The following is a 57,671-nucleotide window of genomic DNA, read 5'->3' as shown; positions in this document are numbered from 1 at the left end:
ATAGTATTTGCCGCAAGGCCTTGGGGCAATGTTGTCCTTACGAAGCGTGTCAGGTCCGGAAGGAAGCAGCACTAAGTTTGGTTCGGCATGTGCTCCTTGTTATGATGAGATTTAGACTCGGTCCTTTGCGGGATCGAGATTTTTTATTATAAAGAGAAAGGAAGCACTTCGATGAGCTATCAGGCATTGTATCGTGTTTGGAGACCGCAGACCTTTGAAGACCTTGTCGGTCAGGACATGATTACCAAAACATTGAAAAATGCGTTGGCAACGAAACAGACGACGCATGCGTATTTGTTTGCGGGGCCAAGAGGAACCGGCAAGACTTCTTGTGCCAAGCTGTTCGCAAAGGCTTTGAACTGTCCGAATCAGGTCAACGGCGACCCGTGCAACGAATGCGAAATCTGCAAGGCGATTACTGCCGGACGTTTGAACGATGTGATTGAAATCGATGCTGCTTCCAATAATGGCGTTGAAGAAATCAGAGACATCAGAGACAAGGTCAAGTATGCGCCGACGCAAGCCGATTATAAAGTCTATATTATTGACGAAGTTCATATGCTGTCGACGAGCGCATTCAATGCTTTGCTCAAGACTTTGGAAGAGCCGCCGGCAAACGTGGTCTTTATTTTGGCAACGACCGATCCGCACAAAATTCCGGCGACGATTATCTCAAGAACGCAACGGTTTGATTTTAAGCGAATCACGTCTGGTGCGATTCTTGAGCGCATGGAATACATTTTAAAGCAAAAGCAGTTTGAATATGATGAAAAAGCGCTGAACGTGATTGCGCGCGCGGCAGAAGGCGGGATGCGCGATGCGCTCAGTATTTTGGATCAGGTGCTGTCGTTTGGCGACAACGAGGTGACGTTGGACAATGCCCTGCTTGTGACAGGGAGCGTGACGCGCGAAAATCTGATCAAGTATCTGAGTCAGGTTCAAAACCATGAAACGGTTGCTGGACTGCAAACGATTCATGCGATTCTTGACGAAGGAAAAGATGCCAAGCGCCTGCTTGAAGATCTGATCAATTGCTGTCGTGATCTGCTGCTATATAAGCAGGCACCGGAGATGCTTGAACAAACAGGTTCGGTCATGATTGACGACGAGTTTAAAGACATGGCTGAAAAAAGCAATCCGGAAACGCTTTACCGATATATCGATACGCTAAACGAGCAGCAGGAAAACATGCGCTACTCGATGCATCAGTCCGTCTATCTTGAAGTCTTGACGGTCAAGCTCGCAAAGATTGACGGAAAAGAACGTAAAACAAGCGTTCAATCATTGCAGACGTCACCTGAAACTTTGAATGAGCTGAATGATCTGCAAAGACAGATCAAGGAGTTAAAAGACCAGGTCAAAAATCTCTTAGGCAAATCCGATCGTGGATTTTCCGGTGAAAAAACGTCAAGGCCCGCTAAAAAAGCCGTTCAGCATTATGAAATCAAGATTGACGTCGCAAGCATCTATCGGATTCTCGGCAGTGCAACCAAGATCGACAAGAATCGTTTCTCTGACTGCATGAACGACATTTTGAGCACTCTTAACGTTTCTTCCAAAGCAATGTTTAAGATGTGCGAAATCGAAGCGGCAGGACCTGAAGGAATTATTTTGAGTTTTAACAATGAATTCATCTGCGGTCGCATTATCAACGAAGAAAGAGTGCGCGACGAATTCGAAAACAGCGTCGGTCGCATCTATGGTGACGCTAAAAAAATCGTGTACGTTCCAAAGAATCGCTGGCTGAATATCAGACAGGAATATATCAAACAGATGCGATCGGGGACGATTCCAAAGGATGCGGCAGAAATTCCGTCAGACCAAACAAAAGAGCATGAAGATGACATCGTTCAAGAGGCGGAAGATATTTTTGGCAAAGATTTGATTGAAATCAAAGAAGATTGAAAGGATGATTTATTATGATGCGTGGAATGAACATGCAGGGAATGATGAAGCAGATGCAAAAGCTTCAAAAGAATATGCAAAAGGATCAGGAAGAACTGCAAAAAACGGTTTTTGAAGGTCATGCGCCAGATGATGCCGTTGTCGTAAAATTTACGGGCGACCATAAGATGCAGGATATTGAAATCAAAGAAGAAGCAGTTGATCCTGATGACGTCGACATGCTGCAGGATCTTGTGATTGCTGCAGTCAACGATGCGATCAAAAAGATCGAGCAGGAAACGCAGCGCACGATGGGCAAGTATTCTCGCAACATTCCTGGACTTTAAAGATAAGGGGACTTGGATCAGATGCAATATCCTGAACCGATTGCCAAATTGATCGACAGCTATATGCGTCTTCCCGGAATCGGTGAGAAGACGGCGGTCCGCTTGGCATTCTTTACGATCGACATGGATAAAGAAGACGTTTCGGAATTTTCGAAGGCTTTGGTTTCAGCTAAAAGCGATCTGCACTATTGCAGTTTGTGCGGAAACATTACCGAAAGCGATCCGTGCGTAATCTGCGCTGACAAGACGCGCGACCAGCAGCAGGTAATCGTCGTCGAGCAGGTAAAAGACGTGATGGCTTTCGAAAAATTGCGTGATTACCACGGGCTTTACCATGTTTTACACGGAGTTCTTTCTCCAAGCGAAGGAATCGGACCTGAAGACATCAACGTCAAGGGGCTGATTCGAAGACTTCAGGCCAATCCTGAAATCAAAGAGGTTATTTTGGCGACGAATGCCACCCCTGAAGGAGAGGCAACGGCGATGTACATCTCTCGTTTGATCAAGCCGGCCGGAATCAAAACAACTCGACTTGCACACGGTTTGGCAGTCGGAAGCGATATCGAATACGCAGATGAAATGACGCTGTTCAAAGCAGTCGAAGGGCGTCAGGAAATCTGAGACAGAGGTGATTTTCATGTTTGGAAGAAAGCGACATATTCTTCGTAGCACATATGATGAATTTTTACTGGATGCAATCGATGATGCAAAAATGATCTGGGATCATGCGCGTCAGACCGAAGAAGCCGTTTATGATGCCGATGATGAATTGACGGCCGAAACGAAGCTTGCGCGCGCAAAATATGAATTTTTATATCGTGAAGCCAAGCTGAGAAAAGTTCACGGACGCATGCAATCTTCAGTATTCGGCAAATGAGGCAGTCAGGAGAAATCCTGGCTTTTTTATTTCGGGGAAATACAGTAAAATAGTAGTTAAAGAGAAATGAGGTCAAAAAATTGAGTGGAATGTTTATCACGTTCGAAGGAACTGACGGTTCCGGAAAGACGAGCGTAATCAAGGCGATTGTCAAGGAACTTGAAAAGAATGGGAAAACAGAATATGTTCTGACCAGAGAACCCGGCGGAAACAGAATTTCCGAAGCAATCAGAAACGTCATTTTGGATGAGCGTTTTGTTGAGATGGATGAGCGAACCGAAGCTTTGCTTTATGCAGCGGCCAGAAGACAGCATATCGTTGAAACGATCAATCCGGCGCTTTCAGCCGGCAAGCTGGTTTTATGCGACCGATTCGTTGACAGCTCAATTGTTTATCAAGGAGCCGGGCGTTCCATCGGCACTGATAGGATAGCCGAGATGAATCGTTTTGCAACGGACGGACTGACGCCGGATTTGACGATTTTCTTAGACATTGAGCCAGAGCTTGGACTTGAAAGAATCAGACGAAACAGACAAGACGAGGTAAACCGCTTGGATCACGAAAAGATGTCGTTTTATCGGACGGTTCATGATGCATACTTGGAATTGGCAACCAAAGATTCAAAGCGAATTGTCGAAGTAGATGCTTCTCAACCGCTTGAAGCCGTGATTTTTGAAGTGCGTGAAATTTTGAAAAAGCGCGCACCGGAGTTTTTTGCCTGACGTAAGAGTTCGGAAAAGACAGGGGGATTATTTATGAAACTAGTCGTTACAATCGTTCAAGATAAGGACAGCAACCGTTTAAGCAATGCTTTCATCGAGTCAGACATCAGAGCAACCAAGCTTTCGTCGACAGGCGGATTCTTGCGTTCGGGAAATACGACTTTTTTGATCGGGATTGAAGATGATCGTGTGGAAGAAGTTCTCGGAATCATCAAAGAAGTTTCCAAAAAACGCTCAGAATACGTGACGCCGTCGGTAAACGTCGACAGTCCAATCGAAGCAACGAGCACGTATCCGATTGAAGTCGAAGTCGGCGGGGCCAACGTGTTCGTTTTGCCGGTTGAGCAGTTTTTGCATTTTTAATCATGAAACAAAAGATTACGGAATTGCAGCCCCGTCTGACTGAGCATTTTATGAAGCTGACAGAAGCAGGAAAACTGTCGCATGCATATTTGTTTGCCGGTCCTGCTGGCACTGGCAAGTCTGAACTTGCGCTTTTTGTTGCGCAGACCGTTTTTTGCACTGACAAGCAGGCCGGGATGCCTTGCGGAAGGTGCAGCGAATGCAGACGAATTGCCGATCACAGCTTTCCGGACGTCGTTGAGGTGGCTCCTGACGGTGCATCGATCAAGGTTGATCAGATCCGTTTCTTAAAAGCAGAGTTCAGCAAAAGCGGGGTCGAAGGAACAAAGAAAATATTTATCATCTCTGATGCTGAAAAGATGACTGCGAGTGCCGCAAACAGTCTGTTGAAATTTTTGGAAGAGCCAAGCGGCGACGTGTGTGCATTTTTGCTGACGGAAAATGCCAATTTGATTTTGCCGACCATTATTTCGCGTTGTCAGGAATTTGAGCTTCAGGCACTCGGGTTTGACGAGTTGTCTGAAAAACTGCAACAGGCGGGGATTTCAAAAGATAAGGCCAGCTTATTGCTGGGGTTGACAGATAGCCTGGAGATTGCAATCGAGTTGTCAAAAGACGATGGGTTTGCGGCAATGACGGCTGACGTCTGGGAGTGGTTCAAACTTATCATGACAAATGATTTACGAGCTTTCGTCAACGTAACGACGCATTTGAAGCAGTATTTCAGTGACAGATCAAGGCAGGACATGCTGCTTGATTTGATTGTCTTGCTGGTTCGCGACGTCATGCTGCTCAAGTTTGAGGAACACGGGAGAACGTCGTTTGCAATGCATCATGATGAATTGCGCGCATTTTCGGAAAAAATCAGCACACAAAGGGCCTGCCATGCGACGGAACTTGTTTTGGACTCAAGAAAACTGCAAGCAATCAACGTTTCTTTCCAAAACATTCTTGAAGCGTTGACGCTGAAACTTGTAAGTTGTTATCATGAGTAGATGAAGGTGATATTTTGAAGAAACGTGAACTTTTTGACAGTTTTGAACAAATGGAGAAATCGTCGCAGCAGATGCAAAGAACGATTGCGAGCGTCAAGGAAGAGATGGAGCGAATCGTTGAGCAAAATGCAGAGCTTGCGATTGAAAACAGTCATTTGCGTGCGAGACTTCAAGAACTTGAAGAAAGAAACAACAGGCAAAAGGGCAAGACGACGAAAAACGGTTTGTCCAAATCGCGACAAAATCTTGAAAAACTTTATGAAGAAGGTTTTCACGTCTGCAACGTGGACAACATGTACGGATCGCGACGCATCAATGATGAACCATGCGTTTTTTGCCAAGACGTGATTTATGGAGAGAGACACTGATGAGCATAGAGAAAATGAGCAGTTTTTCCGGCGTTCATGAAACGGGGACGCTCTACCTCGTTCCAACGCCTATCGGTAATTTGGGCGATATGACGGAACGAGCAGTCAAAACCCTGAAGGAAGTCGATTTGATTTGTGCCGAGGACACGCGCAATACTCAAAAATTATTGAATCATTTTGAAATCAATACGCCACAGATAAGTTTTCATGAGCACAACACGAAAGAAAGAATTCCGCAGCTGGTTGAAAAACTTTTGGCTGGCAAAAATTTGGCACAGGTAAGCGATGCAGGAATGCCTTCAATCAGTGATCCAGGACACGAACTTGTGGTTGCCTGCATCGAAAACAAAATCCCCGTTGCTCCGCTTCCGGGGCCGAATGCGGCTTTGACGGCATTGATTGCTTCCGGGCTTTTGCCGCAGCCGTTTTTGTTTTATGGTTTTTTGCCAAGGAAAAACAAAGAACAAAAAGAGGAGCTTGAAAAGCTCAATAATCAGACGGTAACGCTGATTTTCTATGAAGCTCCGCATCGATTGAAAAAAACGGTTCAGGCAATGTCTGACGTCTTTGGACCCGACAGACGCGTCGTTTTGTGTCGCGAATTGACCAAGCGATATGAGGAATTTTTGCGCGGAACGCTTCTTGATGCTTTGAAATTTGCGGAAGAAGATGAGGTTCGCGGCGAATTCGTCCTGATCGTTGAAGGCAATTCTCATGTTGAGATGCTTGAAACGGTCGATTTAAGCGAAAACACGATTGAAGAGGAGGTCAATGCCTTGATCGAATCAGGAAAAAAGCCGAATGATGCCATTAAAGAAGTGGCCAAGAGGCGCAAAATGAAAAAGCAAGAAGTTTACAATATTTTTCATCACCTTGATGATTAGGAGGGATTGTTTTGGAAAGCAAAGGATTCAGCGAAAAACACCGCGTCACCTACTATGAAACCGATATGAACGGGACCGTCGGGTTAGGACGTTTGGTTGATTTGATGATGCTTTCATGTAATGATCAAAGCGATGCCGTTGGCCTTTCAAGCGAAAAAGTCAATCAGATGGGCTTAGGTTGGATCGTTACGCAAAACATGATCGATATCAAAAGACTTCCTCGAAGAAACGAAACGATTTATATTACGACTCATGCTAAAAGCTATAACCGCTATTTTTGCTACCGCGATTTTTGGATCCATGACATCAGGAAGCAGGAACTGGCACATATGCATACGGTGTTTGCGTTGATGGATCAAAATGAGCGCAAAATCGTCAGGATTCCGGAAAATCTGATTGAACCATATCATTCAGAATATGCGACCAAGATTGAAAGATTGCCGCTTCCAAAAGAACTTGAACGAATTGATCGCCAAAAAGAATATGAAGTTCGTTTTTGGGATATTGATATCAATCAGCACGTTAACAACGTTCATTATTTTGAATGGATGCTTGATGCGCTTGATCTTGATTTTTTGATCAAATATCAGCCCGTAAGCATGAATATCGAGTATAAAAAGGAGATTCGCTACGGTCAAAAAGCCGTCAGTCAAGCACAAATAACCATGACGGGCGTCGAGACCGTCAAGACTTTCCATGAAATCAAGGTTAATGATGAGCTTTCCTGTCGAGCAGTTTGCGATTGGAAACTGCGCAAAGAAGAATGGATAATATAGAGATAGAGCGTGCAAACATAAGGATGAAAAAACTCTGTTTCAAATTGAAAAACCGGATGATTTGCAATTGATTGCAAATCATCCGGTTTTTTTGCGTATGCATGACAGTCGCCTTCCATGATGAAGATAAGCAAAAAAGTCTGTTCTCATTTTCATGTAGTCAACCACCATCGACTTTAGCCGATGGTGGTTGACCTGATGCCTTTTTACAGAACGGTGACCAAACATATTGTACCTATAGATATAACAAAATGGTTAGAAATATTGTGGGATAATTGATTTCAGCTAATGTCAAAAACACTAGTGATAACATGAAATGTCAGAAAAAAGCACATCGCATGATAGGTGTAATTAGCAATTTCATTAAAACCATGTTAGAATAAGTTAATAAAATTTAAAGGGGTCGGTGGATGTTATGTTAGATGGAAAGTATCGCAAGGAACTAACCGTTGACGGAAAGAAATACTCATACTGCGATTTTGCAGACTTTCTTGAAGATAAAGGTCAACGAATTGAGGAAATGCCTTATACGATCAGAATCTTGCTGGAACTCGCCTTAAGAAAAAGTGCTGAAAAGCCGTACCTTAAGAGGTATTTAGAAGACTTTATCGATTGGGACGAAAAACATGATCATGACGTCGTTTTTAAACCTGAACGCGTTGTTTTGCAAGATTTGACTGGCGTTCCTGCAATGGTTGATCTGGCTTCGATGCGTGATGAAATGAAACGTCGCGGCGGAGACGTCGAAACGATCAATCCTGACGTTTCGGTTCACATGGTCGTTGATCATTCCGTCCAAGTCGACAGTGCCGGCAATGATGAGGCGTTTGACTTCAACGTCAAGCGCGAATTTGAAAGAAACAACGAACGCTATACATTTCTTAAATGGGCACAGAACAGTTTTGATAATTTCAAAATTATTCCGCCCGATACGGGAATCATTCATCAGGTCAATCTGGAATATCTTTCTCCGGTTATTAATCAAAGAAACGGAGTACTGTTCCCTGATACGCTGGTCGGAACGGATTCGCATACGACGATGATCAACGGACTCGGCGTTTTAGGCTGGGGCGTTGGCGGAATCGAAGCTGAAGCAGGGATGCTTGGTCAGGAATCATATTTCCCGCTGCCAAAAGTTGTCGGCGTCAAGCTGACGGGAAAAAAGCGTCCGGGGGTAACGGCCACCGATTTGGCGCTGACGCTGACAAATCTGCTTCGCAAGCACAATGTTGTCGGCAAGTTCGTCGAATATTACGGTGACGGTTTGAAAAATCTGCCGCTGGCTGACCGTGCGACGATTGCAAACATGGCACCTGAATACGGGGCAACTTGTGGGTATTTCCCGATTGACGACCAGACAATCGAGTATTTGAAACTGACGGATCGCCCTCAAGAAACAATTGATCTCGTTGAAGCATATGCGGAAAAGAATCATTTGCGCTATCAGGAACGAGAAGATTCGCAAAGGCATTACTCAGAATATGTCGAACTTGATCTCTCGATGGTCAAGAGCAGCGTTGCCGGTCCAAGCCGCCCGCAGGATCTGGTAACGCTTGACAAGCTGCCGGATAATTTCAGGTATTATGACGATGCTCTGCCCCAAAATCTCGATTTTGACATGGGAAACGAGCATTTCAGCCTTCGTCCGGGGGCTTTGGGTCTTGCCGCAATCACGAGCTGCACGAACACGTCCAATCCTGAAGTTTTGATTTGTGCCGGCTTGCTTGCCAAAAGAGCAATCGAACGCGGATTAAAGGTTCCGGCATACGTCAAGACTTCGCTTTCTCCCGGCTCTCGCGTCGTGACCGAATATCTGAAGGCTTCCGGTTTGCAGCCTTATTTGGACAAGCTGGGTTTCAATTTGACAGGGTATGGCTGCATGACCTGCATCGGCAATTCCGGTCGTTTGAAAGAAGAAGTTGCGGTTGCCGTGGAAAAGACAGGGTATCCGCTTGCTGCAGTTGAAAGCGGAAATCGTAATTTTGAGGGACGCGTCAATCCGCTTATCAAAGACACTTATCTTGCTTCACCTCCGATGGTCGTGGCTTACGCGCTTGCTGGAACGCTTGACATTGATTTGGAACATCAGCCGCTTGGCAAAGATTCTGAAGGAAAAGGCGTCTATTTGAAAGAAATCTGGCCTGAACCTGAAGAAATCACGGATTGCATTCATAATTACGTTAAACCTGAGCTTTTTTCCGAAAATTACAACGGCATCTTTAAGCAAAACAAGGTATGGAACAGACTCGTTCCGCCGGTTGGCGAAACTTATGAGTGGGATGAAAAATCCACTTACCTGGCTTCTGCACCGTTTTTTGACGATAAGGGCGGACAAGCGCATCTGTCCGGACTGCGCGTTTTGGCCAAATTGGGCGATACCATCACGACTGACCACATTTCGCCTGCGGGTTTTATCGGCCCTGACACTCCTGCCGGAAGGTATTTGAAGGAGCATGGCGTTGCGGTGCGCGATTTCAATTCCTACGGTTCGCGTCGCGGCAATCATGAGGTGATGGTGCGCGGAACGCTTGCCAATATTCGCTTGAAAAACAAATTGGCAAAAGGAAAGAGCGGCGGTTTCACGTATGATTGGCTTGATGAAAAGGATACGACGATTTACGAGGCGGCGATGAACTATCGCAAACACGGAATCGGGTCAGTCGTTTTGGCTGGAAAGGACTACGGAATGGGATCGTCGCGTGACTGGGCCGCTAAAGGCGTCAAACTTCTGGGAGTCAAAGCCGTCATTGCAGAAAGCTTTGAACGAATCCATCGTTCAAATCTTGTCATGATGGGAGTTTTGCCGCTGCAGTATCTTCCGGGAGAAAATGCTGACAGCTTGGGTCTTGATGGCTCGGAAGCGTTTGAAATCGAGCTTGAGGACAAAATGGCTCATGTAACTGCAAAAAACGATGATCATCAAATCGAATTCGAGGCAAAAGTAAGATTTGACGCGCCGATTGACGAGGAATACTATAAAACCGGCGGAATTTTGCAGTACGTTTTAGAGGACAAATAACTTATTTTTGAGGACTGCATTTGCATTAAGGAGGTTTTTTATGGATTTGCCAAGAGGATTGGCTGGGGTCGTTATCGATCAAACCAGCATCAGTTCAACGAAAAATGCCAGACTGACATACAGCGGCTACCCGATTGAAGAAATTTGTCAGGCATCTTTTGAAGAGGTTGTTTATTTATTGTGGTACGGACGTCTGCCAAACAAAGAGGAACTGCAAAAGTTTCGCAAGATGCTTGTTCGCAAGATGGTTTTGCCGGCAGAAACCGTTCGGCTTCTGTTGTATATTGCCCGCGAACCGCAGCATCCGATGAGCATCCTGCGCACGACGACTTCATTGCTTGGGACTACGAACGACGTGGAGCACGATGAACCGCCTCGCATTTTGGCGAAGATGCTGACGGTCATTGCGGCAATCGTCAGAATCAGAAACAACGAGCCGTTGATTGACGTTGATGAGAAGATGGGCGTCGTTGAAAACTTCTTGTACATGCTGACCGGTGAAAGACCGGATGAAGAATTGGCCAAGATGTTTTCAACCGTCATGATTCTTCAGGCTGATCATGAATTCAATGCATCGACTTTCACGGCAAGAGTCGTGGCTTCGACTTTTGCAGATTATTATTCATGTTTGACGGCCGCTGTTTGCGCATTGAAAGGACCGCTTCACGGCGGAGCGAACGAACGCGTTTTTGAAATGCTTGAAAAAATTTACGATCATGACATGGATCCGATTGATTACGTAAAAGATGCGTTCAAGCGCGGACGAAAGGTGATGGGGTTCGGTCACAGAATCTACAAGCACGGAGATCCGCGTGCGAAGATTTTGCGTCCGATTGCGGAAAAAATGGCCAAACGTACCGGCAATACGTATTTCTTTGAAGTTCAAACAGAAATTGCCGACTATATGCTGAAGGAAAAAGGGCTGTATCCTAACGTTGATTACTATACGGCTTTGATTTATCATTGCGTCGGTTTGAAAAAGGATGTCTTTACGACGATTTTTGCGGCCTGCAGAACTGCCGGATGGTTGGCGCACGTAATGGAACAGCGTCGCGAAAAGACTTTGATTCGTCCGTGTTCCGAATACGTCGGACCTGACGAGCGCCACTATCTTCCGGATGTCAATGATTAGCGAGGGGTATTTTTATGAGTGAAAAGATTACGATGACAGACGGAAAGCTGACCGTCCCTGATAATCCGCAGATTCCGTTTATTTCAGGCGACGGAATCGGACCTGAGATTTGGGCTGCAGCAAAAGAAGTTTTTGATGCGGCCATCAAAAAGGCATATGCGGGGCAAAAAGCCGTTGACTGGATTCCGCTTTTGGCCGGGCAGACTGCATTTGACCAAACGGGACAATGGCTTCCGGACGAAACGCTTGAAACGCTCAGGGAAAACCTTGTTGCAATCAAAGGACCGCTGACAACGCCCGTTGGCAAAGGCCATCGCTCAATCAACGTGACGCTTCGACAAAAGCTCGATCTTTATGCATGTTTCAGACCGGTCAAATACTATGAAGGAACGCCGTCTCCGGTCAAGGAACCTGAAAAAGTCGACATTGCAATTTTTCGGGAAAACACGGAAGATATCTATGCGGGGATTGATTTTGCGGAAGGCAGCACCGGAGCTGAAAAATTGAAAGCACTGCTTGAAGAAGAAGGTCAGTTGGAAAAGGTTCGCTTTCCGAAGACTTCCGCTTTTGCGATCAAGCCGATCTCAAAAGAAGGAAGCGTGCGGTTGGTCAAAGCTGCAATTGATTATGCGCTTGGTCACGGAAGAAAAAACGTGGCGCTCGTGCATAAAGGAAACATCATGAAAAAGACTGAAGGCTCGTTTAAACAGTGGGGCTATGATGCTTGCTTGGCTTATGGCAATGAAGTGTTTACTCAGCCTGAATATGATGAGGTCTTCAAGACTTGCGGCAAGGAGGCTGCCGAACAAAAGAAGAACGAGGCTAAAGTTTTCGTAAGCGACGTCATTTGCGACAATTTCTTTCAGCAAACGCTGCTTTATCCGGATAAATTCGATGTTGCCGCAACAATGAATCTTAACGGAGATTACATTTCGGATGCGTTGGCGGCACAAGTCGGGGGCATCGGTATTGCTCCCGGAGCAAATATTAATTATCAGACGGGGCGAGCCATTTTTGAGGCAACGCACGGAACCGCACCGCAATTTGCAGGACAAGACAAACTCAATCCGACCTCGATTATTTTGTCGGGAGCAATGATGTTTGATTACCTTGGATGGATCGAAGTTTCAGAGTTGATTGAAAGAGCAGTTGCAAAGGCGATTTCAAACAAGCATGTCACGATTGACTTTGCCGAAAAGATGGATGGAGCAACGACGCTGAAAACAAGCGAATTTGGGCATTACGTTGCTGAAATTTTGAAATAGACAAAAAAGGATCGGGTTTATCCCGATCCTTTTTTGCCGCAAATTTTGAGCGTTAAAAAGATTAGAAGTCGTTTTTTGAATCTTTATCAGATTTTTCACTTCAAAACCAGTCGGTTTATGTTAAGATATCATATGGAAGATTATACAGACAAAAAGGACGATAATTAATGAAAATTCTAGCGATTGATACTTCCAATCAGCCATTGAGCGTGGCCGTTTTGGAAGATGGCAATTTGCTCAGTCAGGCGACCTGTACGAAAACGAAAAATCACAGCGTGAAGCTGTTGCCGCTGATTGAGCGGCTGATGGAAGATGCAAGACTCAAACCTTGTGAGCTTGATCGAATCGTGGTGGCAAAGGGCCCCGGTTCGTATACCGGTTTGAGAATCGGAGCTGCAACCGCTAAGACTTTGGCATACACGTTGGACAAAGAATTGGCGGGCGTATCGAGTCTTGAAGTTTTGGCCGCTGCATTTCCAAAAACGGAAAAAAGCGTTCTTGTGCCGTTGTTTGACGCAAGGCGCGGCAACGTCTTCGCCGGGGCTTACCGCTATGATGAAAACGGTCTTTTGCAAACGGTTATGTCCGACCGGCATATTGCAATTGCTGATTTGTGTGAAAAATTTGCTTCAGAAAGCGTGATTTTTATCGGCAAGGATGCGCAGGCCTATTCTGATTTGATTAATGAAAAATGCAAAAACGGCATCATTTCTTCTTTTGGTTTCAATTATCCTCGAGCAGACATTTTGGGGATGCTTGGCGAAAAGGAAAAATGCGTCGACGTCAACGATTTTGTTCCAAATTATTTGCGAATGACCCAAGCTGAGGCTCAATGGCTTGAGAAACATCCGGAGGGGAAAGATGAGCATGACTCCTATGTTGAAAAAATTTAAAACTGGCTTCAACCGCTTGTTTGGCAGTAAAAATGACGGTCAATTGGAATTTAAATGCAGAAACGTCAAAGTCAAGGGGTATGAATATCTCTTCGTGCGCGCAGTCGTTCCGGATATTCCCGAAATTTTGGATATCGAACGTGCAGTCTATAATGGGCAGACTCCTTGGAATTTTGAAAATTTCGAAGCTCAGATCGGGGAACAGGAAAGAACGCTGTATCTGGTAGTCCGCCACAACGATGAGATGGTCGGTTTTGCGGGATGCGACATGAAATACGCAACGTATGAGGCGCATATCACGAATATTGCCGTTTTGCCTCCTTATCAAAACTTAGGATTGGGTCAGATGCTGATTAAAACTTTGATTGACGAAGCAGACAAAAGGGGGCTCAGAAAAGTCAGTCTTGAAGTCAGACAAAGCAACGTTAATGCCCATGAGGCATACCGTTTTGCAGGCTTTGTCGATCGAATCGTGAAAAAAGACTACTATACCGACAGTCCGGCAGAAGATGCCATCGAAATGGTTTACAGCATCAATGCCAACAAGAGAAAGGAACGAATGACGAATGGCTGAAGACAGAAATCTCATTTTGGCCTTTGAATCAAGTTGTGATGAAACAAGCGTGGCCGTGATTGAAAACGGAAATAAAATTCTTTCCAACATTGTGGCAACCCAAATCAAAAGCCACAAGCGTTTTGGAGGCGTTGTTCCGGAAGTGGCGAGTCGCCATCATATTGAACAGGTTACGTACTGTATCGATGACGCATTGTGTGAAGCAAACGTCGACTATGATGATTTGGATGCGGTCGCCGTTACTTACGGACCAGGCTTGGTTGGTTCGCTGCTCGTTGGCGTGACTGCTGCAAAAACGGTCGCGTATGCTCATGATTTGCCGCTTGTTCCGGTTAATCACATGGCAGGACACATTTACGCCGCAAGGTTTGCAGGAGAACTGCATTTTCCGGCATTGGCGCTGCTTGTTTCAGGCGGTCATACCGAACTGGTCTATTTAAGCGGTCCTTATGATTTCAAGATTATCGGCGAAACAAGAGACGATGCCTGCGGTGAAGCCTATGATAAGGTCGGGCGCGTCCTTGGCCTGACATATCCGGCCGGAAAACAGATTGATGAGATGGCGCACAAAGGTCATGATACGTTCCATTTTCCGCGCGCAATGGAAAAAGAGGACAATTTCGATTTTAGCTTCAGCGGGTTAAAGAGCGCATTCATCAATACGGTTCATCATGCCGACCAAATAGGCGAAAAACTTGATGAAAACGATCTTGCTGCCAGTTTTCAACAAAGCGTCGTTGACGTTTTGGCAGAAAAAACGGTTTGCTGCCTGAAAGAATTTCCGGTAAAACAACTTATTCTTGCCGGAGGAGTCGCGGCTAATCAGGGCTTGCGGACTCGTCTTGATGAAGAGCTTCAGGCATTCGACGATGTTGAACTGATCAAGGCACCGCTCAAACTTTGCGGTGACAATGCGGCAATGATCGGAGCTGCCGGTTACGAAGCATATCTTGCAGGAATCAGAGGAGGATTGGATCTTAATGCCGATCCGAGTCTGGAATTTGATTGGATCTAAAACACGTCATAAACAGCTTGAAAATAAAAAGGATTTTTCCAAAAGACGGGAAAAATCCTTTTTTGATGCGAAAAATTCAGACGTGGGGTCTTCAGTGCGAAAATTACGAAAAAACGTAATTTAAAGGCCTCATCCAATAAAAATAAGGATTCTGAAACGGTTGTGAGTTTCAGAATCCCTATTTGATTAAGCCAAGAATTCTTCCAGCTCCATGCTTGCTTGTTCCCAGTTTTCTTCTGCTTCAGCGAGTTTTTTGGAAATTTCCTGCAGCTTTGCCTGAAGTTCGCCCATTTTTTCCAAGTCATTATAGTTTTCAGGTGAGGACATCTGATTTTCCAAGTCATTTTTTTGAGCGTCAAGTTTTTCGACGAGTTGTTCAAATTCTTCAACGCTGCGTTTTAGTTTGCGTTCTTGTTTTTGACGTTCCTTTCCTTGCTGATAATTGACTTTTCCGGTTGAGACTTCTTTTGAAGAATTTTCAATCGGGGTTTCGGCTGTTGATTTGGCAGCGGCAATTTCTTCTTGTTCTGCCTTTTTTTCGAGATAATAGTCATAGTCACCGAGATAAAGCGTCGAACCTTGCGGAGCAATTTCGAGGACACAAGTGGCTACCTTGTTGATAAAATAGCGGTCATGTGAAACGAACAAAACGGTTCCGTTAAAGTCCATAACGGCATTTTCAAGGACTTCTTTGCTGTCGATGTCAAGGTGGTTGGTCGGTTCGTCAAGAATCAAGAAATTATCATGCTTCATGGCGAGTTTGGTTAAAAGCAGACGTGCCTTTTCGCCGCCCGACAGGTTGTGAACAACTTTGGAAACATCATCACCGATAAAAAGAAAACTTCCAAGTATCGAACGAATATCTTTTTCCGGCGTTGTCGGATGATCATCCCAAAGCTCGTTTAAAACGGTTTTTTTGTCATGCAGGTTATGCTGTTCCTGATCGTAGTATCCGACTTTGACGTTCGTGCCAAATTCAGAGCTGCCTTTGACAAACGGAATTTGACCTAAGACGCTTTTTAAAAGCGTTGATTTTCCGATTCCGTTTGGACCAACGATGGCCATGACCTGATTTTTTCTCAGATCGATATTGATTGGCGAAGAAATGATATGACCGTCATATCCGATTGCGGCATCTTTGACGGTTAAAACGATGTTTCCGCTTTGAGAATCGGCCGTGAATTTGAAATGTGGTCCTTTTTCATCTCCTTCAGGACGCTCGAGACGTTCCATTTTTTCAAGCTGCTTTCTGCGACTTTGTGCACGTTTGGTGGTTGAGGCACGAACCAGGTTTTTGTTTACAAAATCTTCCAGTTTGGAAATTTCGGCCTGCTGCTTTTCATAATTTTTCCAATCCTGGCGAAGTCGTTCGGCCTTTTGATCGATATATGCCGAATAATTTCCTTTGTAGTAGCTGCTGTGATGATGACTGATCTCATAGACTTCGTTGACGATTCGATCAAGAAAATAGCGGTCGTGCGAAACAATGAGCAGCGCACCTTTATAGTTTTGGACGTATCCTTCAAGCCAGGTTAAAGTGTCGATATCAAGATGGTTCGTAGGTTCGTCCAAAATAAGAAGATCACGTTGTTCCAAAAGCAGTTTTGCCAAGGCAAGTCGCGTTTTTTGACCACCGGAAAGCGATGATATTTTGCGATCATAGTCCTCCTGTTCAAAGTGAAAACCATGAAGCACTGAACGAACCTCTGCTTCGTAGCCGTATCCGTTTTGTTCTTTAAAGTCATGAAGCAGCTGATCATATTGGTTCAAAAGCTGAGAATATTCGGAAGATGAATGATCTGCACCTGGATCTGCAATTTTTGCTTCCATTTCGTGCAGATTTTTTTCCATGATTTGAAGTCTTTCGAAAACGCTGAGCATTTCAGCATAAATCGTTTTATCTGATTCAAGTCCGGTGTTTTGGGCGAGATAGCCGATTGTCAAGCCTTTTTTCTTGGTTATCTGGCCCGCATCGGGCGACTCGTTTCCGATAATCATCTTGAGCAGCGTCGATTTTCCGACACCGTTTCGACCGACGAGCGCAATTCGCGAGTTGTCTGAAACATCTAAGCTGACATTTTCAAACAAAGTATCTGCCCCAAAATAGCGGGCAACTTGTTGAACTTGTAAGAGTATCATTTGGTTCACCTTTTCATTGATTGTGGAAAATATTCACAAGCATTTTATGTAAGCGTTTAGAAGAGCTTTATATCAATCACGCTTTGTATCAAAGTTTGTGAATTAAGTAACTTTTTTGTTTTAATGTTTGAATTTGTATGCTAAAATTTATAAGTAAGCATGACAGACAGGGGGACTATCCTATGACATCGCAAAATATTCCCAAGGCTACGGCCAAACGTTTGCCGATTTATTATCGCTACCTGAATATGTTGTCAGATGCCGGCAAAAAACGCGTCAGTTCAAATGAACTGGCTGATGCGGTCAAAGTTGACTCTGCGACTATCCGCCGGGACTTTTCTTATTTTGGAGCACTTGGAAAACGTGGCTATGGCTATGATGTCGAGAATCTTTTGGAATTTTTCAAAAAGACGCTCAACCAGGATAAGCTGACAAACGTTGCTTTGATCGGCGTCGGCAATCTTGGTCATGCGTTGCTCAACTTCAATTTTCATAAAAGCAACAACGTCAGAATCAATGCTGCATTTGACATCAACGAAGAAATTACCGGAACGATTCAAAGCGGCGTTCCCATTTATCCGATGGAGGATATGAAGGAACAGCTCAAGATTCAGCAGATCGAAATCGTGATTTTAACGGTTCCTGCCAATGTTGCTCAAGGAGTTACGAACGATTTGATTGAAGTAGGAGTCAAGGGAATTTTGAACTTTACGCCGCTCAGGATATCAGTGCCTGAGTCCGTGCTGGTCCAAAACGTCGATCTTACGAATGAGCTCCAAACTTTGATTTACTTCCTTGATTTGGAGAAACAATTTTAAGAACTCAGTCGGAAAGTTTTTCTTTCCGGCTTTTTTTATAGATTGATGAGTATGACCGTCAGATTCATCAGCATATGCACGATCATGCTGGTTCTGATTTTGCCGCTTTCTTCATAGACATAGCATAAAATGAGTCCGATTGCCGCATAGACGATAAAGTGTCCGTCGCTGTGACCTATTGAAAATACAGTGCTTGAGATCAGCGAGCAGATTAATTTGGGGAGCACGCTTGAAAAATTGCCGAAGAAAAATTTTCTGAAAACAAGTTCCTCGGTAATTGGAGCCGCAATGACCGGACACAGGAAATAGTACGGATATTGGTGAATAATCTCAATGAACATGTTGGTATTTTCTGATCCGGACGGCTGATGCAAAACGTTGACCTCAAAGGTAGTGAGCAGTATTTGTGAAGCGAGCGTTGCGATAAGACCAAGACCGATCAAAATTGCTTCATGCGTAGCTTGAGTGCATTTCTCAGTCGAATCGACGGGGTTTTTAAACGAAAACCTTCTATTAAGAAAAATCATCGCTAAAGCGCCAAGCAGCCAAATGAGCGTGCAAATCAGGTAAGCAGGCCCGTTGCGAAAATAATGAGGAATCATGAGTTGGCAAATCATGATGAAAAGATAGGCGCTTGTTAATGCAAGGCCGTTGGCTGAATTTTGTTTATTCAAATAAGAGCCTTCTTTCTTTTCGATTTTGAGCTTTTACCATTATAGCACATAAGAGCTTGAAGTGGCCTTTACCAAACCTTAACAACTTTTTTGATTTGTTGAAAAGCGCGGTCTGATGCGGTTTTAAAACATGTTTTTAGCACTCTTTGCATGAGAGTGATAAAAAATGCTTGCAATTAATTCCGAAAGTGGTTATAGTAAGAATTGTAATTAGTTAGCACTTAAATGTTGAGAGTGCTAAAAAAGACTTTGGAGGGATATAACGTGCTTAAACCATTAGGAGATCGTGTCATTTTAGAGGTTCAAAAAGAAGAGGAACAAACCGTTGGCGGAATCGTTCTTGCAAGCAATGCAAAAGAAAAGCCGCAAACGGGCAAAGTATTGGCCGTTGGTACAGGACGTGTCCTTGATAACGGTGAAAAAGTCGTTCCTTCTGTCAAGGAAGGAGATACGGTCGTGTTTGACAAGTATGCCGGAACAGAAGTGAGCTATGAAGGCGAAAAGTATTTGGTAGTTCACGAAAACGACATCGTTGCAGTTGTTGAATAACGACGGTTTTGTTCATAATTCAAGAATTTTTATGAGGTGAAATTAATAATGGCAAAGGAAATCAAGTTTTCAGAAGATGCTCGTTCAAAGATGCTTGCAGGTGTTGACAAGCTTGCAGATACTGTCAAATCGACAATCGGTCCCAAGGGGCGCAATGTTGTCCTGGAACAATCATACGGTGCCCCGACGATTACGAATGACGGCGTAACGATTGCCAAAGCAATTGAATTGGAAGACCATTTTGAAAACATGGGAGCAAAGCTTGTTGCGGAAGTTGCTTCGAAGACGAACGATATCGCAGGCGACGGAACGACAACGGCAACTGTTTTGACTCAGGCAATCGTAAATGAAGGCATGAAAAACGTTACTGCAGGTGCAAACCCTGTCGGCATTCGTCGCGGGATTGAACTTGCAACGAAAGCTGCCGTTGACGCATTGAGGAAAATGTCTCACAAGGTTGAATCAAAGAGTGACATTGCTCAAATCGCAGCCATCTCTTCTGCAAATGAAGAAACAGGCAAACTTATTGCTGACGCAATGGAAAAGGTCGGCAATGACGGCGTAATTACGATTGAAGAATCAAAGGGTATTGATACTTCGCTTGACGTTGTTGAAGGGATGCAGTTTGATCGCGGTTATTTGTCACAGTACATGGTAACCGACAATGACAAGATGGAAGCAGACCTTGACAATCCGTACATTTTGGTAACGGACAAGAAGATTTCAAACATTCAGGAAATTTTGCCATTGCTTCAATCAATCGTTGAACAAGGTCGTCCATTGCTGATCATCGCTGACGATGTTGACGGTGAAGCATTGCCAACGCTTGTTTTGAACAAGATTCGCGGCACGTTTAACGTTGTTGCGGTCAAAGCTCCTGGATTTGGCGATCGTCGCAAGGCAATGCTGCAGGATATTGCTATTTTGACGGGCGCAACGGTGATTACTGACGATCTTGGCTTGCAGCTCAAGGATGCAACGATCAATCAGCTTGGTACCGCAGGTCGCGTTACGGTTACAAAGGAGAACACGACTATTGTTGAAGGTTCAGGCGACAAGGCACAAATCAAGGAACGCGTTGATCAGCTTAGAAAGCAAATTGCTGAAACGACTTCCGACTTCGATCGCGAAAAGCTGCAGGAACGTTTGGCAAAACTTGCCGGTGGCGTTGCCGTCATCAAGGTCGGTGCCGCAACCGAAACTGAATTGAAGGAACGCAAGTATCGCATTGAAGATGCTTTGAATGCTACGCGCGCAGCCGTTGAAGAAGGCTTCGTTCCTGGCGGCGGCACGGCATTGGTAAACGTCATCGGTGCTGTTGCAGATTTGAAGGAAAGCGGCGACGTTCAAACGGGTATCAATATCGTTAAGCGCGCTTTGGAAGAACCTGTTCGTCAAATTGCCGAAAATGCAGGTTTGGAAGGCTCCGTAATCGTTGAAAAACTTAAGGAACAGGAACCAGGAATTGGTTATAATGCCGCAACCGATGAATGGGTTGACATGGTTAAGGAAGGCATCGTCGATCCAACCAAGGTAACTCGTTCCGCACTGCAAAATGCAGCTTCCGTATCAGCTTTGCTGTTGACGACTGAAGCAGTCGTTGCTGACAAGCCGGAACCAAAGGAAACTGCTCCGCAAATGCCACAAGGCGGCATGATGTAAAAAGTCATAAATTTGGCGATAATCCCGAGGATCGAGTCGAGCGGTTCTCGGGATTATTTGTTTACGCTTGCAAGCTTCTTGAATTAATTTGTAAAAGGCTATATAATAAATCGTATTTACAACACTTGAATCGATGCATGGGTTGGGTGTGCATTAATTTGACTAATGGTGTAAAATGTATGAATACAGCGTAATTAATACATTGATAATTTGCAACTTACGGATTTGAGGTATTTCGGGAGTTGTTTTTTACAAAGGAGAAAAATCGCTATGTATCGTTATTTAAAAAGGCTGTTAATTGGGGAACCATTGAAAACAGCTGATGAGGGCGGTCAGTCCTTGACCAAGTTCAAAGCCTTGGCTTTATTATCGTCTGATGCTTTATCTTCAGTTGCATATGGTACTGAACAGATTACGACTGCCTTATTGGTACTGTCTGCTGCAGCTACCTGGTATGCCTTGCCGGCGGCCGGAATCGTGCTCGTCTTGCTTTTTGCAATCACGATTTCATACCGCCAGATCATCAATGCTTATCCTTCTGGTGGCGGCGCATACGTTGTTGCGACAAAAAATTGGGGGACCAGTGCGGGTCTTGTTGCCGGTGGTTCTCTTTTGGTCGATTATATGCTGACGGTCGCTGTTTCCGTTACGTCCGGGACTGAAGCAATTACGTCCGCAGTTCCCGCACTCAGCAATCAAAGCATTGCAATTTCAGTCATTATCGTTTTGTTCATTATGACGCTTAATCTGCGCGGGATGCGTGAATCTGCTTCGTTTTTGACGGTTCCGGTCTACTTCTTCGTCGTGATGATTGTCGCAATGATCGGTTGGGGACTGTTCAACATTGCAACGGGCAAAATTGAATATTCTGCCTGTGCTCATATTGGTCAAGCGGTTCCCGGCATGACGATGATTTTGTTTTTAAAAGCTTTTTCGGCCGGTTCATCTTCCCTGACGGGCGTTGAAGCCATCAGCAATGCCGTGCCGAACTTTAAAGAGCCGAAGCGCAAGAATGCTGCCAATACGTTGGCAATTATGGCCGTCATTTTGGGTATTTTCTTTGGCGGCATTACGTTTTTGAGTTATTATCTTGGAATTTTGCCGAACGGCAAGCAAACGGTGCTTTCTCAAATCGGGATTGCCGTGTTTGGTCATGGCGTGTTCTTTTACCTCTTGCAGCTTTCGACCGCAATGATTTTGGCCGTTGCTGCAAATACTGGTTTTTCGGCATTTCCGATTTTGGCATATAATCTTGCAAAAGATAAATTCATGCCTCATATGTTTATGGACAAAGGCGATCGCTTAGGCTACTCAAACGGGATTATTTCGCTTGCTGTCGGTGCGATTGTCCTGATCTTTATTTTTCATGGACAGACAAACTTGTTGATTCCGCTTTATGCAGTGGGCGTGTTCGTGCCGTTTACCTTGTCGCAGTCGGGAATGATTATTCACTGGTATCGCGAACGAGGCAGGCATTGGATCTTGAATTCGTTTTTCAACTTGTTGGGTGCTCTGATTTCCCTGGCGCTTGTCGTCTTCTTGTTCTTCCTTCATTTCAGCAACGTTTGGCCGTATCTTGTAATCATGCCTTTGCTTTTGTTTGCATTCTACAAGATTCATGCTCACTATGTTGCGGTTGCGGCGCAGCTGCGTTTGAGCGAAGAACAGCAATTGCATAACTACAGCGGTTCGACCGTGATCGTTCTTGTCAGCTCGGTAACGCACGTCACTACGGGAGCCATCAACTATGCGCGTTCAATCAGTGAAAACGTCATTGCGATGCACGTTTCGTTTGATGCCAATCCTAAAAAGGAGCATGAGACGGTAAATGAATTCAAGATGGCGTTTCCTGACGTGCGATTTGTTGATTTGCACTCGTCTTATCGTTCAGTCGTAGCTCCGGTTATCAGATTCTGTGACGTTATCGCTAAAGATTCGGTCAATCGAAATTACTCCGTGACCGTGCTCGTGCCGCAATTTGTTCCTAAAAAACCATGGCAGAATATTTTGCACAACCAAACGAGTTTCAGATTGCGTCAAGCACTTGGTTCCAGGGAAAATATCATTGTGTCAACGTACAGCTATCATTTGAAAAAGTAGTTCTAAAACGTTTTTCAGATCATAAAAACGTCCTTAAAAGAGAATGGCAAACACTATGCCTCAAATTGAAAATCCGGACGATTTGCAATCAATGCAAATCTAACCCGGGTTTTTTTCGTGTGCACGACAATTATCATGCTGGAATAAGTAAAAAGTCTGTTTTCATTTTCATGTATCAAAACGTCCAAAAGGAGGCATTGTATGTAACCGAGGACTGCTTTTTACGGGCAGATTTCAAAAATCGGTATTTTGCTAGTAAGCCATTCTTGACGAATTGATTGAGCAGGCGATGCACGGTGCTGCATTTGATAAAAATTCTGTTTTCATATATCAAAATTGAAAAAATACCGGACAAAGGCCGTCTTTGTTCGGTATTTAGTTTAATTAAAGCGTGAACCGAGACTTTTTTCGCGTCAGTTTTGCGGATGTTATCATCATTTTCATGATTTGGGACCTCGTCTTTTATTTGTTTTACTCTTATGGTAAAATGTATTCTGTACTTGTGGGTTTTCATGCTTGCAGATTTGTTGTGCGCAATCGGCCGTGTTTGCGCACAGTGAACTAACAGAAAGAGGACGGCATATGTATAAGATACTTGCATCAATGGCTGCGACGTTTTTGCTGTCGCTTGCCTTGACTCCTTTGATTCGAGGACTTGCGCTAAAAATCGGCGCAGTGGACAACCCGAATGCAAGACGCGTTAACAAAGTGCCAATGCCGACAATGGGCGGATTGGCGATTTTTATCGCATTTAATATCGCAAACTTCGCATTGCTCAGAAATCAATATCCAAGCGATCAGATTTGGCCATTGTTTGCTGCAGAAGTTTTGATTATCTTGACTGGAATTATTGATGATATTTATGAATTGAAACCGAGACAAAAAATGTTCGGAATCCTGCTTGCGTCTCTGGTCGTGTATTTTGCAGCAGGAATCAGGATGACAACGTTGACGATACCGTTTGTGGGAACCGTTCAGCTTGGTTGGCTGAGCTTGCCGATCACGCTTCTTTGGGTTGCTGCCATCACGAATGCCGTGAACCTGATTGATGGACTCGATGGTTTGGCTTGCGGCGTGGCGATAATTGCATTGACTACCAGTGCCGTGACGGGATATTTCTTTTTAAACGTGACGAATACTTTTGTTTCGATCATGATGTTTACGATGGTAGCCGCACTCGCTGGATTTTTGCCATATAATTTTCACCCGGCGAAAATTTACCTCGGTGATACGGGTTCACTGTTCATCGGATTCATGATTTCGGTTTTTTCCCTTTATGGTTTGAAAAATGCAACGTTCATCACGATTATTATTCCTGTAATCATTTTGGGCGTTCCGATTACCGATACGGTGTACGCCATTTTGCGGCGCAAGCTGAACAATCGCCCAATTTCACAAGCCGACAAGCATCATCTGCATCATCGATTGATGCAGATGGGATTGAGTCATACGCAGACGGTTCTTGTTATTTATGGAATAGCGCTGATTTTCTCCTGCATTTCACTGCTTTATTCATTTTCAAATTTGTGGGGATCGTTGCTTTTGACGGTGGCGACTCTGTTTGGCCTTGAAATCTTCGTTGAAGTTATCGGGCTCGTAGGCGACACGAGGCAACCGTTGCTGAATTTTATAAGAAATTTGGTTTTGAAACTCTCCGGTTCTGAGTCAAAGAAAAACAAGTAGAGTCTGGGAAAAAAGTCCCGTTTCTCTCTTGAATTAAAAGAAAAGCCGAACGAAGGCGGTCGGGATGCGACTGACTTTGTCCAGCTTTTTTTATTTCTAATGAATAAAAACTACTTTTCTCAAGAAGCAGTACTGCTTAGCCAATTCAGCCAAGATCTCAGTCAAATTTACCGTCCGCGCTATTTTCGACGATTTACATCATGGAAGGCGATCGTCCTGCATCCGAAAAGCGGATCAGATTTGCAATTGATTTCAAATCATCCGGTTTTTCAATTTGAGACGGAGTTTTTTCCCGGCTCTTTTTGCGCATATAAAGCTAATATCAAAAAAGAGCTGAGATTTCCCGGCTCTTTTTTGATTGCGATTTCACTAAATATCGTCATAAAACTTTTACTACTAATGAGTTATCAAACGAAATGAAGGAGATCCTATGGCAAGTAGCCGAGAATAACGAAATTGTAATCGAAAAAATGGAAGTTATGCCTGACCATGTTCATGTCTTAATCATCTTTCCGCCTAGCGAGGTACCGCCTAGCGCCATCAAAGCGTTCAAAGACAGAAACGCCTTTATTTTCTTGCGTCGATACCCAAAAATTCGGCGGTCCCAGTCCTGGGGCGGCATTTATGATTGCCTGGTTACTACATTAGCACGTCAGTTAATATGAGTAAAGAATCAGTCGAGAAATATATAAACGATCAAAAATACAATGAGATGAAAAAAAGCTCCTTACAGAGCTTGACAGGGCCTATCCATCCCATGACTAAAGTCACGGGATTTCCAGCTGGACATAATTTAAAATATCTGTTCCTGTTTCAAACAGGCAATTTCCGGCAAGCAGATCCATGATTTTTTGTTTGCAATCACTAATCTTGTCAGAATCGACACAGATGACGGCTTGAATCTTGTCGGTGTAAATCGTGTCAAGCAAGGCAATTTTTTCGTTTGTCAAGAAATTTTGCAGTTTGCCCCAAAGCGGATATTCGATTGTTATGGTGACTTTTGTTTGAATGACTCGCTTGACGATGCCGACGGCTTCGATTGCTTGAGCACATGAACTGCTGTAGGCCCTGATCAAGCCTCCTGCTCCCAGCTTGATTCCGCCGAAGTAACGAATGACGATTGCCAAAACGTCATGAATCTTATTTGCTTTCAAAACTTCAAGGATGGGAACGCCCGCAGTTCCTTGCGGTTCTCCGTTGTCCGACTCGCGCTGAATCTGGTCTTGATCGCCAGTCATATAAGCGAAGCAGATGTGGGTCGCTTTTTTATGCAAAGAACGCTGCTTTGCAAGTATTTCTTGGGCTTGTTCCTCGTTTTTTATTCTAAAAATACAGCAGATGAACTGTGATTTTTTGATGGTTTGCTCAACTGAGCCGTCTTCTTTGATAGTCAGGTAGGGTTGATTCATTTTTTTGTCCTTTCAAAAGAATTTTGGATGATTTTTGCGTATTTATATATTAGGGGGATGAGTTTGATGATTAATGTTGAAATGTTTTATGGACGTCAAACAACGGCAATTTCTTGCAGGGAGGATGAAGAAGAACTCAATGAACTGCCTTCTTTGGAAAAGCGTCCCGCTGTCAAAATTGATAAAAAGTTTCTTTTCTGCCAACGTTGCGGCAAAAAAACCCCTTTAAAGGAAGTTTTGCTGCCAAACGGTGATTTCTATTGCCCCCATTGCATCATGCTCGGTAGAATGTCGACTTCTACTATATTATACAGCATCAAAGAGCCCAACGCCTTTCAAAAATATGGTTCGGATGTTTTGAGTTGGCACGGAAAGCTGTCGAATCAGCAAAAAACGGCATCCGATTCTTTGCTAAAAGCGGCATCTTTGCCTGGAGACCATCTGTTGTGGGCAGTTACCGGTGCCGGCAAGACAGAGATGACCTTTGCCACGTTACAGGATGCTTTGATCAAAGGCAAGCGTATCTGTTTTGCCGCACCGAGAATCGACGTGATCAATGAGCTTTTCCCAAGATTGAAAGCGGCTTTTGCAACGATTGACATCATCTGTCTTCATAGTCGTTCAAATGCAAAATATCGCTATACTCAGTTCGTACTGTGTACGACGCACCAGTTGATGCGTTTTTATCGGGCGTTTGATTTGATGATTATTGATGAAGTCGATTCTTTTCCGTTTCTTGGCAATGAATCGCTTGAATATGCTGCTAAAAATGCATTAAAAGCAGGCGGAACTCGACTTTTTTTGACGGCAACTCCTGATGAAAAACTGCAAAGAAGGATAAAAAAGAAGGAAATCGACGTGATTTACCTTCCGATTAGATTTCATCAAAATCCGCTTCCTGTCCCCAAAGTCGTTTGTTGCTTTCGGTTAAGGGAAAAGCTTTTTTCTGAAAGAATTCCTGGTGCGTTTAAAAAATCTTTGACGGAATTTGAAAATGAGGGATATCCTTTTTTGGTTTTCGTGCCGACAATCGATTTGTTGGAAAAGGTTCATGAAATCCTTCATGAAATTTTGTCTGAAAGTTGTTCGGGAACAACGGTTCATGCAGGGGATCCGGAAAGAATCGAGAAGGTTCAGGCCATGCGTGACGGCAAATATCGTTACTTGGTGACGACGACGATTTTGGAACGCGGAGTGACTTTTCCAAAGCTGAACGTTTTGGTTCTTTGTGCAGACGCATCGGAATTCAATCTGCCTGCGCTTGTTCAGATTGCTGGACGTGCCGGAAGAAGCAGTGAAAGGCCGGACGGACACGTGAGATTTTTTTGCGACAATTATACCAAGCGAATCAAAGGCTCGATTGAACAGATTAAAAGGATGAATCGAAAGGCAGGGCGATATTGTAAATGAATGAGTGCTTATTGTGCGGAAGAAGACTAAAACAGAACATGACTTTTGACTTTTTATTTTCGTTTAGACCGTTGGAGCAATCAGTTGTTTGCAAAGCTTGTCGCCAAAAATTCGAAAAAATTGATTTTAAGACCTCATGTCCCGGTTGCGGAAGGCAGATGTCCGAAAAAACAATCTGTGAAGATTGCAAAAGATGGGAAAAAGCAGGGTACGAGTTGCTTTTTAATCAAGCGCTTTACAAATATGACGAAAACATGAAAGCCTACGTTACAAGATACAAGTTTATGGGGGATTATCGATATCGATTGATTTTTGCAAATGAGTTTCAAGAAAAAGTTGCTGAATTTCAAAAACAGGGATATGCGATCGTCCCGATTCCGGTTGACAGGGAGACGTTTGAAAAAACGCGCGGGTTTAATCAGGTTCTTGGTTGGCTTGGAAAAATTGATTGTGAAAATTATCTTGTGATGCGCCAAAATAAAGGGCGCTTGAAGCAGTCGCACAAGGATCGTGCGATGAGAATGAAAACAAAACAACCTTTTGAATATGTTGGTCCAAATAATCTGAGCGACAAAAAGATCTTGTTGGTCGATGACATCTATACGACGGGACGAACGCTTTATCATGCGAAAACGCTTTTGGAAGATGCAGGCGCAAAATTTGTGACTTCTGTGACGTTGGCGAGATAAAATTGTGAAGGTTATTTATTTTTTTAAATATCTCAAGGCTTTTGATTGTTATTTAAAGCGTTTTCTATTATAATATAGGTGTAGATGAGATATGAGACATCATATCAAACCTTCTGAGCAAAGATGTTCAGAAGTGAAAGGAGAGGTTTACCATGTTAAAAATCAATGTTCGTGGTGAAAATATCGAAGTTACTGGTTCAATTCGCGAATACGTCGAAAAGAAGCTTAAAAAGCTTGAGAAGTATTTCGAAGATACGTCCAGTTCAATGGCTCACGTAAATCTAAAAGTTTATTCGGATAAGAATTGCAAAGTTGAAGTTACGATTCCTCTTCCGTATCTTGTTTTAAGAGCCGAAGAAACCTCACCTGATATGTATGCAAGTATTGACTTGGTAACCGATAAGCTTGAACGCCAGATCAGAAAGTACAAGACAAAGCTTAACCGTAAGTCGCGCGAAAAGGGTTTCAAGACATTTGAGTTCGTCCCGACGTCCGATCCTAAAGAAGCAGCTGCAGAAGACAAAAAATTCGAGATTGTTCGTACAAAGAGTGTTTCGTTGAAGCCGATGGACGCCGAGGAGGCAATCTTGCAAATGGACATGTTGGGTCATGATTTCTTCATCTACGAAGATGCTGAAACTTCAGGCATCGACATTGTTTATCGGCGTCGCGACGGACGTTATGGTCTGATTGAAGCAAGCGATGAAGAATAATTAAATTGAATTTTAAAGAACCCGGATTAGTTCTCCCGGGTTCTTTTTGTTGTGGCGACGATTTGAAAAAATGCAGATTAAAGCACAAAAGATGCTCAGGAGTTGATGAATCAAACATTCGGTCGGATGCCCCTGGGATAATTTAAGCTCGCCCTTTAATTTGTTTGAAAATAATGATAAAATGTAACTTGGTATACTGAATAATAGAAATAACCATCATAGAAGTTAAAAGCAGTTAGAAAGGATTTATGAAGTAAATGGCTAATATCCTTAAAAAGTGGGTCGAAAGCGACAATCGCGAACTTAAGCGATTGACTAAAATTGCTGATAAAGTAGAGGCCTATGCGCAAGACATGGCTGAGTTGTCAGATGATGATCTTAAGGCAAAAACCCCCGAATTCAAAAAACGTTACCAAGCGGGCGAAACGCTTGACGATCTCTTGCCAGAAGCGTTTGCAGTAGCACGCGAAGGGGCTAAGCGCGTTCTTGGACTTTATCCTTATCATGTCCAGATTATTGGCGGAATCGTCTTGCACGAAGGCAATATTGCCGAAATGAAGACGGGCGAAGGTAAAACTTTGACGGCTACGATGCCTGTTTATCTGAATGCTCTTGCAGGCGAAGGCGTTCATGTCGTTACGGTCAACGAATATCTTTCATCGCGTGATGCGACCGAGATGGGGGAACTTTACAATTGGCTCGGACTCAGCGTCGGCTTGAACATTACGAGCAAAACTCCTGAAGAAAAGCGCGAGGCATACAATTGCGACATCACTTATTCGACCAACAGCGAACTCGGTTTTGATTATCTTCGCGACAACATGGTCGTTTATCGTGAAGAGATGGTACAGCGTCCGCTCAATTTCTGCATCGTTGACGAAGTCGATTCCATCTTGATTGACGAAGCTCGGACTCCATTGATTATTTCGGGCCAGTCATCAGGAACGACGCTTCTTTATACGAGAACCGATCGTTTTGCCAAAACGTTGGAGAAGGATACGGATTTTAAGATCGATCTTGAATCAAAGACGGTTTCGTTGACTGAAAAAGGAATTCGCAAAGGCGAACAATATTTTGGCACGCAAAATCTGTTCGATCCTGACAATACGGCGTTGAATCACCACTTGGACAATGCGCTGAGAGCAAACTACATCATGATTCGAGACAAGGATTATGTTGTTCAAGACGGCGAGGTTTTGATCGTCGATCAGTTTACGGGCCGCATTATGGACGGCCGCCGTTATTCTGACGGTTTGCACCAGGCCATCGAAGCCAAGGAACACGTTGAAATCGAAGAAGAAACAAAGACGATGGCCAATATCACCTATCAGAACTTCTTCAGAATGTATAAGAAACTTTCCGGCATGACCGGGACGGCTAAGACTGAAGATGAAGAATTCCGTGAAATTTACAACATGGAAGTTATTTCGATTCCGACGAACAAGCCCGTAATTCGTGACGATCGTCCGGATATTTTGTATCCTAACCTTAAGAGCAAATTTAAGGCCGTGGTTGAAGATATTAAAGAACGTCATGCCAAAGGACAGCCGATTCTTGTCGGAACCGTTGCGGTCGAAACAAGCGAACTTCTTTCAGCGATGCTTGATCAGGCCGGGGTTCCGCATGCTGTTTTGAACGCAAAAAACCATGCCAAAGAAGCTGAAATCATCATGAATGCCGGACAGCGCGGTGCCGTTACGATTGCAACGAATATGGCCGGACGCGGTACCGATATCAAGCTTGGGCCGGGAGTCCGTGAACTTGGCGGCTTAGCCGTTATCGGGACCGAACGCCATGAGTCGCGTCGTATCGATAACCAGTTGCGCGGTCGTTCAGGACGCCAAGGAGATCCTGGCGTATCTCAATTCTATCTCTCGCTCGAAGATGATTTGATGCTTCGTTTCGGGACGGACAGAGTTAAGCGCTTCTTGGAAACAATGAATTTGGCTGATGAAGATGCCGTGATTCAATCCAAGATGATTACGAAACAAGTCGAGTCTGCTCAAAAGCGCGTTGAAGGCAATAACTACGATATGCGCAAGCAGGTTCTTCAATATGACGATGTCATGAGAGCTCAGCGTGAGGTCATCTATAAGCAGCGTCAGCAAGTCATTATGGAAGAGAAATCATTAAAGCCAGTCATCATGCCGATGATCGAGCGTACGGTTGAGCACGTGGTTCAGATGCATGCGGGCGGCGAACAAAGGGAATGGGATCTTCAAGGAATCGTTGATTTCGCCGTTTCGGCAATGGTTCCTGAAGACAGCATTTCCGTAAGCGATCTTGAAGGTAAGACCGTCGATGAAATGGTTTCGTATTTAATGGATCGTGCCGAAGCAAATTACAAGACGAAGGAAAAGCAGCTTTACGACGCAAGTCAAATGCTTGAATTTGAGAAGGTCGTTATTTTGCGTGTCGTTGACTCGCATTGGACCGATCATATTGACGAAATGGATCAGTTGCGCCAATCGATCGGACTTCGCGGCTATGGTCAGCTGAATCCTCTGGTCGAATACCAATCTGACGGGTTCAAGATGTTTGAACAAATGATCGGCGACATCGAATATGAAGTTACTCGTTTGTTCTTGAAAGCTGAAATTCGTCAAAACATCAAACGTTAACAAGTAAGAATCAAAAAGGCGGTTAACTAACGGATGGCATAAAGTGCTGATCATGCACTGGATTTGTCTCGGGGATGCTGCCTTTTTTATGGATAACCATTAGGAGGTCAATAATGGAATACAGTGATTATAAGAAAGAAATCGAGGCCATGAGTGCCAAGATTTCGGACTTTAGGGGGTCTCTTTGACTTAGACGGGTTGCAAGAGGCAATAGCCGACAACGAATCTAAGATGGCAGATCCTGATTTTTGGAACAATCAAGAAGAAGCCCAAAAAGTTATCAATGAAAACAACGAATTAAAGAACAAATATGACAATTTCAATCAGCTTGAAGAGGCAATTGAAGATTTGGAAGTTTTGCTTGAAATGGTTCAAGAAGAAGATGATGATGAACTCGTTTCGGAATTGTCAGAAAAGTTCGAGCTTGCCCAAAAGAAGATGCAGGAGTATCAGCTGTCACTGCTTTTGAACGGCAAGTACGACAAAGACAATGCTATTTTGGAACTTCATCCTGGAGCAGGCGGGACCGAATCTCAAGATTGGGGATCGATGCTGCTCAGAATGTATACTCGTTGGGCAGAACAGCACGGGTTCAGTGTTGAAACGGATGATTATCAAGCTGGGGATGAGGCCGGAATCAAGTCGGTTACACTGACTATTTCCGGGCACAATGCTTATGGATATTTGAGAAGCGAAAAAGGCGTGCACCGCCTGGTTCGTATCTCTCCTTTTGATTCGGCCGGCAGACGTCACACGTCATTTTGTTCAGTGAACGTAATGCCGGAACTGGATGATGACGTTGAGGTTGATTTGCGTCCTGAAGACATTAAGATGGAAGTTTTCCGTTCCTCAGGCGCCGGTGGTCAGCATATTAACAAAACTTCATCAGCTGTTCGTTTGATTCACATTCCGACCGGAATCGTCGTTTCGAGTCAGGCACAACGTTCGCAATTCCAAAACCGTGCAACTGCTGAAAAGATGCTGCGTTCAAAACTTTATCAAATGGAATTGGAAGAACAGGAGAAAAAGCGTGCCGCCATTCAGGGCGAACAATTGGACATCGGATGGGGTTCACAAATCAGATCATACGTGTTCCATCCGTATTCAATGGTCAAGGATCATCGAACAAATTATGAAACAGGCAATATCTCAAGCGTAATGGACGGTGATCTTGACGGTTTCATCAACGCATATCTTCAATGGAATCTTAAAAAGGAAAATCCGCGTTGATCAAGATAAGCAAATGATACCTAAATGTAACAACTGTGAAAAAAACGTTACCTTATAAATGATATAATGTAAAGTGTTGTTAATGAATTAGGAAGGGAGAAGTTCCTTTGATTGAATATAAGAACGTTGTCAAAGAATATCCGAACGGTGTTTTAGCAACTGATCATATCTCGCTTAAAATCGAACAGGGCGAATTCGTTTATGTCGTTGGGCCAAGCGGTGCCGGCAAATCGACTTTTATCAAGATGATGTATCATCAAGAAGTTCCGACTTCAGGTGAGATTAAAGTCAACGAATATGAACTTGAAAAAATGAAAAACAGCGAAGTGCCTTACTTGCGACGCGAACTTGGAATTGTTTTTCAAGATTTCAAGCTGTTGCCGCGGTTGACCGTTTTTGAAAACATTGCCTATGCTCTCCAAGTTATTGAAAAGAAACCGGAAGAAGTGCAAAAACGAGTCGTTCGTGTACTTGATCTTGTCGGTCTTTCTCATAAGGCAGACAGTTTTCCGAATGAATTGTCCGGTGGCGAACAGCAACGTATCGCGATTGCGCGCGCAATTGCAAACAAGCCAAGCATTTTGATTGCGGACGAACCGACCGGGAACCTTGATCCGGAAACGGCGGAAGGAATCATGGAAATCATGGAACGCATTAATAATGACGGCACGACCGTTGTTATGGCAACTCACAACAGCTATATCGTCAACGAATATAAGCATCGTGTCATTGAGATTGCCGATGGCCGCATTATTCGCGATCAAGAAGGAGGAGAATACGAAGATGAAATCAGTAACGATTAAGCGACATCTGCGCGAGAGTTTTAAGAGTCTCAAGCGCAACGGTTGGATGTCGGTTGCTGCCGTCAGTGCCGTAACGGTTACGCTTCTTTTGGTCGGCGTATTGCTGTCAATTTTGTTAAACGTCAACAAGGTTGCGACTGATATTGAAAATGACGTTCAAGTTCGAGTTATTATTGATCGCGGTACGAATAAGAAGCAAGAAGCTGCTTTGAAGAAAAAGCTTGAAAAAATCGACGGCGTTAAAAAGATTGAATTTTCGAGCAAGAAAAAAGAATTGGATAATGTCGTTGGTGTTTACGGCAAAGAGTTCAATTTATTCAAAGGCGACGACAATCCTCTTTCTGACGTCTATGTCGTAAGCGCGACAACGCCGAAAAAAACGATCACCGTTGCACAAAAAGCCAAGAAGCTGAGACACGTATCCGATGCGAAGTATGGCGGAGCATCAGCCAAAAAGCTTTTCAGCGTTGTTGCAAGCATTCAGCGTTGGGGCATTACGATCAGTCTTTTGCTGTTGTTTGTGGCAGTCTTCCTGATTTCGAATACGATCAGAATTACGATTTTATCGCGTAAAAATGAAATTGCGATTATGCGCTTGGTTGGTGCCACCAACGGTTATATCCGTTGGCCGTTCATTTTGGAAGGCGCATGGACCGGGCTTTTAGGGGCGATTCTGCCGATTTTGATCGTTGATGGCCTGTATTTTTGGATGTATGGCGTAATTACGGCGTCATTGTCCGGAACAAGCTACTCTCTTTTGACTCCTGGAACGTTTCTTTGGGAAATCGACGTTCTTTTGGCTACAATCGGAATTATTATCGGTGCGCTCGGTTCCGGTCTTTCGATGAGCCGTTTCTTGAAAATCTAGACAGAATGCAGGTGCTGTATTTTGATGCGAAAAAGACTTTCTCATTTTTGGGAAAGTCTTTTTTGGCTTTAAAACAAGTTTTTGTGTCCGATATTTAAAAGCGAATGAAAAAAAGGAGGATCCAAGCATGCGAATTAATACGAACGTTGATGCGATGCGAGCATATTCGAACTATGCGACCTGGAACGCTTCCAAAAGCAAGTCGCTTTTAAGAATTTCGTCTGGAAAAAGAATCAATTCATTTGCGGATGATCCAGCCGGGGCATGTATCGCAGTGAAGATGGGAGCTCAAGTCAGCGGACTAAAGATTGCCAAAAGAAATGCGCAAGACGGAATTTCACTGATTCAGACGGCAGAAGGTGCTTTAAACGAAACGCACAGTATTTTGGGAAGAATGCGCGATTTGGCAGTTCAAGCCGCTAACGGGACGTTGACTTATGAAGATCGTGCCGCAATTGATAAAGAATTTTAGGCTTTGCGCCAGGAAATCGATCGAATCGGCAACAGCAGCCAATTCAATACGATTAATTTGCTTGACGGATCAAGGAATAAGATTACTTTGCAAGTTGGTGCAAATGCCGGACAAACGATGGATGTCGAACTCAGCGACATGCGTTTTGATGCAATTTTCAAAACAACGAACGGCAAGCTCAGCGTAACCGATGCTAATGGTCAAACAGTCGATGTCGAAATGGGCCTTTGTGGCAGCCAGGAGACCATTAAAAAATATAACGATGCAAAAGATGCATATAATGCGGCAGCCAACAGTTTGGCTTTGGCCAAGGCAAAAGGACAAAATACTTCTGCTTTGGAACAAGAAGTTGCCGCAAAGAAAGCTGCCTTTGAAAAGGTGGGGCAAGATCTTAATCGTGAAGGACAAAATTATGCGACGATCGTCATGAATCAAGTCGACAAAGCAATCAGCACCGTTTCGCTTCAGCGTGCCGGACTTGGCGCAACGCAAAATGCGCTGCAGCATACGATTAATTATCTTGAAAACAGCGCAATTAATCTCTCTGATGCTCAGTCAAGAATTGAAGATTGCGATATTGCTGAAGAAATGATGAATTTCACCAAGGCAAATCTGATGTCTCAAGTGGCAGCAGCGATGCTTGCGCAGGCAAATTCAGAGCCGAACACGGTGCTTACGCTGCTTAACAGTTTGCCGAAAGCAAATGCGTTTTGACGGATTTGAATAGTTAGGGAAAAGATATGCCTCAATTAAAAAACCGGATGATTTGCAACTGATTGCAAATCATCCGGCTTTTTAATATGTGTTACAATTGCCTTATGGTGGAAATAGCCTAAAGCGACACGTGTCGGTAAATTTGACTGAGAGCTTGCATGCTTCTTGAGAAGGTGATGCACGGCACTGTATTTGGTAAAATATCATGCCGCTTATTTTCGCCCTTTCTTTTTTCTCTAATTTTTTCCTTTGCGTTGTTAATTTGTTATAATTAGGTTAAACGCCAAAAGAGGGGATAAATGTATGAGTTTGTTGGAAAGCTTTCTGAAATACTTTATTCAGCCATTGCTGTTGGCAGCCGTCATTGCAGTGCTGATACGGTACTTTTCAAGAGTCAAATATGAAAGAAAAACATTCAGGATAGCGATTGATCGCGATTTTTACGAAGGACGTCATTTCTTGAAAAATGCCTTGAGCTTTTTTTTCATCGCTGCAATCGTTACGGTGCTTTCAGGCGTTTCGATTCCTGAAAAAACGATTCTTATGTATCAGGCTTTGGGAATCATCGCGCTGCTTTTTGGTCAGGCCGTCGATTTGAGTCTTACGGCGGTTTTGGCAACAGGATTAATAACGCTTTTGTGTTGTCAATTTGATGTTCGGTCCTTTCTTTTGCCGGATTCGCTGAATCAGCATTTCGGATTTGCGATTCTTGTTTTGGCAGCTTTATGTGCCGGCTTCCAGGTTGCTCTTGCCAAAGAAAAAGAAACAGAATGGTTTACGCCTAAAGTCAAAAACGGCAAACGCGGTCGCAAAATCGTCGGCTATTATTTCAGAGAAATGACGATTGTTCCCTTGATTTTGCTGCTCCCGCTCAGAGATGGAACGCAGTCGGCATTTTTTTGGCCGCTTTCAGGAATCAGCGACGTACATTTTACGTTATTTTTGATGCCGCTTTTGGTTGCGACAAACGTGAAAACGTTCAAGCGGAGCTTTTCTTCGAGTCTCGGATATTACAGGCGACATAAATCGTTGCAATGCGGAATGGGACTGCTTTTTTCGATAATTGCCGCATTCGTTCCAAAATCAAGTTTGGTTTTATTGCTTGTAATGTTTTTAACCGAGCTTATTTTTATTGTCAAGCAGTCGTCATTTGATGGAAAAGGTCAATTCTGGTACGTTGAAACAAGTGACGGAGCAAGGGTTGTTGCGGTTAAGAGCGGAACTCCCGCTGCTAAGATGAAACTGGTTCCCGGTGACGTGATTTTGGAATGCAACAAAGTTAAGATTGCCAATGCGGACGAATTGTATCAGGCATTACAAAAAAATTCAGCGTACTGTCACCTGTTGGTCAAAACGATGGACGGGGAGCTTAAAATTTGCGAAAGTGCGCTTTATGCAGACGCACCGCATGAAATAGGGATTATTTTATTTGATTAGAGGTGTTTTTTTTTGAAAAAAATTTTGGTCGTTGACGATGAAAAGGCGATCGTGACTCTGTTAGAATATAATTTGAAGAAGGCAGGCTATAGCGTCGACACCGTTTCTGAAGGCGTCAGCGCTTATAATATGGCCGTGACCGGGAAATATGATTTTATTTTGCTCGATCTGATGCTTCCCGGAATGGACGGAATTGAAATAACGAGACGTTTGCGTCAGGAACGAATCGAAACACCGATTATCATTTTAACTGCTCGTGATCAAGAGTATGATAAGATCATCGGACTTGAACTTGGAGCGGATGACTATTTGACGAAACCTTTTTCTCCAAGAGAAGTTATCGCAAGAATCAAAGCAATCAGTCGCCGGATAACGTCATCATCAGATGAGGGTGGTGCAAGTCAGCCGGCCAAGGTCGAAAAGGAATTTTATGAATATGCCGGATTTACCGTTGATTTGGCCAAAGTTTCAGTGACAAGAAACGGAGAACGCGTAAAGCTTACGCCAAAAGAATTTGAATTACTGGCCTATTTTGTCAAGCGTCCGGGAAGAGTCCTCAGTCGCGAAAAGCTTCTGAACGGTGTCTGGGGTTACGACTACGTTGGCCAGACGCGCATGGTCGACATGCATGTCAGCCATCTTAGAGAAAAGCTCGAAGACGATCCGAAGCACCCTGTTTATATTCAGACCGCTAGAGGATTCGGTTATCGTTTTAACGGTGATGCTAAATGAAAGCAACTAAGATTTTTGGCTATAATGCGTTGATATGTCTTTTTGCAGGAATATTCAACGAAATTTTCATTAAATTTTTTTTAGACGGAGATTTAACGACAAAAGAAAAAATTTTCGGAGCATTGGCCTGGTGTTTTTTGCTTGAATGCGCATTTCAAATCGTGCAGCGCTTCAAACGCATAAAAACGTTGAACATGTTGACGCAAAAGCTGATTGAAATTACGAATCAAAAACCTTCAAGCCATATTTTATTGGAACGGGGGAATGATTATGTCGAGCTTGCTCGTGCAATCAATGCGGTTCAAAGCAGTTCCAAACGGTTTTTAAAGCTGTTCAGGCAACAAACGAGAGACTACTTGTCATTGATGGAATCAATGACTTCAGGAGTGGTCGTTTTTGATCGCAACAAGGAAATTACTCTTTACAATCATCTTTTGGAAGAGATTTTGGTTCTCCCTCCAAAGCCCAAGGGCAGACCTTTTTATGTCGTGTTTCATGATGCAAAACTTGTCAGCATGGCTCAAAAGGCTTATGAAACAAAAGAAGATCAGCATATGATCTGGGAAGATCAAACAGAAGGCGGAATCAAGTATTATGACGTCCATGCAATCTATGTTCCTTTGTCGCGACATCATTATTCGGTGATGTGCCTGTTTAACGACATCACGAGCGAGCGTCGCATTGCTCAGATGCAGCGAGATTTCGTGGCAAACGTCGGGCATGAATTAAAAACGCCGGTTACTGCAATCAGGGGGTTTAGCGAAACGTTGCTTGAAGGCGCATTGGACGATAAGGAAACGGCCTCTGAATTTGTCAAAATCATTCTTGAACAAAGCAAACAGCTTACGGATTTGATCAATGACATCTTGTCTTTGTCAAAAATTGATGCGTCAAAGGGAGATACTTTCGTCAAAATCAAACTCAGGAAATTTATCGAGCGAATCGTGCAACAGTTTGAGCCGGCGATTGGCGAGAAAAAAATCAGTTTTATCGATAAAATAGCGCCTGATGTCGAAATCGTCTGCGATGAAAAGAAACTGCAGCACATTATTTCCAATCTCATGCAAAATGCAGTACGCTATAATAAAGAAGGCGGTTCAATTGAAGTTTCTGCCGTGATTTTAGAAAATGAATGGTGCTTTTTGATTAAAGATACCGGTCAAGGCATCAAGCATGAAGATCTTGGAAGAATTTTTGAAAGATTTTATCGCGGCGACAAATCACGTTCGCAGGAAGGAACGGGTCTTGGTCTGTCAATCGTCAAAGAATACGTAGATTCTCTTTCGGGGACGATTGACGTGACGAGCGTGCCTAATGCTTGGACCGAGTTCATGGTAACGTTGCCGGAGTTCAGTGAAAACAAAGTAAACGAGGTAGAGAAGTGAAGAAAAAATTATATCGATCTAATCATGGCCTGATTTGCGGAGTATGCACAGGCTTTGCTGAATATTTCAACGTCAATCCGTGGATCGTCAGAGGAATTTTTCTGGCAATCGCAATGATTGCGGAATTTTTCCCGCCGATGGTTTACGTGGTTATTTTGGCATATCTGATTTTGGCGCTCGTGATGCCTAAGAAACCAGAACAGTATAATGACGTTTTTACGTTGTTAAAAGATCTGTTCAGCGGAGAAAACAGGTCAGGAAGTGACCAATCCAAGCGGTCGCAAGAACAGGGGAGAAAAATTGTGACTGATGCCAAAGAAAGAGACGTTAAGAAAAGAAAGGACGACAAATAATGGGGTTTTGGCAACGATGTCTGGTAAACGCATTGGTATTTTTAGCAACGGCAGGATTTTTTCCCGATGCTTTGCATGTCGCAAACGTGCCGACGGCTTTTTTAGCGGCAATCGTTTTAGGACTGCTTAATATGTCGGTCAAGCCGATTCTGCTTGTTTTATCTTTGCCGATTACGGTCGTGACGCTGGGGATTTTCTATTTGATCATCAACGGACTGATGTTGGAACTGACTTCTGTCGTGATGGGCGGCCTGTTCCAATTTTCAAGTTTTACGTCAGCGTTTATGATTGCAATCGTTTTGAGCATCGTAAATTTGATCATTACGGATCATTTATCATAAAAAGTCTGAAATGATGGTGATGAAAGCGCTTGAAAATGGTACAATTGACACAGATAATATAATTATAATTTGATAATGAAAATGACAGGGGTTGTTTTTGCATGGATAGCGTAACGGTAAAAGAACTTATTGATGCGGTAGGATTGACGGTTTATTCAGGAGATAAGCATCTTGAAGACAGAAAAATAGCAACTGACGATATTTCGCGACCAGGTTTGGAATTAACCGGATATTTTGATTATTATCCCCAAGAGCGCGTTCAGTTGTTCGGAATGACGGAAATCTCATATGCTCACAAGATGGATCCTGAAGAGCGTTTAGAAGTCATGGATAAGCTTTGCGGAGAAAATACGCCTTGTTTCGTCGTTTCGAGGTACTTGTCGATTCCTGTTGAAATGGAAAAAGCAGCTGAAAAGCACGGTATCCCGATTTTGCGCTCCAAGCTTCCGACGACGCGCCTTTCGGCCAAGATGACCGACTATTTAGGCGGGCGGCTGGCTGAAAGAAAGTCTTTGCACGGCGTGTTGGTCGATATTTACAGTTTGGGTGTTTTGATTACCGGTGATTCAGGCGTCGGTAAATCAGAAACGGCTTTGGATCTTATCAAGCGCGGACATCGCTTGATTGCGGACGATCGTGTCGAGGTCTATCAACAGGATGAGCAGACGCTTGTCGGAGAGGCACCGGAAATTTTAAGGCACATGCTTGAAATTCGCGGAGTTGGCATCATTGACGTGATGAATCTTTTCGGAGCAGGAGCCGTTCGTTCCAAGACCGACATCTCTTTGATTATTCATCTCGAAAATTGGGATAAGGATAAGAAATTCGATCGTCTTGGAAACGGTGAACAAAAGGTTCGCATTTTTGACGTTGAGATTCCAAAGATTACGATTCCGGTGAAAGTCGGGCGCAACCTTGCAATCATCATTGAGGCTGCCGCAATGAATTTCAGAGCCAAGACAATGGGATATGACGCAACAAAAGCGTTTGAAGACAATTTGAATGCCTTGATTCAGAAAAATTCGGTCAACTAGGGAATGGAGGAATGAAAGAATTGGGACTTTTTTTTGGTGAGATCGATCCGATCGCATTGAAACTTGGACCGATTGCGGTTCACTGGTATGGCGTCATCATCGGCATGGCGGTCTTGCTTGCTCTGTATTTGTCAATCAGGGAAGGCGAAAGAAGAGGCATTCATGAAGATAATTTTTATGATTTTTTGATTGTGGCACTTCCGGTTGCGATTATCTGCGCCAGAATCTATTACGTTGTTTTTGAATGGAACTACTATGCTTCAAATCCTGCTGAAATTATTCGCATCTGGGACGGAGGCATTGCCATTTATGGCGGGTTGATCGGAGCAGTTTTGACGCTGATTATTTTCTGCCGGGTGAAAAAGCTTTCACCGTGGCTTTTTATGGACGTTATGGCTCCAACCGTCATCATGGCTCAAGGAATCGGTCGTTGGGGGAATTTTGTCAATCAGGAAGCGCATGGCGTTCAGACGACAAGAGCGTTTTTAGAACGATTGTGCCTACCGGATTTTATCATTAATCAGATGAAGATTGACGGCATTTACTATCAGCCGACGTTTTTGTATGAATCGATCTGGGATATCCTGGGGTTTGGCATACTGATGTGGTTCAGGCACAAGAATCATTTGTTCAAACGCGGCGAAGTTGTTTTGAGCTATGTCATTTGGTATTCGTTTGGACGTTTCTTTATCGAAGGAATGCGGACTGACAGTCTGATGCTTGGTCCGTTGCGAGTTTCGCAGTGGTTGTCCGTCTTCTTGTTCTTTTTTGGCATTGGTTTGATTTTGTATCGAAGATATTGGCATCCGAACAATCCGTGGTATCTTGAGGGGAACGTTGATTATGAAAATTTTACTTAATTACATAATACTTTAAGTAAAATTTTAAGTAAATCAATCAAATTGCACGTGTCTTGTGTTAGAATATAGTATACTGAAGTTGAAGCTATTAATTAGGGGTGATTTTATGAGTTGGAAAGAAACTTATAACGCTTGGAAAAACTATCGGGAACTTGAACCTGATTTAAAAGATGAGCTTGCAAAGCTTGAAGGAAACGATGAAGCTTTGGAAGATGCTTTTTATGCTCCGATGGAATTCGGAACGGCGGGGATGCGCGGCGTAATCGGAGTCGGCATCAATCGAATGAATGTTTACACGGTTCGTCAGGCAACTGAAGGTCTTGCGTCATTGATGGATACTCTTGACGAAGAAACAAAGCGTCGCGGCGTTGCCATCAGTTATGATTCTCGTCATAAGTCTCAGGAATTTGCATTTGAATCGGCACGTGTTTTGGGGGCTCATGGCATCCCGAGCTTTGTTTTTGAAAGCCTGCGTCCGACGCCCGAACTTTCGTTTACGGTGCGTCATTTGCACGCTTATGCCGGGATCATGATTACCGCAAGCCATAATCCTAAACAATATAACGGCTATAAGATTTATGGCGAAGACGGTGCTCAAATGCCCCCAAAAGAATCAGACCTGATTACGAAGTACATTCGTGAAGTCGATGATATTTTTGCAGTTGAAGCAGCTGACAAGGATGCTTTGATCAATGACGGCACGCTGAAAGTCATCGGTTCTGAAATCGACAAGGAGTATTTGGCTGAAGTCAAAAAAGTAACGGTTGATCCGGAACTTGTTGCAGAAGAAGGCAAGACGATGAAGCTGATTTTCACTCCGCTTCACGGTACGGGCGCAATGCTTGGCGAAAAGGCTTTGCGTCAAGCTGGTTTTGAAGATTTCACGATGGTTCCCGAACAAGCGACTCCGGATGCTGATTTTTCAACCGTGGAACATCCCAATCCTGAATTTCCCGAAGCATTCGACCTTGCAATCAAGCTTGGCAAGCGAGACGATGCTGATTTGCTGATTGCCGTCGATCCGGACGCTGATCGTTTGGGTGCCGCTGTTCGTCAGCCGGATGGAGATTATAAGCTTTTGACGGGAAATCAGATTGCTGCGATCATGCTCAACTATATTTTGACCGCACGCAAAAATGCAGGGACGCTGCCTGAAAACGGTGCATTGGTCAAGTCGATCGTTTCAAGCGAATTTGCGGCTAAGATTGCCAAGGACTTTGGATGCGATACGGTCAACGTTTTGACTGGATTCAAGTTCATTGCCGAACAGATTCAGCATTTTGAAGAAACGAACGAGCACACGTTTATGATGGGCTTTGAAGAAAGCTACGGCTACCTTGTTCGTCCGTTCGTGCGTGACAAGGATGCTATCCAATCATTGGTGCTCCTTGCGGAAGTTGCCGCATATTACCGCAAGCAAGGCAAAAACCTTTATGACGGTCTGCAGGAACTCTTCGAAAAGTACGGATACTTTGCTGAAAAGACAACGGCACTTACGTTTGACGGCGTTGAAGGCGCACAGCAGATCAAGAATTTGATGGCTAAGCTTCGTGACGAGGCTCCGGCTGAGTTTGCGGGCGTTAAAGTCGTTTGTGCAGAAGATTTTGCAACTGGCAAAAAGAGCTTTGCCGACGGAAAAGAAGAGAAGATGAATCTTCCGAGCTCAAACGTTTTGAAGTATATCCTGGAAGACGGCACGTGGATTGCCGTTCGTCCTTCGGGAACCGAGCCTAAGATCAAGTTCTATATCGGAACGCAAGGCGATTCGGTTGAAAATTCCAAGGCAAACGTTGCTAAATTTGAAGAAGCAATTCAAGCGTACGTGGATTAAAAAGACAGCAAAGATCTTCACCGGATGAGGGCGAAGATCTTTTTTTAATCATTATTTTTGCGAAACTTTGTTCGAAGTGATACAATATTTCTAGATTTGTTTTATGGAACATGGGGGCGATTTTTTGTGATTGAACGACAACCTGATCGAAATTTTGAATTATGCTCGTCTTACAAACCAACTGGTGATCAGCCAGAGGCAATTGCTGAACTTACTGCCGGAATCAAAGCCGGGGAACATGCGCAAATTTTATTGGGCGCGACCGGAACCGGCAAAACGTTTACGATTTCAAACGTCATTGCAAACGTGAATAAGCCGACCTTGGTTTTGGCACATAACAAAACTTTGGCAGGTCAGCTTTATGGCGAATTCAAAGAGTTTTTTCCAAATAACGCGGTCGAATATTTCGTATCATATTACGACTATTATCAGCCTGAAGCCTATGTTCCTTCGAGCGATACCTACATCGAAAAAGATTCCAGCATCAATGATGAGATCGATAAGCTAAGACACGCTGCGACAAGCGCGTTGCTTGAACGAAACGACGTCATTGTCGTGGCTTCGGTCTCGTGCATTTTCGGATTGGGCGATCCAAGCGAATATCAGCAACAGGCGCTTTCTTTGCACGTTGATCAGGAGTATGGCCGCGATCGCCTGCTCAGGGAATTGGTTGAAATCCAGTTCGAGCGAAACGACATTGATTTTCAGCGCGGTCGTTTCCGCGTTCGTGGTGACGTGGTCGATATTTTTCCGGCGTCAAGCGATTCATCAGCGCTCAGAATCGAGTTTTTTGGAGACGACATTGATCGAATCTGCGAATTTAATCCACTGACCGGTGAAATTATCACCAATACGGATAAGGTGACGATTTTTCCGGCAACGCACTTTTTGACAAATGACGATCGAATGAAACAAGCATTGGAAGGAATCGAAAAAGAGCTGAAAGAACGACTTGAGGAACTGCGCGCGCAAGGCAAGCTTCTTGAAGCCCAGCGCCTTGAGCAAAGAACGACGTATGACATCGAAATGATGCGTGAAATGGGCTATTGTTCAGGAATCGAGAATTATTCAAAATATATGGATAATCGTCAGATGAACAGACCGTTTACGCTGCTTGACTTCTTTCCGAAAGATTTCTTGCTCGTTGTCGATGAATCGCATGTGACGATGCCGCAGGTCAGGGGGATGTATAACGGTGACCAGGCTCGCAAGCAAATGCTGGTCGATTATGGGTTCAGACTTAAAAGCGCACTTGACAATCGTCCGTTGAAGCTTGAAGAATTTGAAAAGCTGACGAATCAAATTATTTATATGTCGGCAACTCCAGGAGATTACGAAAAGAAACAGACCGACCACATCGTTCAACAGATAATTCGACCGACCGGACTCCTTGATCCTGAAATCGAAGTCAGACCGATCATGGGACAGATGGATGACCTTGTCGGTGAAATCAATAAGCGTACGGAGAAAAACGAGCGAGTCTTCGTGACGACTCTGACGAAAAAGATGGCCGAAGATTTGACAGATTATCTGAAAGAACTCGGCATAAAGGTCAAATATCTGCATTCTGATATCAAAACGCTTGAGCGAACAAGAATCGTTCGAGATCTGCGTCTTGGCAAATTTGACGTTTTGGTCGGAATCAACCTGCTTCGCGAAGGAATCGACGTTCCTGAAGTCTCGTTGGTAGCAATTCTTGATGCCGATAAGGAAGGATTCCTTAGAAATGAGCGTTCCTTGATTCAAACAATCGGACGTGCTGCCAGAAATGCCAACGGACACGTGATCATGTATGCTGACGAAGTGACCGAATCAATGAAAGCTGCGATTGACGAAACCAGGCGTCGTCGCGAGATTCAGATGAGGTATAATCAAGAACGCGGGATCGTTCCGCAGACAATCAAAAAAGAAATTCGTGCTGCAATTTCATATGGAGATAAAGTTTCCAAGAAGTCTAAAAAGAAAACGGAAGACTTTGATTTCAACGATTTGAGCCAAAAAGACCAACAAGAGATGATTTCAGGGTTGGAAGAACAGATGAGAGAAGCAGCCAAAAAGCTTGATTTTGAAGAAGCTGCACGTTTGCGAGACACGGTTCTTGAACTTAAGGCGGAAATTGAATAGAAAAGAGGAAAAAAGTTGGGTGTTGACAAAATTATCATTCATGGCGCAAGGGAACATAATTTAAAAAACGTCGACGTCGAAATTCCAAGAGACAAACTTGTCGTCGTGACGGGACTTTCGGGATCAGGCAAAAGTTCGCTTGCATTCGATACGCTTTATGCTGAAGGGCAAAGAAGGTATGTTGAAAGTCTCTCTTCTTATGCCAGGCAATTTTTAGGACAGATGGATAAGCCGGACGTTGATTCGATCGAAGGGTTGTCCCCCGCAATTTCGATTGACCAGAAGACGACTTCGAAAAATCCGCGTTCAACCGTCGGAACCGTCACTGAAATCAATGATTATCTGCGACTTTTGTGGGCACGTGTCGGAACCCCGATTTGTCCGAACGACGGCAGCGAGATTACGAGTCAGTCTCCTGAACAGATGGTTGATCGCATTTTGAAATTTCCGGAAAGAACCAAAGTCATTATTTTGGCGCCGGTTGTTCGCGGAAAGAAGGGGAAGCACAAAAAAATGCTTGAAAAAATCAAGCATGAAGGATTCATTCGTCTGATGATTGATGGAAAAGCCCATGAAGTTGACGATGAAATTGAACTTGATAAAAATAAGAAGCACGATATTTCAGTCGTTGTCGATCGTATCGTTGTCAAGGATGGCATCAGAACGCGCCTGTTTGATTCGTTTGAAGCAGCCTTGCGTCTTTCCGACGGATATGCAACGGCAGAAATTGTCGGTCAAGAAACGATTCAATTTTCGGAAAGCTTTGCCTGCCCATACTGCGGCTTTACGATTGGCGAACTTGAGCCGCGTCTTTTTTCGTTCAATGCTCCGTTCGGTGCGTGTCCTGAATGTGACGGGTTAGGCGCCAAACTTGAGGTTGACATGGATTTGGTTGTTCCTGATCAGACAAAGACGCTTCATGAAGGAGCCATCGCACCATGGAATCCAATCAGCTCGCAGTATTATCCGAATCTTTTGGAACAAGCGTGCCAAGCTTTTGGAGTTGACATGGATACGCCCTTTAAAGATCTTTCCAAAAAGGCTAAGAATCTCATTCTGTACGGTTCCGGCGACAAGGAATTTCATTTTCATCATGAAAACGACTTTGGCGGAGTCAGAGACGTCGACACTGTATTTGAAGGCGTAATCAACAACGTCGAGCGGCGCTATCGTGAAACGAACAGCGATTTTACGCGCGACGTGATGCGAAAGTACATGACAAGTCTGACGTGCAGCACGTGTCACGGATATCGATTGAACGAACGTGCGCTTGCGGTCAAAATCGACGGGAAAAACATTGGTGAAGTTTCCGAAATGTCGATTGGAGATGCCTTGCCGTTTTTCAAAGGATTGACGTTTTCTGAACAAAAAGAGCAGATCGCAAAACCTATTTTAAAAGAAATCTGCGATCGATTGAGTTTTTTGGTCAACGTCGGGCTGGCATATTTGACGCTCAGCCGTTCCGCACGTACGCTTTCAGGCGGTGAAGCGCAGCGAATCAGACTTGCGACCCAGATTGGCTCAAATTTGTCCGGCGTCTTGTATATTTTGGACGAACCGTCAATCGGGCTGCACCAGCGAGATAACGACAGACTGATTGATTCGTTGAAAAAAATGCGCGATCTCGGCAACACTTTGATCGTTGTCGAACATGACGAAGATACGATGAGGGCAGCTGATTACCTGATCGATATCGGACCTGGTGCCGGAAGTCACGGCGGAAAAGTCATGGCAAGCGGTACGCCCAAACAGGTGGCTCGTTCTGCCAAGTCATTGACTGGACAGTATTTGTCTGGCAAAAAATATGTTCCGATTCCAAAAGAGCGTCGCAAGGGAAACGGCCACGTGCTTGAACTTTTTGGCGCATGCGAGAACAATTTGAAAAATATCGACGTCAGCTTTCCGCTCGGGAAATTTATTGCGGTTACCGGTGTTTCAGGATCCGGCAAATCGACGCTCGTCAATATGATTTTAAAGAAAGCATTGGCAGCAAAGCTTAACCACAGCACGGAAAAGCCCGGCAGATTCAAGAAGCTCATCGGGACCGAATATCTTGAAAAAGTAATCTGCATCGACCAAAGTCCGATCGGGCGAACGCCGCGCAGCAATCCTGCGACATATACCGGCGTATTTGATGACGTTCGCGATCTTTTTGCGAAGACGAATCAGGCAAAAGTCAGAGGATACGGCAAGGGTCGATTCAGCTTTAACGTCAAAGGCGGTCGCTGCGAATCTTGCAAGGGCGACGGCATTATCAAGATCGAGATGAACTTTTTGCCGGATGTTTACGTTCCTTGTGAAGTTTGTCACGGTGCGAGGTACAATTCGGAAACGCTTGAAATAGAGTACAAGGGAAAGAATATTTCAGAAGTTTTGAACATGACCGTTGAAGAGGCGCTAGAGTTTTTTGCTGCAATTCCAAAAATCAAACGCAAGCTGCAGACGATTGCAGACGTCGGATTAGGTTACGTGACGCTGGGACAGCCGGCAACGACGCTTTCCGGTGGCGAGGCTCAAAGAATGAAGCTGGCAAGCGAATTGCATCGAAAGTCAAACGGCAAAACGTTTTATATTTTGGACGAACCTACGACGGGACTGCATACCGATGACATCAAGCGTTTGCTTGAGGTCTTGCAACGTCTGGTTGACAAGGGAAATACCGTGCTCGTGATCGAACACAACCTTGACGTCATCAAATCAGCGGATCATCTGATTGATCTGGGTCCGGAAGGCGGTGAAGGCGGCGGGACGATCATCGGATGCGGAACGCCGGAAGAACTTTGTCGAAACGAACACAGCTATACCGGAAAGTATTTGAAAGAAGTCATTGAAAGAGGTCATTATGAATAACGTTCAAGAAGAATTTCACGTTTTGTGCTCTTGAATTTTTCGAACAAACTGTTATAGTCATTAGTATAATAAAGTTTTGGAGGGATTACTTTGGCAAAAGTTGAAAGTTTTACATTGGATCATACTGCAGTCAAGGCACCTTACGTACGTTTGATTACGGTTGAAGAAGGTCCAAAAGGCGACAAAATTTCTAACTTCGATCTGCGCTTGGTTCAACCAAATGAAAATGCGATTCCGACCGCAGGACTTCATACGATTGAACACATGCTGGCAGGATATTTGCGCGATCACATGGATGGTGTGATCGACTGTTCTCCGTTCGGTTGTCGTACCGGCTTCCATCTGATCATGTGGGGAGAACACGACACTGTCGAAGTGGCCAAGGCTTTGAAGGCATCGCTTCAAGACATCGTTAATGCAACGTGGGAAGACGTTCAGGGAACGGATATCAAGAGTTGCGGCAACTATCGCGATCATTCGCTCTTTTCTGCTCAAGAGTGGTGCAAGAAGATTCTTGAAGAAGGAATCTCGTCAGATCCGTTCGTTCGCAAAGTTATTGATTGATCAAAAGCTGAGTCTGTGCTCTGCATTTAATAAAAAGCAGCGGAATGCATCGAATGGTGTTTTCGCTGCTTTTGGCGTTTTTTTGACAAAATACAGTGCAATGCTTAATAAATTTAGGTTTGCTTCGTTCTTTTAGGTCAAGCATGGCTTTCAAACTTAAAATCTATATGAAAAATATTAAATTTCTCACATATTCTTTTTTTGTCAGAAGATAAGTGTTAAATTTAATGATGTTAAATTATTCAGATTGAGGAAAATGACCATGAGTGGAAATTACAAGAGCGTTTTCGACATTATTGGACCAGTGATGGTTGGACCTTCCAGCTCGCATACTGCGGGGGCAGTTGCGATCGGACAAGTAGCCCATAAGCTTTTTTCTCAAAAAATCACGCAGGTTACGATCGATTATTATGAATCATTTGCAAAGACGCATCGCGGGCATGGAACGGATTTTGCGATTATCGCAGGTGTTTTGGGGATGCAAACGGATGATCTGCGCGTGCCTGATGCGGTCAGGATTGCTAAAATGAAGGGAATCAAGGTCAAATTCATTGAACACGAGGGAAAAAGCCCGATTAATCATCCCAATACGTCAATCGTAACTTTGGCAAACAAAGATAAGGAAGTCAAAGTTGCAGGATGTTCGATTGGCGGTGGGACGATTGAGATTCGAAAGATTCAAATTGACGGGCATGAATTTTTCCCGACAGGACCGTTGCCGATCATCATTTGTCTGGCAAAAGACGGCAAGCAAAACAGTATTCTTGAAAGTTTGGCCTGCGGTGACGATTTTATTGTCAAAAAAGCCGAGCGAAGCATCAGCTCAGGCTGCTGCCTGCTCGAATTCGATCTTGACAAAAAACCGGATGAGCAAATCTTGGAGCACATTGCTTCAATGAGCAAGGAATTGATTTGTCTTTAAGGGGGATTTTTGATGTACAGGAATGTTTCTTCCCTGATCAAGGCATGCGATGAATTAAATCTGCCAATCTGGGAACTGATGATTCGTTCAGAGATGAAATATGCGCGGGCAACGAGACAGGAAGTCTGGGACAAGATGAAAAACCAGCTTCAAGTGATGGAAAATGCAGCTCACAGAGGTGCAGATGGAAACGGAGTCCATTCTCCGACCGGATTAACCGGTGGAGAGGCTGCAAAAATGCGCAAATATCGAGAAAGCGGAAAGGGATTGTCTGGTGAATTGATATTATCCGCAATTCAAAATTCACTCGCTACCAATGAGGTCAATGCTGCAATGGGATTGATCTGCGCCACCCCGACTGCCGGTTCGTCAGGGACCATTCCCGGCGTGCTCTTTTCGATTGATCAAAAACTGCATTTGACGGAAGATCAGAAGATTCAGTTTTTGTTCACCGCAGGCGCCTTTGGACTCTTGACAGCAAACAATGCGATGATTGCTGGAGCCGTCGGCGGATGTCAGGCAGAAGTCGGAAGTGCCTCTGCCATGGCTGCAGCTGCAGCGGTTGAAATTTGCGGCGGCACGCCAAATCAGGCGGCAGAAGCTTTTGCAATGGCGCTCAGCAATTTGTTGGGACTTGTCTGCGATCCTGTTGCCGGTTTGGTCGAGATTCCGTGCGTCAAGCGAAACGTCGTTGGTTCCGTCAATGCGCTTGCATGTGCCGATATGGCGCTTGCCGGACTGACGAACAAGATTCCTGCCGATGAAGTAATCGGCGCAATGAAACGAATCGGCGAAAACATGCCGGTACAGCTGCGCGAAACCGGACTCGGCGGTTTGGCGACGACCAAGACCGGGTTAAAAATGAAAATCAGAATTTTTGGCGAAGATATGGATTAAAAGCCACGCGAGTCTAACATGATCGATTCGCGCGGCTTTTTTGCCGCATTTAGAAATGATGGCAGCGCAAGTATGTTATAATGTTGACAGTACTATTTGAGAGGATGAAGTCTGATGCATGACTCAATGCAATTAGTGATCGTTACCGGAATGAGCGGTGCCGGCAAGACCGTTGCGATGCAAAGTTTTGAAGATTTGGGATATTTTTGCGTCGATAACATGCCGCCGGCTTTGATGGGCAAGTTTTGGGAATTGATCAAGGAATCCGGCAAAATCAAGAAGGTGGCGCTTGTAATCGATCTGCGTTCGCGGGCGTTTTATGAAGAAGTCGTTGAAATGATTCGCAGCTTGGAAGATGAAAACGGCATCAGCGCCAAAATCGTCTTTTTGGACGCTTCTGATGAGGAACTAGTTGCTCGCTATAAGGAAACGAGAAGATTGCACCCGCTTGCGATGGATGGACGCGTGCTTGACGGCATCGTGCGCGAACGCGAGATTTTAAATGAAATCAAGTCAAAGGCCACGCTTTTGATTGATACGACGAGGCTTTCTCCGCGACAGCTGCGCGAAGAAATCTTCCATAATTTTGAGACCAGCGAAAACACTGCATTTCACATCAACGTGATGTCTTTTGGCTTCAAATACGGCATTCCGATTGATGCCGACGTCGTCATGGATGTCAGGTTTTTGCCGAATCCTTACTATGTCAAGGAATTAAAGGAAAAAAATGGCCTTGACGATGACGTCTACGAGTATGTCATGAATTCCGAGAAGACTGCCGAATTTTACAAGCAGTACATCTCAATGCTGCGCTACGTGATTCCGGGTTACGTTGCTGAAGGAAAAACGAGCCTGACGATCGCAATCGGATGTACTGGCGGACAACACCGTTCAGTGGCGATTGCGCAACGAATTGGCGAAGACTTGCAAAGCGATGGATATACCGTCAATTTCAATCACCGCGACATGAAGAAGCGGAAGGAGACGGTTAATCGCTCATGATCAGTTTAAGAAAAAAACATCGTCCGAAAATTGTCGTGATCGGCGGCGGTACGGGACTGCCGGTTGTTTTGAAAGGTTTGCGCAAGAAAAATGCAGACATTACGGCCGTTGTTACCGTGGCTGATGACGGCGGTTCTTCTGGAATCATCAGAGACTACATTAACGTTGTCCCGCCAGGAGACATCAGAAACGTTTTGGCGGCTTTGTCCGACATGCCGAAACTTTACAAGGATATTTTTCAGTATCGTTTTTCGTCAAACGATCAATTCTTTTCAGGTCATGCAATCGGCAACCTGATTATTGCCGCGCTGACTGAAATGGATAACCGCGGCATCTTTGAAGCCGTGCAGGATTTGAGCAAGATCATGCAGGTCGACGGACACGTCTATCCGGCTTCAGACAAGCCGCTGACTTTGAACGCTGCATTTACCGACGGAACGGTCATCTCAGGCGAAGCAGAAATTTCTGCTGCTGGCAAGACAATCGACAATGTCTGGGTAACGTCTGCTGACGGCAGCAAACCGGAGGCCAAGCAGGAAGTTGTCGATGCGATTCTTGATGCCGATCAGATCGTGCTCGGACCCGGGAGCCTTTTCACGAGCATTTTGCCGAATCTGATGATTGAAAACGTCGGCGAGGCCGTGTGCCGAAGCGAAGCAGAGGTTGTCTACATCTGCAACATCATGACGCAAAAGGGCGAAACTGAGCATTTTACCGATGCCGATCACGTTCGGGTTTTGAACAGGCATTTGAAACAGAATTTTATCGATACGGTGCTCGTAAATACGGAGCCGGTTCCAAAAAATTATCTGGATCGCCAGAAGTATGACGAATACCTGTATCAGGTAAAATATGATTTTAAAGGGTTGAGGGACCAGGGGTGTCGCGTTATTTCCGACAACTTTCTAAAGCTCAGAAATCAGGGAGTGTTTCATAACGGGGACCAGGTCGTGGACGAGTTGATGTGTCTTGCCGGACGTCCGAAGTCCTGGCGAGCAGACGAATCTAACTAAAAGGAGGGAGCGTTTTTGTCATACGCAAGCGAGGTTAAAAAAGAACTTACGACATTGGAAGTTCATTTCGGCAATGCCAAAGCAGAACTCATGGCTTTGATTCGCATGAACGGTTCGCTTGGACTTTCCAATCATCGCTTTATCTTGAACGTTCAAACGGAAAACCCCGCCACAGCCCGCAGAATTTACAGTTTGCTGAAACAGTTCTATGATGTCGAAAGCGAGCTTTTGGTTCGGCGGAAGATGAAACTCAAGAAAAACAATCTCTATATCGTGCGCTTGAACAAGGGCAGCGATTACGTGCTGAAGGATCTTGATATTTTGGACGGTTTTCAGTTGAAAGAAACCGTTCCGCTCGATTTTTTGGATGACGACGCCAAGGTTCGCTCATATTTGCGCGGGGCTTTTCTCGCCACGGGTTCGGTCAACAATCCTGAAACAAGCAGCTATCATCTGGAAATCTATTCGCTTTATGAGGATCATAATCAGACGATTTGCGAAATGATGAATCGCTACGGCTTAAACGCGCGCACGGCCAAGCGTCGCAGCGGCTACATCACTTATCTCAAAGAAGCAGAAAAGATTGCCGATTTTTTGTCTTTGATCGGTGCGACAAGTTCAATGCTCAAATTTGAAGACGTTCGCATCATGCGCGATATGAGAAATTCAGTGAATCGAATCGTCAATTGTGAAAATGCAAACTTCAACAAGGTTGCTGACGCGGCCAACAGGCAGATTGAAAGTATTAAGTATCTCGACAAAAAAATCGGTTTGAACAATTTGCCCGTCAAGCTGCAAGAAATCGCAATCGCGCGCATGGCTCATCCGGAAGTCAGTTTAAAAGAACTCGGCGAATTGGTTCCGGGCGGTCCGATTTCAAAATCCGGCGTCAACCATCGTTTGAGAAAAATTATGGAGCAAGCAGAAAAAATGGGTTTTGGAAAATAGAGGCTTTGCTCTTTGAAGCACATCTAAAAAAGCGTTTTGTTTGGCCTGATTCGGCGTGTGCCTGGATCGGGCCTTTTGATTTGGGGATGTTGGAATAAAGATTAATTATGGAAAAATTTTGCAATTGATAAAACAAAAGATTGTGAGAAAACATTTCTTGTGATATCTTTTAGATAAATCAAAATGCTAACCGGTTTTATTTTTAAGGAGAGGTATTATTATAATTAAAAAAAATCTTTTTATTGGGGTCAACCTTGCTTTTTTTGTTAGTTTCTTCTTCAAGTGCTTATGCAGGCTCAACTAGCTGAGGGGATGTTGAACTGTCAAGCAGCAATTTGAAATCACCGGTATCAGTGATAAAAGAAGGCGGGCTAGCTCTATTTAAATCAAAAGTCAAAGGGAAAGGGCTGACTCCGTAGCAATGGCATTATATTGATGGTGGCAAATGGTTATTTGGCGTCTACGGTACAAAGGTTCAGTCGACTTATGTTCATTATGGACGAACTCATTCAGCAACTGCTAAAAACGGAATGGGTGCAGGAACACGTGTGAAAGTTCATGCAGGCATAACTGCTTTTTCGCAAGTTAATGCGACTATGAGAAATAATAAAGCATATTATAATGTTTATTAAGAAGCTTTTATGTGAATAGTGCTTTGCTCAGTGTGTTGTCATTTGTTGTGAAACACCTTATTTTTAAGTTTTTTCGGGGGGATTATGAAGAAATTATTTTCAATAAGCATGCTGATTTTTTTGATAATTTCCGGGATGGTCGTCATAAATAAAAGAATTGACGATTATTTCACCAAGCTTTTGTATGGTGACAAGACAGAAGTGTCTCTGCTTTTAAAAGATGATGCTGACTGTCTTGCATTGATAAATAGTCTGAAAAAAATATCTGAAGGCGAGACTAGTGTTTCACAGTACTTTTTTACCAGTGAAAATGAGTTGACTATTTACGATACTAATCCTGATTTTCTAATCAAAGGAAGAATTTCGCATGATGATTTGGCTACGAATTATATGAAAAATAAGCAGAAACTGCTGATCCCGAATTATAGGTATCATGTCAAGCTTTACCCCCTTGATAAAATCAAGAACATGGGGTTCAATAGCGTCTTTTATGTTTCAGGAAACGTAAAAGAAGTTTGTGATACCATGAGAGATTTTGGAAAAGTGCGCATAAAATCCCAGAAAGATATCGCTTCTTTTGAAGATGATCAGAGCACGTTGCTTTTTTTGGCAAATCTTTCAGGGATTGTTTCGTTGATATCGCTGATGTTCCTGTTGATGAAACAAAAGCGTCAAAATGATTTGATGCGACTTCTGGGAAGGAAATCGTATGAAATTTTAAATGAAACGATTAAAGATCTGATTCCATCGTTGGAGTTTTCAATCGGAATCAGTGCGACGTTATTATTCGGTTATGCTTCTTGGAAAAATTTGGTCGAGTATTGCAGCCGATTTTTGGTGTCGCTTCTTTTGTTATATGCCTGCTGCCTGCTTTTTATTTTGGTTATCATTATCGTTGCCGGCGCATTTCAGATGAAAACAAGACTGTTTCTGTCTTATAATGCGTTTTTTTCTAAAGCAGCATATGGTCTCAATGCTGCATTTTTCATTTTAAGCATTTTCTTAGTCAGCATCATGTTTCCGAAGTTTCACCAAGAATATAGTCGATTTAAGGAGCAGGCATCAAGACTTGAACGTTGGGAGGATGCCAAAAACATATATCAGACAAACTTGACCAATCAGATAGACAGAATGGATAATTCTGCTGAGGTTGAATATGATTTGAAAGCAAAGAATCTTTGGGAAAAACTAAGATCAAATTATCAAGCTTTTGTTGTTTTTTCAGACAATTTCTTATGGACTTCAGGACAAAACGGCAAGGAGCAGCCGTGGTATCTGGCAAATCCCGACAATAAGTCTTTAGATGACCGTATTTGCTCGGTTTCCGGTCGCGCGATAACCGCGGATAAGAATTATTTGCGACTTTCGAAGACGATTCTTTCGGACGGAAAAAGCGTTTCTGATTTGAAACCGACGCTTTTTACGAAGATTCTGATAGTTCCCAAAAAATACGGCAAGTATGAAAAAGAAATTCGCAATCGATACATGGATGAATTTTTGTTTCAACTCAATACGGATTTTAAGCTTTGGAAAAAGAGAGAACGTGTGCCAAAGTTTACGCACAAAAATCTGAAAATCAAAATTGTCTATGCAAAAAACGGGCAAAGTTATTTCACGTACAATCCTGATTCAGGTGATAATTTGCTTTCAAATACGGTCAAAGACCCGGTAATCAAACTGTTTGACGATTATCAAAACAGCTTGTCGTACGGAAATCTCTTTTGCTTGAATGGCGGCTTTTTCTTTAGCGACAAACATTTCGGAAAGGTCTATGAGAGACTTGAGCCGAAACTTCGTGAGAGCGGAATCGGTTCAACGATAAATTTCGTAACGTCCGTTTATTCGAAGAAGGCAGAGCTCGTTCAACAAAACAAACGGCAAGTCGCTTGTTCTTTAATTCGTTTGACGGTACTTGTTTCAGGCAGCTTTTTCTTTCTTTTTGCAATGATTGCTCAATATTATTTGCTGCATGAAAGAGAAATCGTCATCAAACGCTTGATGGGGTGCTCTTTTTTTAGAATTTTAAACGGACAGATTGCTTTTTTTAGCGGTGTTTTTACGTTGTCTTTTATTATTTCTTCATGTTTATTGCAAAAGATGGATTGGCTTAATTTGGCAGTTTTGGCATTTCTTTTTATCGGAACGGTTTTTGCGTCATTCATTTGGATTTCGTATGACGTTCTTCAAAAAAACAGAACTTTGGGGAGGGATTTTTAATGATTACGTTAAAAAACGTTTCAAAAAGATATGATAACGTTCCTGTGTTGAACGAAATCAATCTTGAAATCAATCGAGGATCTTTTTGCTGCATAACCGGAAAGAGCGGTGCGGGTAAGTCAACGCTTTTGAAGATCATCTCAGGGATGGAAAAGCCTGATGAAGGTCAGGTGTTTTTTGAGGGAAAAGATTTAAAAAAAATCAGGCACCAAAAATTATGGGGAAGGCATTTTTCATTTGTATTTCAAAACTATTTTCTTTTGGACGACAAGACCGTCAGGAAGAATTTGAAACTCGCTTGTCAAAAAATCGGGGAACCTGAGATGACGGATGCTTTGAAGAAAACAGGTTTGACTGCAGATGTTTTGGACAAGACCGTGTATAGATTAAGCGGCGGAGAAAAGCAGAGGGTCGGAATTGCAAGGGCGATCCTCAAGCCTTTTGACGTGCTTGTTGCCGATGAGCCGACAGGCAATCTTGATTTTCAAAATGCAGCGGCCATAATGGACGTTTTGAAAAAACTTCAAGAAGATAAAAAGACGATCATCGTCGTTTGTAAGCGGTCGTTAAAACAGCGGTGTGTACACAAATAGCCCGAGATAGTATTATTATCTCAGGTTATTGCGTATGCATCGTTTTTATTTTCTTATTTATGAGGTAAGATCGATGTTCCATGGGAGAAGTTGGCGGAACCTTTCAGGATCAAATACCTCAATGTTGGTAATCTCCGTTAATACTTTTCTCAAGTATTTTTCAGGATCCAACTGATTAAGTTTGGCCGTATATATCAGCGACAGCGCAACGGCATTAGCCCTTGCGCCTTCAAAAGTTGACGAAAACAGCCAGTTTTTTCTCCCCATC

General features: G+C 43.8%; 51 protein-coding genes, 1 other RNA gene and 2 pseudogenes. 50 read left to right on the top strand and 4 right to left on the bottom strand.

Going from position 1 to position 57,671, the window contains the following annotated elements; genetic code table 11:
* Positions 1 to 17: 17 nt before the first annotated feature.
* The 17 genes from ffs (at position 18) to tsaD (ending at position 15,114) form a co-directional block, all read left to right on the top strand.
* An RNA gene (ffs, locus tag BMZ95_RS05100) (signal recognition particle sRNA small type) lies at positions 18 to 104 on the top strand.
* 67 nt (positions 105 to 171) lie between these two features.
* Positions 172 to 1,905 carry a DNA polymerase III subunit gamma/tau gene (gene dnaX / locus BMZ95_RS05095; RefSeq protein WP_046922920.1) on the top strand — a complete coding sequence of 578 codons (1,734 nt, stop codon included), beginning with the start codon at positions 172 to 174 and terminating at the stop codon, positions 1,903 to 1,905.
* An 11-nt stretch (positions 1,906 to 1,916) separates the two neighbouring features.
* The gene (locus BMZ95_RS05090; protein ID WP_143454959.1) at positions 1,917 to 2,231 is read left to right on the top strand and encodes a YbaB/EbfC family nucleoid-associated protein; all 315 of its coding nucleotides are present in this window, start codon (positions 1,917 to 1,919) and stop codon (positions 2,229 to 2,231) included.
* Between the two features lie 21 nt (positions 2,232 to 2,252).
* A complete protein-coding gene (recR, locus tag BMZ95_RS05085; protein ID WP_014073121.1) occupies positions 2,253 to 2,852 on the top strand; it encodes a recombination mediator RecR in 600 nt (199 codons plus the stop codon).
* A gap of 16 nt (positions 2,853 to 2,868) precedes the next feature.
* Positions 2,869 to 3,108, top strand: coding sequence for a YaaL family protein (locus BMZ95_RS05080; RefSeq protein ID WP_014073122.1), 240 nt, complete (start codon positions 2,869 to 2,871; stop codon positions 3,106 to 3,108).
* An 89-nt stretch (positions 3,109 to 3,197) separates the two neighbouring features.
* Positions 3,198 to 3,830, top strand: coding sequence for a dTMP kinase (tmk, locus tag BMZ95_RS05075; protein ID WP_003692458.1), 633 nt, complete (start codon positions 3,198 to 3,200; stop codon positions 3,828 to 3,830).
* A 33-nt stretch (positions 3,831 to 3,863) separates the two neighbouring features.
* On the top strand, positions 3,864 to 4,193 hold the full coding sequence (locus BMZ95_RS05070) for a cyclic-di-AMP receptor (protein ID WP_014073124.1): 330 nt from the start codon (positions 3,864 to 3,866) through the stop codon (positions 4,191 to 4,193).
* Between the two features lie 2 nt (positions 4,194 to 4,195).
* Positions 4,196 to 5,188: a DNA polymerase III subunit delta' gene (holB, locus tag BMZ95_RS05065; protein WP_046922919.1), complete on the top strand. Its 993-nt coding sequence runs from the start codon at positions 4,196 to 4,198 to the stop codon at positions 5,186 to 5,188.
* Positions 5,189 to 5,202: 14 nt separating this feature from the next.
* Positions 5,203 to 5,556: a DNA replication initiation control protein YabA gene (locus tag BMZ95_RS05060; protein WP_014073126.1), complete on the top strand. Its 354-nt coding sequence runs from the start codon at positions 5,203 to 5,205 to the stop codon at positions 5,554 to 5,556.
* Positions 5,556 to 6,440, top strand: coding sequence for a 16S rRNA (cytidine(1402)-2'-O)-methyltransferase (gene rsmI / locus BMZ95_RS05055; protein WP_046922918.1), 885 nt, complete (start codon positions 5,556 to 5,558; stop codon positions 6,438 to 6,440). The genes BMZ95_RS05060 and rsmI overlap by 1 nt, the downstream gene beginning before the upstream one ends.
* A gap of 11 nt (positions 6,441 to 6,451) precedes the next feature.
* Entirely contained in the window at positions 6,452 to 7,216 is a 765-nt protein-coding gene (locus tag BMZ95_RS05050; protein WP_014073128.1) for an acyl-[acyl-carrier-protein] thioesterase, read from the top strand.
* Between the two features lie 415 nt (positions 7,217 to 7,631).
* Positions 7,632 to 10,235, top strand: coding sequence for an aconitate hydratase AcnA (gene acnA, locus BMZ95_RS05045; RefSeq protein ID WP_046922917.1), 2,604 nt, complete (start codon positions 7,632 to 7,634; stop codon positions 10,233 to 10,235).
* Positions 10,236 to 10,275: 40 nt separating this feature from the next.
* Complete coding sequence (locus tag BMZ95_RS05040; RefSeq protein WP_014073130.1) at positions 10,276 to 11,367, top strand: citrate/2-methylcitrate synthase; 1,092 nt, start codon at positions 10,276 to 10,278, stop codon at positions 11,365 to 11,367.
* Between the two features lie 14 nt (positions 11,368 to 11,381).
* The gene (icd, locus tag BMZ95_RS05035) at positions 11,382 to 12,632 is read left to right on the top strand and encodes an NADP-dependent isocitrate dehydrogenase (RefSeq protein WP_014073131.1); all 1,251 of its coding nucleotides are present in this window, start codon (positions 11,382 to 11,384) and stop codon (positions 12,630 to 12,632) included.
* Positions 12,633 to 12,799: 167 nt separating this feature from the next.
* Complete coding sequence (gene tsaB, locus BMZ95_RS05030; protein WP_014073133.1) at positions 12,800 to 13,525, top strand: tRNA (adenosine(37)-N6)-threonylcarbamoyltransferase complex dimerization subunit type 1 TsaB; 726 nt, start codon at positions 12,800 to 12,802, stop codon at positions 13,523 to 13,525.
* A complete protein-coding gene (gene rimI / locus BMZ95_RS05025) occupies positions 13,500 to 14,099 on the top strand; it encodes a ribosomal protein S18-alanine N-acetyltransferase (protein ID WP_225354882.1) in 600 nt (199 codons plus the stop codon). Before tsaB ends, rimI begins: the two co-directional genes overlap by 26 nt.
* Positions 14,092 to 15,114: a tRNA (adenosine(37)-N6)-threonylcarbamoyltransferase complex transferase subunit TsaD gene (tsaD, locus tag BMZ95_RS05020; protein WP_046922916.1), complete on the top strand. Its 1,023-nt coding sequence runs from the start codon at positions 14,092 to 14,094 to the stop codon at positions 15,112 to 15,114. Before rimI ends, tsaD begins: the two co-directional genes overlap by 8 nt.
* A 186-nt stretch (positions 15,115 to 15,300) precedes the next feature.
* Here tsaD and BMZ95_RS05015 read toward each other — a convergent pair whose 3' ends face one another.
* On the bottom strand, positions 15,301 to 17,253 hold the full coding sequence (locus tag BMZ95_RS05015; RefSeq protein ID WP_046922915.1) for an ABC transporter ATP-binding protein: 1,953 nt from the start codon (positions 17,251 to 17,253) through the stop codon (positions 15,301 to 15,303).
* Between the two features lie 182 nt (positions 17,254 to 17,435).
* Here BMZ95_RS05015 and BMZ95_RS05010 point away from each other — a divergent pair, with 182 nt between their 5' ends.
* Positions 17,436 to 18,071 (top strand): redox-sensing transcriptional repressor Rex, encoded by a 636-nt coding sequence (locus tag BMZ95_RS05010; protein WP_046922914.1) that lies wholly within the window; start codon positions 17,436 to 17,438, stop codon positions 18,069 to 18,071.
* 35 nt (positions 18,072 to 18,106) lie between these two features.
* On the opposite strand, the gene BMZ95_RS05005 is transcribed toward BMZ95_RS05010, so the two are convergent.
* Positions 18,107 to 18,745 (bottom strand): CPBP family intramembrane glutamic endopeptidase, encoded by a 639-nt coding sequence (locus BMZ95_RS05005; RefSeq protein WP_046922913.1) that lies wholly within the window; start codon positions 18,743 to 18,745, stop codon positions 18,107 to 18,109.
* 264 nt (positions 18,746 to 19,009) lie between these two features.
* Between BMZ95_RS05005 and groES the strand changes: the two genes are divergently transcribed.
* The 5 genes and pseudogenes from groES to tnpA form a co-directional block, all read left to right on the top strand.
* The gene (groES, locus tag BMZ95_RS05000) at positions 19,010 to 19,294 is read left to right on the top strand and encodes a co-chaperone GroES (RefSeq protein ID WP_014073138.1); all 285 of its coding nucleotides are present in this window, start codon (positions 19,010 to 19,012) and stop codon (positions 19,292 to 19,294) included.
* Between the two features lie 48 nt (positions 19,295 to 19,342).
* Positions 19,343 to 20,956 carry a chaperonin GroEL gene (groL, locus tag BMZ95_RS04995; protein ID WP_014073139.1) on the top strand — a complete coding sequence of 538 codons (1,614 nt, stop codon included), beginning with the start codon at positions 19,343 to 19,345 and terminating at the stop codon, positions 20,954 to 20,956.
* Positions 20,957 to 21,226: 270 nt separating this feature from the next.
* A complete protein-coding gene (locus BMZ95_RS04990; RefSeq protein WP_046922912.1) occupies positions 21,227 to 23,056 on the top strand; it encodes an APC family permease in 1,830 nt (609 codons plus the stop codon).
* 582 nt (positions 23,057 to 23,638) lie between these two features.
* Complete coding sequence (locus BMZ95_RS04980; protein ID WP_014073141.1) at positions 23,639 to 24,739, top strand: glycosyltransferase family 4 protein; 1,101 nt, start codon at positions 23,639 to 23,641, stop codon at positions 24,737 to 24,739.
* A gap of 368 nt (positions 24,740 to 25,107) precedes the next feature.
* Positions 25,108 to 25,460: pseudogene (gene tnpA / locus BMZ95_RS04970) on the top strand (IS200/IS605 family transposase); the annotation flags it as partial.
* A gap of 46 nt (positions 25,461 to 25,506) precedes the next feature.
* On the opposite strand, the gene BMZ95_RS04965 reads toward tnpA, so the two are convergent.
* The gene (locus tag BMZ95_RS04965; RefSeq protein WP_014073142.1) at positions 25,507 to 26,148 is read right to left on the bottom strand and encodes a YigZ family protein; all 642 of its coding nucleotides are present in this window, start codon (positions 26,146 to 26,148) and stop codon (positions 25,507 to 25,509) included.
* A gap of 66 nt (positions 26,149 to 26,214) precedes the next feature.
* Between BMZ95_RS04965 and BMZ95_RS04960 the strand changes: the two genes are divergently transcribed.
* The 27 genes and pseudogenes from BMZ95_RS04960 (at position 26,215) to BMZ95_RS04830 (ending at position 57,403) form a co-directional block, all read left to right on the top strand.
* Positions 26,215 to 27,558 (top strand): ATP-dependent helicase ComFA, encoded by a 1,344-nt coding sequence (locus BMZ95_RS04960; protein WP_046922910.1) that lies wholly within the window; start codon positions 26,215 to 26,217, stop codon positions 27,556 to 27,558.
* 158 nt (positions 27,559 to 27,716) lie between these two features.
* Complete coding sequence (locus tag BMZ95_RS04955) at positions 27,717 to 28,247, top strand: ComF family protein (protein ID WP_225354881.1); 531 nt, start codon at positions 27,717 to 27,719, stop codon at positions 28,245 to 28,247.
* Positions 28,248 to 28,399: 152 nt separating this feature from the next.
* Entirely contained in the window at positions 28,400 to 28,960 is a 561-nt protein-coding gene (gene hpf / locus BMZ95_RS04950; RefSeq protein WP_014073144.1) for a ribosome hibernation-promoting factor, HPF/YfiA family, read from the top strand.
* A gap of 257 nt (positions 28,961 to 29,217) precedes the next feature.
* Entirely contained in the window at positions 29,218 to 31,581 is a 2,364-nt protein-coding gene (gene secA, locus BMZ95_RS04945) for a preprotein translocase subunit SecA (protein ID WP_046922909.1), read from the top strand.
* A gap of 113 nt (positions 31,582 to 31,694) precedes the next feature.
* Positions 31,695 to 32,811 (top strand): peptide chain release factor 2 gene (prfB, locus tag BMZ95_RS04940; protein WP_180376259.1). Its coding sequence is split into 2 segments (ribosomal slippage): positions 31,695 to 31,766 and positions 31,768 to 32,811, totalling 1,116 coding nucleotides; the frame shifts between segments, so codons are not numbered across the junction.
* Between the two features lie 107 nt (positions 32,812 to 32,918).
* Entirely contained in the window at positions 32,919 to 33,614 is a 696-nt protein-coding gene (gene ftsE, locus BMZ95_RS04935; RefSeq protein ID WP_014073147.1) for a cell division ATP-binding protein FtsE, read from the top strand.
* Entirely contained in the window at positions 33,595 to 34,482 is an 888-nt protein-coding gene (gene ftsX, locus BMZ95_RS04930) for a permease-like cell division protein FtsX (RefSeq protein ID WP_014073148.1), read from the top strand. Before ftsE ends, ftsX begins: the two co-directional genes overlap by 20 nt.
* Before the next feature lie 127 nt (positions 34,483 to 34,609).
* Positions 34,610 to 35,668 (top strand): annotated as a pseudogene (locus tag BMZ95_RS04925) (flagellin N-terminal helical domain-containing protein).
* 303 nt (positions 35,669 to 35,971) lie between these two features.
* Positions 35,972 to 37,105: a PDZ domain-containing protein gene (locus BMZ95_RS04920; protein ID WP_046922908.1), complete on the top strand. Its 1,134-nt coding sequence runs from the start codon at positions 35,972 to 35,974 to the stop codon at positions 37,103 to 37,105.
* A gap of 12 nt (positions 37,106 to 37,117) precedes the next feature.
* Positions 37,118 to 37,837, top strand: a complete 720-nt coding sequence (locus tag BMZ95_RS04915) for a response regulator transcription factor (RefSeq protein WP_041819908.1) — start codon at positions 37,118 to 37,120, stop codon at positions 37,835 to 37,837.
* Positions 37,834 to 39,222: a PAS domain-containing sensor histidine kinase gene (locus tag BMZ95_RS04910; RefSeq protein WP_046922907.1), complete on the top strand. Its 1,389-nt coding sequence runs from the start codon at positions 37,834 to 37,836 to the stop codon at positions 39,220 to 39,222. Before BMZ95_RS04915 ends, BMZ95_RS04910 begins: the two co-directional genes overlap by 4 nt.
* Complete coding sequence (locus BMZ95_RS04905) at positions 39,219 to 39,575, top strand: PspC domain-containing protein (RefSeq protein ID WP_039122142.1); 357 nt, start codon at positions 39,219 to 39,221, stop codon at positions 39,573 to 39,575. Before BMZ95_RS04910 ends, BMZ95_RS04905 begins: the two co-directional genes overlap by 4 nt.
* Positions 39,575 to 39,916, top strand: coding sequence for a phage holin family protein (locus tag BMZ95_RS04900; protein WP_003692555.1), 342 nt, complete (start codon positions 39,575 to 39,577; stop codon positions 39,914 to 39,916). Before BMZ95_RS04905 ends, BMZ95_RS04900 begins: the two co-directional genes overlap by 1 nt.
* Positions 39,917 to 40,017: 101 nt before the next feature.
* Complete coding sequence (gene hprK / locus BMZ95_RS04895) at positions 40,018 to 40,950, top strand: HPr(Ser) kinase/phosphatase (protein WP_039122141.1); 933 nt, start codon at positions 40,018 to 40,020, stop codon at positions 40,948 to 40,950.
* A gap of 11 nt (positions 40,951 to 40,961) precedes the next feature.
* Positions 40,962 to 41,810: a prolipoprotein diacylglyceryl transferase gene (lgt, locus tag BMZ95_RS04890; protein ID WP_046922906.1), complete on the top strand. Its 849-nt coding sequence runs from the start codon at positions 40,962 to 40,964 to the stop codon at positions 41,808 to 41,810.
* A 106-nt stretch (positions 41,811 to 41,916) separates the two neighbouring features.
* Complete coding sequence (locus BMZ95_RS04885; protein WP_046922905.1) at positions 41,917 to 43,641, top strand: phospho-sugar mutase; 1,725 nt, start codon at positions 41,917 to 41,919, stop codon at positions 43,639 to 43,641.
* Positions 43,642 to 43,767: 126 nt separating this feature from the next.
* On the top strand, positions 43,768 to 45,765 hold the full coding sequence (gene uvrB / locus BMZ95_RS04880; protein ID WP_046922904.1) for an excinuclease ABC subunit UvrB: 1,998 nt from the start codon (positions 43,768 to 43,770) through the stop codon (positions 45,763 to 45,765).
* Positions 45,766 to 45,780: 15 nt separating this feature from the next.
* Positions 45,781 to 48,615: an excinuclease ABC subunit UvrA gene (gene uvrA / locus BMZ95_RS04875; RefSeq protein ID WP_046922903.1), complete on the top strand. Its 2,835-nt coding sequence runs from the start codon at positions 45,781 to 45,783 to the stop codon at positions 48,613 to 48,615.
* Between the two features lie 90 nt (positions 48,616 to 48,705).
* Positions 48,706 to 49,179, top strand: a complete 474-nt coding sequence (locus BMZ95_RS04870) for an S-ribosylhomocysteine lyase (RefSeq protein WP_003692566.1) — start codon at positions 48,706 to 48,708, stop codon at positions 49,177 to 49,179.
* 262 nt (positions 49,180 to 49,441) lie between these two features.
* The gene (locus BMZ95_RS04865) at positions 49,442 to 50,101 is read left to right on the top strand and encodes a serine dehydratase beta chain (RefSeq protein WP_046922902.1); all 660 of its coding nucleotides are present in this window, start codon (positions 49,442 to 49,444) and stop codon (positions 50,099 to 50,101) included.
* Between the two features lie 12 nt (positions 50,102 to 50,113).
* A complete protein-coding gene (gene sdaAA, locus BMZ95_RS04860; RefSeq protein ID WP_046922901.1) occupies positions 50,114 to 50,998 on the top strand; it encodes an L-serine ammonia-lyase, iron-sulfur-dependent, subunit alpha in 885 nt (294 codons plus the stop codon).
* Between the two features lie 114 nt (positions 50,999 to 51,112).
* Positions 51,113 to 52,000: an RNase adapter RapZ gene (gene rapZ, locus BMZ95_RS04855; RefSeq protein ID WP_046922900.1), complete on the top strand. Its 888-nt coding sequence runs from the start codon at positions 51,113 to 51,115 to the stop codon at positions 51,998 to 52,000.
* A complete protein-coding gene (locus BMZ95_RS04850; RefSeq protein WP_014073164.1) occupies positions 51,997 to 53,013 on the top strand; it encodes a gluconeogenesis factor YvcK family protein in 1,017 nt (338 codons plus the stop codon). Before rapZ ends, BMZ95_RS04850 begins: the two co-directional genes overlap by 4 nt.
* Before the next feature lie 15 nt (positions 53,014 to 53,028).
* Entirely contained in the window at positions 53,029 to 53,961 is a 933-nt protein-coding gene (gene whiA / locus BMZ95_RS04845; RefSeq protein WP_039122129.1) for a DNA-binding protein WhiA, read from the top strand.
* A gap of 431 nt (positions 53,962 to 54,392) precedes the next feature.
* Positions 54,393 to 54,593, top strand: coding sequence for a lactococcin 972 family bacteriocin (locus tag BMZ95_RS11685; protein WP_080927196.1), 201 nt, complete (start codon positions 54,393 to 54,395; stop codon positions 54,591 to 54,593).
* 84 nt (positions 54,594 to 54,677) lie between these two features.
* Positions 54,678 to 56,810 carry a hypothetical protein gene (locus BMZ95_RS04835; protein WP_046922899.1) on the top strand — a complete coding sequence of 711 codons (2,133 nt, stop codon included), beginning with the start codon at positions 54,678 to 54,680 and terminating at the stop codon, positions 56,808 to 56,810.
* Complete coding sequence (locus BMZ95_RS04830; RefSeq protein WP_046922898.1) at positions 56,810 to 57,403, top strand: cell division ATP-binding protein FtsE; 594 nt, start codon at positions 56,810 to 56,812, stop codon at positions 57,401 to 57,403. Before BMZ95_RS04835 ends, BMZ95_RS04830 begins: the two co-directional genes overlap by 1 nt.
* Positions 57,404 to 57,460: 57 nt before the next feature.
* On the opposite strand, the gene BMZ95_RS11255 is transcribed toward BMZ95_RS04830, so the two are convergent.
* Positions 57,461 to 57,671, bottom strand: a 211-nt coding sequence (locus BMZ95_RS11255) for a transposase domain-containing protein (protein WP_191981825.1), incomplete at its 5' end; no start/stop codon positions are given.

The organism is Ligilactobacillus ruminis DSM 20403 = NBRC 102161, from assembly GCF_900113455.1.
Taxonomy (GTDB): Bacteria; Bacillota; Bacilli; order Lactobacillales; family Lactobacillaceae; genus Ligilactobacillus; species Ligilactobacillus ruminis.
This window is presented reverse-complemented; position numbering and strand designations above follow the sequence as displayed.

What these genes read in the sequence shown, in the direction of transcription:
- rsmI (WP_046922918.1), top strand. Translation starts at nt 5,556, where the DNA reads ATGAGCATAGAGAAAATGAGCAGTTTTTCCGGCGTTCATGAAACGGGG.
- BMZ95_RS05080 (WP_014073122.1), top strand. Translation starts at nt 2,869, where the DNA reads ATGTTTGGAAGAAAGCGACATATTCTTCGTAGCACATATGATGAATTT.
- BMZ95_RS04960 (WP_046922910.1), top strand. Translation starts at nt 26,215, where the DNA reads ATGATTAATGTTGAAATGTTTTATGGACGTCAAACAACGGCAATTTCT.
- hpf (WP_014073144.1), top strand. Translation starts at nt 28,400, where the DNA reads ATGTTAAAAATCAATGTTCGTGGTGAAAATATCGAAGTTACTGGTTCA.
- ftsX (WP_014073148.1), top strand. Translation starts at nt 33,595, where the DNA reads ATGAAATCAGTAACGATTAAGCGACATCTGCGCGAGAGTTTTAAGAGT.
- BMZ95_RS04980 (WP_014073141.1), top strand. Translation starts at nt 23,639, where the DNA reads ATGTATAAGATACTTGCATCAATGGCTGCGACGTTTTTGCTGTCGCTT.
- BMZ95_RS05010 (WP_046922914.1), top strand. Translation starts at nt 17,436, where the DNA reads ATGACATCGCAAAATATTCCCAAGGCTACGGCCAAACGTTTGCCGATT.
- dnaX (WP_046922920.1), top strand. Translation starts at nt 172, where the DNA reads ATGAGCTATCAGGCATTGTATCGTGTTTGGAGACCGCAGACCTTTGAA.
- BMZ95_RS04830 (WP_046922898.1), top strand. Translation starts at nt 56,810, where the DNA reads ATGATTACGTTAAAAAACGTTTCAAAAAGATATGATAACGTTCCTGTG.
- BMZ95_RS04900 (WP_003692555.1), top strand. Translation starts at nt 39,575, where the DNA reads ATGGGGTTTTGGCAACGATGTCTGGTAAACGCATTGGTATTTTTAGCA.
- groL (WP_014073139.1), top strand. Translation starts at nt 19,343, where the DNA reads ATGGCAAAGGAAATCAAGTTTTCAGAAGATGCTCGTTCAAAGATGCTT.
- BMZ95_RS04885 (WP_046922905.1), top strand. Translation starts at nt 41,917, where the DNA reads ATGAGTTGGAAAGAAACTTATAACGCTTGGAAAAACTATCGGGAACTT.
- BMZ95_RS04850 (WP_014073164.1), top strand. Translation starts at nt 51,997, where the DNA reads ATGATCAGTTTAAGAAAAAAACATCGTCCGAAAATTGTCGTGATCGGC.
- recR (WP_014073121.1), top strand. Translation starts at nt 2,253, where the DNA reads ATGCAATATCCTGAACCGATTGCCAAATTGATCGACAGCTATATGCGT.
- rapZ (WP_046922900.1), top strand. Translation starts at nt 51,113, where the DNA reads ATGCATGACTCAATGCAATTAGTGATCGTTACCGGAATGAGCGGTGCC.
- BMZ95_RS05015 (WP_046922915.1), bottom strand. Translation starts at nt 17,253, where the DNA reads ATGATACTCTTACAAGTTCAACAAGTTGCCCGCTATTTTGGGGCAGAT.
- BMZ95_RS04920 (WP_046922908.1), top strand. Translation starts at nt 35,972, where the DNA reads ATGAGTTTGTTGGAAAGCTTTCTGAAATACTTTATTCAGCCATTGCTG.
- tsaB (WP_014073133.1), top strand. Translation starts at nt 12,800, where the DNA reads ATGAAAATTCTAGCGATTGATACTTCCAATCAGCCATTGAGCGTGGCC.
- BMZ95_RS04965 (WP_014073142.1), bottom strand. Translation starts at nt 26,148, where the DNA reads ATGAATCAACCCTACCTGACTATCAAAGAAGACGGCTCAGTTGAGCAA.
- sdaAA (WP_046922901.1), top strand. Translation starts at nt 50,114, where the DNA reads ATGTACAGGAATGTTTCTTCCCTGATCAAGGCATGCGATGAATTAAAT.
- holB (WP_046922919.1), top strand. Translation starts at nt 4,196, where the DNA reads ATGAAACAAAAGATTACGGAATTGCAGCCCCGTCTGACTGAGCATTTT.
- rimI (WP_225354882.1), top strand. Translation starts at nt 13,500, where the DNA reads ATGACTCCTATGTTGAAAAAATTTAAAACTGGCTTCAACCGCTTGTTT.
- lgt (WP_046922906.1), top strand. Translation starts at nt 40,962, where the DNA reads ATGAAAGAATTGGGACTTTTTTTTGGTGAGATCGATCCGATCGCATTG.
- hprK (WP_039122141.1), top strand. Translation starts at nt 40,018, where the DNA reads ATGGATAGCGTAACGGTAAAAGAACTTATTGATGCGGTAGGATTGACG.
- BMZ95_RS04955 (WP_225354881.1), top strand. Translation starts at nt 27,717, where the DNA reads ATGTCCGAAAAAACAATCTGTGAAGATTGCAAAAGATGGGAAAAAGCA.
- tmk (WP_003692458.1), top strand. Translation starts at nt 3,198, where the DNA reads ATGTTTATCACGTTCGAAGGAACTGACGGTTCCGGAAAGACGAGCGTA.
- BMZ95_RS04910 (WP_046922907.1), top strand. Translation starts at nt 37,834, where the DNA reads ATGAAAGCAACTAAGATTTTTGGCTATAATGCGTTGATATGTCTTTTT.
- icd (WP_014073131.1), top strand. Translation starts at nt 11,382, where the DNA reads ATGAGTGAAAAGATTACGATGACAGACGGAAAGCTGACCGTCCCTGAT.
- BMZ95_RS05070 (WP_014073124.1), top strand. Translation starts at nt 3,864, where the DNA reads ATGAAACTAGTCGTTACAATCGTTCAAGATAAGGACAGCAACCGTTTA.
- acnA (WP_046922917.1), top strand. Translation starts at nt 7,632, where the DNA reads ATGTTAGATGGAAAGTATCGCAAGGAACTAACCGTTGACGGAAAGAAA.
- tsaD (WP_046922916.1), top strand. Translation starts at nt 14,092, where the DNA reads ATGGCTGAAGACAGAAATCTCATTTTGGCCTTTGAATCAAGTTGTGAT.
- secA (WP_046922909.1), top strand. Translation starts at nt 29,218, where the DNA reads ATGGCTAATATCCTTAAAAAGTGGGTCGAAAGCGACAATCGCGAACTT.
- BMZ95_RS04835 (WP_046922899.1), top strand. Translation starts at nt 54,678, where the DNA reads ATGAAGAAATTATTTTCAATAAGCATGCTGATTTTTTTGATAATTTCC.
- BMZ95_RS04990 (WP_046922912.1), top strand. Translation starts at nt 21,227, where the DNA reads ATGTATCGTTATTTAAAAAGGCTGTTAATTGGGGAACCATTGAAAACA.
- BMZ95_RS04865 (WP_046922902.1), top strand. Translation starts at nt 49,442, where the DNA reads ATGAGTGGAAATTACAAGAGCGTTTTCGACATTATTGGACCAGTGATG.
- BMZ95_RS05040 (WP_014073130.1), top strand. Translation starts at nt 10,276, where the DNA reads ATGGATTTGCCAAGAGGATTGGCTGGGGTCGTTATCGATCAAACCAGC.